Below are 57,671 nucleotides of genomic sequence, written 5' to 3' on the forward strand. Positions count from 1 at the left end.
ACACCGTCGCCCACATCCGATGTTTTGGATGAGCTCAGCTCAACAAGCGGATTCGCGGTCGTGCAAGAAGAGCAATCGCCGATGTTGGCCACCGCACTGTTCGAAACCGAGCCTGCCGCACTGTCCGACACCGTCGCCGTATAGGACACGCTGTAAGTCCCCGCCGGCGTTCCAGAAGGAAGCGTGAACGAAAGCTCAGGCGCGCCGCCTGTGTTCGGAGTGAACGTGCCCGGCGCCGTCACACTGCCAAACTCCAGCCCCGCCCCCAACGTATCGGTCAGGACGAGGTCCTGTGTTGACACTCCGGCTACGACAACAGTCGTCAGCGTATAGGTCAGAGTATCTCCGACCTGAACACCTACGCCGTTGCCGACATCGACAACCTTCGAAGTGGTGGTTCTTACAAGAGGATTCGTTGTGGTGCATGAGCTGCATTCGCCAAAATCGGCACTAGCAGCATTCGAGACCGAGTCCGAAGCGCTCTCAGACACTGTCGCCGTGTAGGATACGCTGTGCGAACCGGCCGGCGTGCCGGCAGGAAGTTTGAATGTCAGGGTCGGTGCACCGCCCGTATCGGGGTCAAACACCCCCGGTGCCGTGACGCTGCCAAACTCGAGCCCCGCTCCCAGCACGTCGGTAAGGACAAGCTCTCGCGTCGTCGTTCCTCCCGTCACCTCGGTGGTCAGCGTGTAGGTGATCGTGTCACCCGCCTGAACGCCAACCCCGTCCCCCACATCCGAAGCCTTCGACGTGCTGAGCTCAACAAGCGGGTTCGTGGTTGTGCAGGGAGAGCACTCACCCACATCGGCCACAACACTGTTCGAAACCGAGCCCGCCGCACTGTCCGACACCGTCGCAGTATAGGTCACACTGTAGGTGCCTGCTGCTCTGCCGGCAGGAAGCGTGAACGAGAGGGTCGGCGCGCTGCCTGTGTCCGGAACGAAGGCCCCCGGCGCCGTCACGCTATCAAAGTCGAGCCCTGCTCCCAGCGTATCGCTCAGAACGAGATCCTGTGTCGTATCGCCACCCGTCACCTCGGTTGTCAGCGTGTAGGTGATCGTATCCCCCGCCTGAACACCAACACCGTCGCCCACATCCGATGTTTTGGATGAGCTCAATTCAACAAGCGGGTTCGTGGTTGCGCAGGGGGAGCACTCACCCACATCGGCGACGGCACTGTTCGAAACCGATCCTGCCGCACTGTCAGAAACCGTCGCCGTGTAGGACACGCTGTAGGTTCCCGCTGCGGTACCGGAAGGAAGCGTGAACGACAGGTTCGGCGCGCTGCCTGTGTTCGGAGCGAAGGCCCCCGGCGCGATCACGCTGTCGAAGTCGAGCCCAGCCCCCAGCGTGTCCGACAGAACCAGATCCTGCGAGGTCGTCCCTCCCGTCACGTCGGTCGTCAGCGTGTAGGTGATCGTGTCACCTGCCTGAACACCAACACCGTCGCCCACATCTGACATCTTGGAGGTGCTCAGCAAGACCTTCTGATTGATTACCGCGCAGTCGATCTCGCTGTCGACCGCAACAGCTTCGGAGGAGAGCGTGAAGGAGTTTTCATCGAACGAAACCGTTCCCCCCGCCCCCATCCCCTGACAGATAACATCATCCAGAACCCAGTTGGGCGGCAGGGTCTCTGAAATGACTGTTTCGACACCGACCTCTGACAGGATCTGCTTGTTCCCCGGCTCAGCGACCCCTTCAGAGATGGTGGTGATGGTCTGGCTTTCCCAACCATTGTTCCCTGTGAACGTGAAGGTGCCCACATCGTCAAAAGTGGTCTTGCGAACCGTCAGTCTTGGCAGTTTGACGAACTCAACGGTGCCCTGCGCCTGATCGTTGGACTGGTCATAATCATCGTTCGACGGGTCGGCGTCTCCATCGGGCACAGCGCGATCGAGCGTGGCAACAAGTGGAAAGCTTCCGGAAACGGCATCCGGATTTGCGACCAGAGGGATGGTGAACGCTATGGTGCCGCCAGTGCCCCCGGGGGTTGGCGCGGGAGAAAGCGGCGAGCTCACCGCACAGGAGACCGTTTGTCCCGAAACCGTGCACCCGGGCACCGGACTGGCCGTCCACCCGGTCGGCACGGAAACAGTGATGGCGAAACCGTCCGACGCTTCTGCGGTACCGGGACCAAGGTTGGTGGCACTCACGCTCATGTCCATCGTGTCACCGGGCGCGTTGTAAACGCCTGCCGGTGCGGAGATGGAAATCGATAGATCCGGACGACCGGAAACCAAAAGGGAACAGGTGCTGTCTTCTCGGTTGATGTGTTCAATCTTGCTCACACAACCGCCTGTTTCCGCAAATGAGTTAGCGGGAATACCCGTTGGCCTCTGCGAGGCCGTGGCTCCGTAACCGGATCCTGGTAACACAAAAACCTCGTTGCTGGAGGCGTAGTCTGTGGGGTCGTTGCTGGACGGAACGAGATATGGCTCGACATGTTCACCCGAAAGTCCGCTTCCATTGTCGAGAAGAACGTCGTCTTTCGTCAGGTTGACCAGCCAACCGGAACCGCCAATGGTCTGGTCCCAGGCAAAATCGGAAAAACTCAAAGCCGCCGAATGGCGGGCCTGCTCCAAATGTCCGCAATAGACATTGATACCATCATACCCGCGCCCTCCGGCCTGCCTATGAACCCCCGAAGCTGCACGATAGGCTTCGTTGTCGCAGAACCAACCCCGGAAAATATGGCGCCCGTTGCCTTCATTCACACCAACAGTTTGCTCCGATGCCGTAGTGACCGTACTGACAGAAACCCAATCCGACGCACCCAGTTGAAGAGGACGGCACGCCATTCGCAAACTGGAAGCCCATGGGTATCTATTCGGAGGTACGATCCGATCGTAACCTCCTAACTGATGAACAATCTGCCCGGATGCACAGTATCCATGTCGCTCGGTTGTTCGATTTGGATATGCATAACCGGAAACCTCCGGAGTCCCGTCAACAGAAGTGTTGATCGTCTCGACAGACCCGTTGGGAAGAACTGATATGGAGGCGCAATAAAGTCCGACTTGAGCTGTCATGCCTCGCACATTCAATCCCGTGGAGACGTCAGCGTGATAGAGCCCTCGGAGTACTGTACCGGCCGGACACTGGTAACCCTCAACCGATCCTTTATTCGAGCCGATCGTGCCTACGTAGTCGCCATCCCCTCGGAAACCGATGCCAATTTGTGAAAAGGCAAAGTTCGAGAAAAGACAAAACACAAATAAAAATACGGATCGCAGTAATAGTCTATCCACCGGAAACACCAGTCGTTGGGAGTCCTTGGATTAATAAAATTTTAACCAGTTATGATGAAAAAACCGGGGCGATCGACCGGAATAGACCCGCATCGCCAACAGTGTGGTCGATGGTGGGCCCGGAGGGACTCGAACCCCCAACCAAGCGGTTATGAGCCGCCGGCTCTAACCAATTGAGCTACAGGCCCGGTGGGCGATGGATTAATTGCTTTTTTCCCGTCGCACAAGTCATCTTGCCGCAATCGATACACAATCCATCGCTAGGTGGCTTTTCGGGACATCGCAAAAGGAGTTTTCCATGACCAGAACCGTTTTCCCCGCCGTGCTCGCTGCTCCCATGCTTGCCGTTTCTCTTTTCAGCGCTGTTCCAGCTTCTGCAGATGAAAGGGACAGCCGAATCATCGTGACGGGCGAGGGAGAAGCCGCTGTCAGCCCCGATATGGCGATCCTTACCATCGCCGTCGTACGCGAAGCCGAGACGGCGCGCGACGCTCTTGATGCGAACAGTCAGGCAATGACCGCCGTGATCGATGCGATGAAGGAAGATGGCATTGAGGCGCGTGATCTGCAGACCGGCGGTCTGTCCATCAACCCGCGCTATGTATATCCGAACGAAAAGAATGACGAGAAGACGCCGCGGATCGTGGGCTACGAAGTTGGCAATACGCTGACCGTACGCATCCGTGATCTCGAGAAGGTCGGCGCAGTTCTTGACCGTTCGGTCACTCTGGGCGTGAACCAGGGCGGTGGTCTGAGCTTTACCAACGACGATCCATCCCAGGCCATCACCGAGGCTCGAAAACGAGCCGTCAGGGACGCGCTCGACAAAGCGAACACACTGGCTGAGGCTGCCGGGGTGAAATTGGGCGATATCGTCGAGATCTCAGAGCAGATGCATCAGCGCCCTCCAATGCCCTATGCCGGCAAGGCTGTTCGAATGCAGGCCTCCGCCGAGGCTGTGCCAGTGGAAGCGGGCGAGAACACCTATCAGGTGCAGGTCAATGTGACCTTTGAACTCGACCGGTAAACCGGGCGCTCAAATATTAGAATCGAAAGCCGCCAGCGCAAACCGGCGGCTTTCTCGTATTATCGTCGATCAATCCACACTCAACGGATCACCGGGGGATCACCGGGGGATCACCGGGGGATCACCGGGGGATCACCGGACACCGTGGTGCACGGGCGAAGACAACATGCTGCCGTCCCCAATGCGTGCGGCCTGCCACGCGAATGATGTTGCGATTGGCCCTGACCACCCGGGCACGCCGGATACCCATGCGTTCTGCCTTGCGCACTGCCTGCCTTGGCGTGCAGGTGCGATAATGGCCGCGAGGACGTTCGGCCCGGTGGCTGCGGGCACTGTTGCCGTAAAGGTAACCGCCCGAGGGGCCACCAATGCCAAAGCCGAAATAAAGGCTGTCCGCCTGAGCTGTCGCAGGTGCGGCAACCAGCGTGCCCAACCCAATCATTGCTGAAAGTGTGGCGATCTTCAGTTTGTGAAACATTGTGTTCTCCTTGGTGCTCGGGACCCTCGCGCGCCCTTCATGGAGATCACATTGTCAAACCACGCCTGAACCGTTCAGGAACAGGCTGTTCATATGGCATTCAGCCAACGACCGACAAAGCCGCGTTCCACTGTACCGGGTTGCGCTGCTCGCTGATCCTTGTGATTTCGCCGCCATCGATCTCGAAAAACATTCCGCCGGGGAGCGCATAAGTCTGCCCCGCCGCCTCCGGCAGGCCTTCTGCGGTTGCCCGATAGGTGCCGCGAACCGTGAACTCGGCGGCCGCACGAACACCGCCAGGGGCGTTCATCACGGTGGTGTCTGCAAGCCGCTCATCGAAATGCCGTGCCTTCAGTCCGAGACGCCAACGCAGTTTCTCGCGCCCGATCTCCCGCTCGCCGTCAAATGGATCATGCGCCACATCCTCGCTTACCAATGCCAGAGCTGCCTCGTGGTCGTTGGCGTTCAAGGCATCCAGAAAAGATTGCACCAGGCTGCGCGCCTCTTCCTCGGACATCGTCATCACTCCTCATTCATAAAGCACCCCGGAAGGAAACATCGAATGATGTCTATGGTTCCTCGTCCAGGATGAACGCAAAATAGTCTTCCGGCTCCGCCAATTGATCTTCGTTGGTCTTCACACGGCCACGAATGGACACGCCGGCCTCGTGCACGGTGTTGGGATCGCCCGAAACCAGCGGATGCCACCAGGGGAGATCCCTCCCCTCCGCCACGAGGCGATAACCGCATGTGCTGGGAAGCCAGGGAATGCTGCCCACATTGTTCGGTGTCAGCCGCACGCAATCGGGAACGCGTTTCAGCCGGTTCCCATAGTCGCTGCACCGGCACGTCTCGCCATTGAACAGGCGGCACCCCACACTCGTCCAGTATATCTCAGCGGTCTCTTCATCCTCGAGCTTGGCGAGGCAGCATTTGCCACAGCCGTCGCAAAGAGCTTCCCATTCCTGGTCGTTGAGCTCTGCGAGCGTCTTGGTCTTCCAGAATTCTTTGGTTGTCATGCTCGAGCTTTGAACCGCCAGGCATCGCGCGTCAAGCATCGTGTCCGCCCCGTTTCAGACACGTTCTCATCACGTCGCGGTCATGCTTTCACACGCTCCGGTTTCAATCCCGCAAAAATGGGAACCGAACGCCATTGAAGCGGTTAAAGCGGCGATGGGACGCCTGCATACAGGAGAGATTTTATGACGACGCGAAAGCGGATCATGACGACAACCGCCCTCGGTCTGCTCATTGCGGCCGGACCTCTGGCGACACAGCACAGCATTGCAACCGAGCGCTCCTCCGGCGTGGTGCTGGCACAGGCCGAAAAGCCCAAGGGCATGACCGAAGAAGCCTGGCGCGCCCTTTTGAAGAAGCGCGGCAACAAAAAGCAGAAGGAAGAAGCCCCGGTGGAGGGCGAGGATGCACCCGCGTCGGAAGCCGGGACCGAGTCCGAACCCGCGGCACCCCCGCCGGCAGCTGAAACGGAAACCGATCAACCCGCTGCAACGGAAGAACCTCCCACCGAGAAAGCCTCTGGAGCCGACCGCGATGCTGCGGCTGAGGAGGCGCCTTCCGATAACGAGGTGTCCGAGGAACAGCCCCCCGCCCCCGTTGAACCCGAAGCCGCTGAAGAAGCGCCGCCTGCGGAGAACATGCCCGCTGAGGAGAAGCCTGCCGTTGAAACCCAAAAGGCCTCTCCGGACGCGGAGGAAGATGCTGAGCCAAAACCCGAGCCCGAGGCGGCCTCAGAAGCAGCGCCTACCGATACGGATGCGCCGGCAGAGCCTGCGCCTGCCCCTCGTGCGGATGAGGTTGAAGATGCACCTGTAGAAGAGGTGGTTCCGGCTGAGAGCCAGCCCTCTGGTGAGGCAAAGGAAGCCACTCCCGCAATCCCGGAAGAGCCTGCGAATGAAACGGACCAGGCTCAGCCAGAGAGCGACACCCAGCCTGAACCGCAGGCTACCGAGCCCCTGCCTGAAAACGCCGCTCCTGTTCTGGACAGTGAAAAGGAGCCGGAGGCCGAAGGTGAAGCACAGACCCGCACTCCGGCCAAAACGCCAGATGCGGACAGTGCCCCCGATACGGATAGCGCCGAAGCTCCCACAGAATCGCAGCAGGCACCCATGCCTGAAAGCGACGCCGAGGCACAGACAGACGCTATCAACCCTGAAACGCTTCGCAGCGAAATACGCAACATTCTTGAAGAGAGGGGCGAACGCATTGAAATGGGTCAGACACGCGAGGAACGCCGCGAACGCCGGCGTGAACTGCGAGAGCGGCGTGAAACCGCAGAGGTCGTGCGCGAGTTCAACGACAACCGGACGATCATTCAGATCAACAACCAGGTTTTCGTTGAAAGTCAGGACAGCGACCGGCTTATCCGCGACGATGACGAAGTTTATTATGAAGAACTGCCACGCGGCCGTGTGCGCGAGGTCGTAACACGTCCCAACGGCGTTCGCCTGATCACGGTTCGCAACCGTTATGGCGATGTCATCCGCCGCGTGCGGGTTACGCCGGACGGACGGGAACAGGTCCTCGTCTTCGTGCCGGACGAACGGCTCGAAACCGTCGACCGGTGGCACGACCCGGCCCGCGAATTGCCTCCGCTCCGCCTGACAATCCCCGTGAGCGAGTATATTCTGGAGGCTGAGCAGGTGGAGGATCCCGAGCGCTATTACACCTTCCTGGAGCAGCCTCCGGTAGAACCGGTGCGGCGGATATACTCTCTGGAAGAGGTGAAGCGCACCGCGCGACTGCGCGATATGGTTCGCCGTATCGATCTCGATACCGTCGAATTCGCCTTTGGCTCAGCCGATATCGAAGAAAGCGAAATTGACGAGCTCGAGGCGATCGCCACCGCCATTCAACGCATGCTGGACGAGAACCCCGCCGAAACTTTCCTCATAGAGGGCCATACGGATGCAGTCGGTTCCGACCTTGCCAATCTGGCACTCTCGGATCGCCGGGCCGAATCCGTCGCCCGCGCCCTGACGGATGTGTTCGGCATTCAGCCGGAGAACCTCGTCACTCAGGGCTATGGCGAACGCTACCTCAAGATCAATACACAGGAGCGCGAACGCGAAAACCGGCGTGTGGCCCTGCGGCGTATTACCCCGCTTGTCGCACCGGTGGCCAGCGCCAGATAAGCCGTGAAGGCTTTCCGTCCGCCCCATGCTCTGGCAGCGGGCTGGCGAAAGGAGCCCGGTCGGATGTTCCCTCCTCCGGCCGGGCTTTGCTTTGTCTTTCAAATCTGCAAGATGCCTTCGAATTCAATGTCGCTCAAAGGAGTTCCATCATGAAGCGCAACGGCCTGCATGGTGTTATCGCCGCCGTCCCAACTCCTGTGACAGCGTCGGGAGATCCGGACACGGCCCGTTTTCTGCGCCATGCGCAATGGGCACTGGACAATGGCTGCGATGCGCTGAATGTGCTCGGCACGACGGGCGAAGCCAATTCGTTTGGGGCTGAACAACGCACCGCTCTCATGGAAGCAGCCGTCGGCGCCCTCGACAGCAGCAGACTGATGGTTGGCACGGGCACCCCGGACCTGAAGACGGCAGTCGCGCTGACCCGGCGCGCCCATGAACTCGGCTTTGCCGCAGCGCTGGTTTTGCCACCTTACTATTACAAGGGAGTGAGCGATGACGGTCTGTTCGCCTGGTTCGAGCGACTGATCTCCGGCACGTCCGGAAACCCCATTCCCGTCTATCTTTACAATTTCCCGCAGATGACGGGCATCACCTTCTCCCCGGCCCTTGCCCGCCGTCTGAAAGAGGCATTCCCTGATCGCATAGCCGGTGCGAAAGACAGTTCAGGCGATCTCGACTATGCTTCCGAACTGGCAAAGATCAGTGATTTTGCCGTCTTCCCGAGCAACGAAGCCTCAATTTCGAAGGCGGAATCTGAAAATTACGCCGGATGCATTTCAGCAACCGCCAGCGTGACCGCGCCGCTTGTTGCAAAACTTTGGGCCGAACCCACCAATGATGATGCCCTGGAGGCGGCGTCCAGTGCACGCACCGCAATATCGGCGCACCCACTCATTCCCGCGGTTAAATACCTGACTGCGAGACTGCATGGTGACGCAGGCTTTGCCGCTCCGCTGCCACCGCACATGCCGCTCTCAAACGAGCAGAAAGCGGCACTGGACGAGATTCCTCTGTGAACCGGCCGGCGGCATTTCCGCGATGCGATCTGCCGCCCGCCGGCCTCCTGTTCTGTGAATACCGGCTGCCCGTCAGCCAGCCTTTTCGCCGATCTCGGAGATACCGCCATTGGCTGCAGACCATTCAAGCGGCTTGTTGAGAAACTTTTCCACTTCATCGAGCGTCTTCTCGTCGAAAAGCTTGTCTGTGCGCGCCACCTGCAGCACATCCCACCAGGTGGTGAGGTAGTGAAGCCGCATACCCGCGTCTTCCAGACGCTTGGGAGTGTCCGGAAATATCCCGTAGTAAAAGACGGCGAAAGTGTCCGTCACTTCGGCGCCAGCCTTGCGCACGGCCTCGGCAAATTTGAGCTTGCTCCCGCCATCCGTGGTCAGGTCTTCCACCAGAAGCAGCCGCGCACCTTCATTCAGATTGCCTTCGATTTGGGCATCGCGTCCAAAGCCCTTGGGCTTCTTGCGCACATAGAGCATGGGCAGGCCGAGCTTGTCAGAGAGCCAGGCAGCAAAGGGAATGCCTGCCGTCTCGCCTCCGGCCACCGCGTCGAACTTTTCGAACCCGGCATCCCGCAGAACGACCGAGGCCGCAAAATCCATGATCGCGGAGCGAATACGCGGATAGGAAATCAGCTTCCGGCAGTCGATGTAGACCGGGCTCTTGAGCCCTGAAGTGAACGTATAGGGTTCATCAGCCCGGAAATGAACCGCCTTGATCTCTATCAGCATCTTGGCCACGGTCTCGGCAATCAGGGCGCGGTCGGGGAATGTGTTGGCGAACATGGCTGGCTCTCGGTTGGTGACGCGGCTTTCAGCTATCAGGATTGAACGCCGGGCGGAAGTTTTTCCGACAATATTCCGGTGGATGGCTTTGCGCCATTCATCTCATAATTTTCTCGACGCACCATGTCGGAATGCTTCAAGCTCTGACGTCTTCCAAACGAGAAAGGAACTGGAATGCTCTACGCAATTCTCTGCTACCACAATGAAGACGTCGTCATGTCCTGGTCCAGGGAAGAGGACGATGCTGTGCTCGCCAAGCGTCGGCGTGTCCAGAAGGAGCTGGTCGAGACGGACCGCATGGGCCCGGCAATCCGTCTGATGCCCACATCCGCGGCAACGACGATCCGGGCTTCGGGAAGCGATCAGCTCGTACTCGACGGCCCCTTCGCCGAAACCAAGGAACAGTTGCTCGGTTTCTACGTCGTGGATTGCGAGAATCTGGAGGAGGTCGTCGATTTCGCCAAACGCCTGAAAGAGGGCGAGAGCGTCACATTCGAAGTTCGCCCGATACAGATTTTTGAGAAAGGCACTTTGCCTGAGAGGGAAGCGGCTCCCAAATGACCGAACTCGCCTGGATCGAGAATGCGCTCACAAGCTCGCGCCCGCAGGCTATGGGCGCACTTCTACGCTATTTTCGCGATCTCGACCGAGCCGAGGAGGCTTTCCAGGAGGCGTGTCTGCGGGCGTTGAAAAACTGGCCGATCAAGGGCCCGCCCCGCGACCCGACCGCCTGGCTGATTTTCGTCGGTCGCAATGCAGCGCTGGATGGCGTAAGGCGCGACAGCCGCAGCACTGCACTACCCTCCGAAGACAGGATATCGGATCTCGACGACGTCGAGGCCGACATGGCCGAACGGCTGGACGATGCGCACTACCGCGACGATATCCTGCGGCTGATGTTCGTCTGCTGCCATCCCGATCTTCCGGCAACACAGCAAGTGGCGCTCGCATTGCGCATCGTCTCGGGGCTCAGCGTACGCGAGATCGCCAGCGCCTTTCTGGTGGGCGAAAAGGCCATGGAGCAACGCATTACCCGCGCCAAGCGTCGGGTAGCCGAGGCAAACGTTCCCTTTGCCGCACCCAACGCCGTCGAGCGCTCCGAACGGCTCGGATCGGTCGCAGCGATGATCTATCTGGTTTTTAACGAGGGTTATTCCGCAACCAGCGGCGCGGAAGTCGTGCGCTCCTCGCTGTGCGATGAGGCCATCCGGCTTGCCCGCCTGTTGCTGCGGCTTTTCCCTTCCGAACCCGAGATCATGGGGCTCCTCGCCCTCATGCTTCTCCAGCACGCCCGCAGTGCCGCCCGCACGGATGCGGATGGCAATGCCGTTCTGCTTGATGACCAGGATCGGACACTCTGGAACCGCACCGGCATTGAAGAGGGACTGGCCCTGGTGGACAAGGCTCTGCGCCACGGACGGCCCGGCCCCTATCAGGTGCAGGCGGCAATTGCGGCACTTCACGCGCGTGCCCGCACGCCGGTAGAAACCGACTGGGAAGAAATAGACCTTCTCTATCAGATGCTGGAAAGCCAGACGCCGTCACCTGTCATCACGCTCAACCGCTCGGTCGCAGTATCCAAAATTCGCGGACCCGAAGCCGCGTTACGATTGATCACCCCTCTGGCGGAACGCCTTTCGGGTTATTTTTACTACCACGGTGTACGCGGTGCATATCTGGGCGAAATTGGACGCGCCGAAGAAGCTCGCGAAGCGTTCGACCGCGCCATCGCGCTGGCGCGCACACCAGCCGAAGCCGCACATATACGTCAGCATCTGGATCGGTTGGCCATGAAAACACAAACGGATTGAACAAAAATTCGGGCGGCATGTCGGACGTACCGACCGCCATTCGTCCTGATGAGGAGTCCCGACATCGCGGGCTTGTCATTAGGAGAAAATCATGTCCGAAACCCACAATGTTGCAGACCGGGGGGAAATGCCCGAGGTTCTCGGCGGTGTCGTCCCTTATCTCATTGTCGATGGCGCATCAAAAGCGGCCGAATTCTACAAACAGGCCCTGGCGGCGAAAGAGGTTTTCCGGCAACCGGAAGACGAGAATGGCCGCACCATGCACATTCATCTCTATATTCACGGCGGTTCGCTCATGCTTTGCGACGCCTATCCGGAATATGGTCAACCCCTGCGGGATCATGCCGGATACACACTGACCCTGAACGTTGACGATGTCGACGGTTGGTGGGCACGCGCGGTGGGTGCAGGCATGAACGTGACATTGCCTCTTGAACGCATGTTCTGGGGTGATCGATATGGTCAACTCCTCGACCCGTTCGGCGTGGCCTGGGGGATCGTCGGCAAATAACCGCGTTCTGATTCTCAAAGGATCGCGCCTTTTCGCGGCGTTTGGCCTCCCCCAGGTGCTCCCCAAGCCCCAGGGCCATTACGCGCTGCGAAAGGCGGCCGGGGAGAAAAACATCCCCGGCCGTTTTGTTTCCATCGCTTTACAGGGGTGCCCCGCACGCACTAGGCTGTGTCGACAAGGGAAAGAGAGGCTTTGCCACATCCCTGTTCGCCGACGCAGAGCGCTATGCCGCGTCAACATCTTCTCACACAAAAGCGATTGAGAGACAGACATGAGCCAGGTCAAAAGCGGCGATGTCGTACGCATCCATTACACAGGCAAGCTGGCCGACGGCACGCAGTTTGATTCCTCGGCTGGACGCGAACCACTCGAGTTCAAGGTGGGCAGTGGCCAGATAATCTCCGGCCTCGACCGACAGATCCAGGGTATGAAGCAGGGTGAGAGCGGCACGCTCAACATTCCCGCGGCTGAGGCCTACGGTGCCCGTGACGAAAACCAGGTTCAGGCGGTACCACGCTCAGCGTTGCCACCCGAGCTGGACGTAAAGGTCGGCTCCAACCTCCAGGCCACCACGCAGGACGGAAACCAGATTTCCCTTACGGTGGTTGGCGTGGGTGATGACGAAATCACGGTCGACGCCAATCATCCGCTGGCCGGCCACGATCTGATTTTTGACATTGAAGTCGTCGAGATCGTCGGCGCCTGATCACGATAGTGCGGAAGCCGCCGGTGCCATCGCACCGCGGCTCCCCATTGCGGTCTCCCCTTCACGTGCAGCCTTACTGCGGAATGGCATCAGGCGAATATTGGTCTGCAAACTCGGCAGAGGGCGGGATCGGCTTGATGATGTCGATCAGAACACCATTCGGATCGGCAGTGATGAAGTGACGTTGTCCGAACGCTTCGTCACGCAGTTCCAGCAGCACTGGAAGCCCCGCGCCTTTCAGCCTCTCATATTCGGCGTCTACATCTTCGACCTCAAAATTCAGGATCAGACCTGACACCTTCCCCCTGCCGCTCTCCGGCACGGTCGCGTGGTTTCCGTTCAGTATGGCGAGATTGACGCCTGGGTCGTTGCTTGACTGAAGATGGACATACCAGTCCGCCTCAAATGCCGGCTGAAAACCAAAATGAGCGCAGTAAAACCCTGCGGTTTCGGAGACTTTTTCCGTCATGATGACCGGGTAGTAACTGGTGATTTTCATCGTCATGGTTCCTGTTGGCGCGTTGGTCGCAACTGCATGCTTTGATCCTCGCGACTCGCAAAACACTTGCAATCAACAATTGTCGCTATAAACATACAGACTGCATGTACTGATAATTAACATACAGGCTGCATGTATGCAACAGGAATCAGGTCGGCGTTCCAACCGCGAGCGCAGTGAGGAAACCCGCGACAGGCTCATCGAGGCCGCGCGCCGCCTTTTCGTGGAGAAATCCTATGCGGAAACCGGAACGCCGGAGATCGCTCGCGAAGCCGGTGTCACCCGGGGAGCGCTCTATCATCATTTCGCCGACAAACAGGCTCTGCTTGCCGCCGTGGTCGAACGCGAGGCAAGCACGGTGGCAGATGAGATCGAGCATCACACGGTCGTTTCCTCGTCAGCCACAAGCGCGCTGATCGAGGGTGGACACGCTTATCTCAAAGCGATGACTGCCCCCGGACGCACACGCCTCTTGCTCCTCGATGGTCCTGCAGTTCTCGGAAGAAGCGGAATGGACGAGATCGACAGCCGCCACGGCAACAGGACGCTAAGGGAAGGGTTGCAGGCTGCCATTGAAGCCCGACAGATCCGCGACCTGCCGCTGGATGCGCTGACCGGCTTGCTTGGCGCGGCATTCGACCGTGCAGCGCTGGCGATTGATGCCGGCGCGGACGCAGAAAGTTATCGTCGAGCCCTCGCCGGACTCATAGAGGGGCTATCCCCCGCCCCGTAGGCGCGGGCTACGGCTTTTCCGGGCTCCTCTTGCCGCCGGCCCTCATGGCAGGATTGGTGACGTCAACCTTGAGACCGGCAACCAGTTCACGGGCAGCAGAGAAGAACTCTCGGTAAAGTATCGACGCAAACAGCAGCACACTGACACCGATAGCTGCCCAGGCGGAGACAAACCAGGCGATCATACCCAATGAAAAATAGTAGGCCCGAATGCCCTGATTGAAATTGCGCGCCGCGATCGTGTTGAGCGCCGCCATAACGTAGATTTCCTCTGGGTCGCATTCATCCGCCTCGTCCGCTGCCCCGAGCATGATACAGAAATGGTTGAACTGTCGCAGCGACAGCGTGAAGGACAAAAACGCCATCACGAACATCACCAAAAACAGCACCAGATGCCGCTCGACGGCCGCTTTCGAAATGTCCAGCGCCGGCTGCATCACCGACACGGCTTCCACCACCGCGCTGATTTGACCGAACACGGCGATCAACGCCAGTATGATCAGAACCGTGGTTGATGCGAAGAAGGAGACGGCCCCCATCAGATTGCCCGAGAGGATTGCATCCATCGGCGTCTCACGGCGCACTGCGTTGCGCACCCAGCGGTGGCGCTGCGCACCCATGATAATGGACAACGAGGGCCGTCGCTTTTCCAGCCAGCTCGCAAAGACGGTGTAGAACCCCCAGCAAAAAATCGGGAAGAGCGAAGCTGCGAGCGTCAATGTTAATGCCTTTCAGCCTGTAGACCACAGACTGCAAGTTTGACCGAAGCCACGCTGTTGGTCCAGTCAGCCGTTGCGGTTTGCAAACCCGCAACAGCTAAACCGACGACGCGATCAGCCGAAGATCTGGTCACCCTGCTCATCGATTACCTGGCGACCCTTTCGGACCGCCTGCTCTGCAGCGAGATCTGCACTTGGGAAGCGATCGGCGCGCACCAGACGATGCTCCTTGCGAACCCCATCCACCTCTTTCGAGATCAGCGCGCACGTCTGAAACTGGCCGCCCTCAGAAAACGGAGTGGGCTGGATCATGAAACCTTTGTGCTCGACAGCAGCCCCTACCGGCTTTCCTTCCCCCGCGGTGGATGTGTCCGCTCCTCCTCCGAACAGGCGCTTCAGGAATGACATGTGTTTACTCCCCTCATTTCAGCGATCTCTTCACGTTTTACCCCTGTGCAGGCCAATGCGGAACACAAAGCGTACCGGGTGCTTCACGCAACATGCAACACGACCTCACGCCGATGCGGTCGAACACGGTGCTCGAACAGATAGACGCCCTGCCAGGTGCCTAGAACCAGCCGGCCATTCATCACCGGGATGCCAATGGATGTCTGGGTCAAAGCCGCCTTGATGTGCGCGGGCATGTCGTCGGGCCCTTCAAGGCGATGGACAATCCAAGCCATGGAGGGATCGTCAGAGAGCGGAACGAGTCGGCTGAAAAAAGTCTCCAGATCCCGTTTCACATCCGCATCGGCGTTTTCCTGGATGATCAGAGAGCAGGATGTATGACGCACGAACACCGTGAGGAGCCCGGCCACAAGGCCCGCTTCGTCAACGAAGCTCTCAACCCGATCGGTAAATTCATACAGCCCGGGCCCCGCAGTGGGGACGGACAGGATCGTCTGTCTCATGCTATTGGTGGAGCATCCGAACGAATGCGCTGTCAAGCAGGCAAGCCCCGGTTCATCCAGGCAAGGTGACCACGATCGGCCCCCGGTCCGTTGCCACGACCGTATGCTCGTATTGCACCACCGGGGCACAGGGTTCCGCATGCAGGGTCCAGGCATCATCGTCCCCATGCATGGCCCAAAGTCCTCCACAGGACAGAAACGGTTCAACCGTCAGAACCAGCCCCCTGTTGATCCGGCGCCTATCATTGCGTGTCGGCCAGGTGGCGATTTCCTCGGGGTATTCATGCAAGGATCGCCCAACCCCATGGCTGGCCAGGTTTCGGATCAAGGTGTAACCCCGGCGCTCGGCAAAGCGGCCGATCGCTTTTCCGATACCGGCCAGGGGTTTGTTGCTGCGCACCTGCGCGATGCCGATCTCCATGGCGCGCTTGCCATCTCGGCACAAACCCTCGAGCCGGGCATCTACCCTCCCCAGCCGAAATGTAGCGCCGGTATCGGCAAAATAGCCATTCTTGGATGCCGAAACATCGATGTTGACCAGGTCTCCCTCAGCAAGAATCCTGCCGCCCGGAATGCCGTGGGCAATCTCCTCATTCACGCTGATGCAGGTTGCCCCGGGAAAGTCATAGGTTGTCTGCGGCGCAGAAAGTGCGCCTTCACGCTCCAGCAACGCACCGCCGATCTGATCCAGTTCCCTGGTGGTCATGCCCGGCTCCATGGCTTTCGCCATGGCATGCATGGTGTTCGCGACAATGCGGCCAATTTCTCTCAAGCCGTCAAGTTCATCCTGATGTGTGATCGTCATTGCTTTGGCTTGCCCTGCCGGATGCTGATGAAATTGCCTCCGAACAAAAAAGCCGGGCACTCAGACCCGGCATTCTTGTTCTTGTCGCCGCTCACATGTGTATAAAAAACCATGTGAGAGCAAGCCACTCAAGCGCGACTAGCTATCGAGGAAGGAACGCAATTTGCGCGAACGGCTCGGATGCTTGAGCTTGCGCAGCGCCTTCGCTTCGATCTGGCGGATACGCTCACGCGTCACCGAGAACTGCTGACCGACCTCTTCCAGCGTGTGATCGGTGTTCATGCCGATACCGAAACGCATGCGCAACACGCGTTCCTCGCGCGGCGTCAGCGAGGCAAGCACACGCGTCGTCGTCTCGCGCAGATTTGCCTGAATGGCCGCATCGATGGGCAGAACCGCGCCCTTGTCCTCGATGAAATCGCCCAGATGCGAATCTTCCTCGTCGCCCACAGGCGTTTCGAGCGAGATCGGCTCCTTGGCGATCTTCAGCACCTTGCGCACCTTTTCAAGCGGCATGGCGAGCTTCTCGGCAAGTTCTTCCGGCGTCGGCTCGCGACCGATCTCGTGCAGCATCTGGCGCGATGTCCGCACGATCTTGTTGATCGTCTCGATCATGTGGACCGGAATACGGATCGTGCGGGCCTGATCGGCGATCGAACGGGTGATCGCCTGCCTGATCCACCAGGTCGCGTAGGTCGAGAACTTGTAGCCCCGGCGATACTCGAACTTGTCCACCGCCTTCATCAGGCCGATATTGCCCTCCTGGATCAGATCCAGGAACTGAAGACCACGGTTTGTGTACTTCTTCGCGATGGAGATCACGAGGCGCAGATTGGCCTCTACCATCTCTTTCTTGGCGATTGCGGCTTCGCGTTCGCCCTTCTGGACCTGGTTCACGATCTTGCGGAACTCGCCGATGGAGATGGCGGTTTCCTGTGCGAGATTCTGGATCTCCGCACGCAGATCCTCGATCGCCTTCGCCTCGTTCTTCGAGAACTCCTTCCAGCCCTTGCCGGAAAGCGTTGCAACGCGTTCGGTCCAGTTCGTGTCAAGCTCGGAGCCCTGATATTCCTTCAGGAAGGATTCGCGCTTGACGCCATAGCTCTCTGCAAGCCGCAACAGGCGTCCCTCGTTCTGCACGAGGCGCTTGTTGATGTCATAGAGCTGCTCGACCAGAGTCTCGATACGGGCATTGTTGAGCGAGAGGGACTTCACCGAGGTGATCAACTCGCTCTTCAATTGCTTGTAGCGGCGCTCCTGGCTGCTGGACAGGCTATCGGCATCGGCAAGGCTCGACTCGACCTTCTGATCCTGCAGCTTGCGCAGCTTCTTGTAGGTGTCGGCGATAAAGTCCAGCGTCTCCATGACACCGGGCTTGAGTTCGGCCTCCATCGCGGCAAGCGACAGATTGGCCTCATCCTCCTCTTCGTCGTCCTCTTCCTCCGGCTGTCCTTCACCACCCACGTCCGTGACGTCATCACCGCGGGTACGCTTTGGCTTTTCCTCAGCCGCCGGCTTGTTTTCCTCATCGGGACGCTGCACGACCGGCGCCTGCTTTGCCTCGGGGCCCGCATAAGTGGCCTCGAGATCGATGATCTCGCGCAGCAGGATCTTGCCTTCGTTCAGTTCGTCACGCCAGATGATCAGCGCCTGGAAGGTCAGCGGGCTCTCGCAGAGCCCCGCAATCATCGTTTCGCGGCCAGCCTCAATGCGCTTCGCGATTGCGATTTCGCCCTCGCGGGAGAGGAGCTCCACAGAGCCCATCTCACGCAGATACATGCGCACGGGATCGTCGGTGCGATCTGTGGGCTCTTTTTTCGTTGTCGTCGCGACAGCGGTTCCCGACTGCGTGGTCAGCTCGCCGCCTTCCTCGCTGTCACTGGAATCATTGTCTTCCGAGACCTCATCTTCTTCCACCACATTGATGCCCATATCCGAGAGCATCGCCATCGTGTCTTCGATCTGTTCGGAACTGACTTCGCCGGAAGGAAGGACGGCATTGAGCTCGTCCATCGTCACATAGCCGCGCTTCTTGGCGGCCTTGATCATCTTCTTGACTGCGTCGTCGGAAAGGTCGAGCAAGGGACCATCGGAGCCCTCACGTTCGGTTTCGACCTCTTCCTTCTCTTTTGTCGCCATGCTTTGCCTTCTCCAACCGAGCGGGGTTCCATGCCACCCCGTCGCCGCCGCTGCAACGGCTGTCCGTCGCGGCATTTCGCAACCTGATTCGTGATCTAGCGCTGGCCGCGTTAATGCCGGATTAACCCTGATACTTAGGTGGACTCCCTGTCACGTCCAATTTCGGTATCTTGTTCTTGCGTGCCACCGATCTTCTGCGGCAGCACGGCTCATTCTCGAATCGATCCTGATTCCTGCATTCCGACGCGACGTCAAGGCGAAGCATGGTGATTCGTGTCAAAAAAGCGAATCAAAGAGCGATTCAGGTGCTTTTTCGAACTTTCACCGACCAAAACCCTGCGGCGGTGCGCCTTCGTCGTCAGGACCGATTCGCACGCCCCGATAGAATACCGAAGCCTTCGATGAGCGCTTCGGTTGCCTGCAGGTTGCTCAGCTCAGCCTGGATTTCCACCAGATGCCGCGCGTCCTCTTCATTCCAGTCATTGGCGAGCGCCAGTTCGGCCGCTTTAAGCTCCTTATGTAGAGAGCCTGCGCGCCGGTGCAAGTGGAGCGTCTGCGCAAAGGCTTCCCGAGCGTCATCCAGAGCAGCGTTTTCAAGCGCTGGCCACATATAGGCGGACTTCACGCGCGTTTCCGCCTGCTGCCAGATCGGAAGAAGCCCATCCGCCTCGATCTTGCGCAGAAGGACCTCACGATCGTGCGCCGGATTATGCGCGACTGCATCGAGGATCGCCATGCGCAACCGGCCAAGTTCGGCACTGGCCAAAAGCATCTGGTCCAGCGCATCGAAATACTCGTCAATCAGGGGTGGATGGTTGACCAGCGAGACAAGAAGCGTCGCTTCACGCAGCGGCATCGTCGGTGACGAGCTGCGCACCAGCGCAGAACGGGCAAGACTCTCCGAAACAGCCAATCGCCCGGATGCACCGCCGGGACGTCCGCCGAAGCCGCGGTTCCGTCCGCCAATCCCCCCGCCGATGCCCCCTTCACGGAAACCCCTTCCACCGCCGCGTTGAGCCTGGTTTCCGCCAAAGAACGCGCGCGCGCGTTCCCGCATGTCCTGACTGTAATGGCGCTTCAGGTTCTCGTCGCCGATCCGCGCCGTCAGTGCCTGCAGGTTGCGCTCCAGTTCGGCCCTGCGCTCCGGTGTATCGAATACCTTGCCGGATGTCTCACGCATCCACAGCATGTCGGCAAGCGGCCGCGCTCCGGCAAGAACTGCCGCAAACGCATCAGGTCCCTCCTCGCGGACAAGGTCGTCGGGATCCTTGCCCTGCGGCAGGAGCGCGAAGCGCAGGCTGCGCCCCGGCTGCACCAGTGGCAGTGCAATATCTGCAGCACGCCAGGCGGCCCGCAAACCCGCCTCGTCCCCATCGAAACACAGAACCGGCTCTCCCGACATGCGCCAAAGCAGATCCAGCTGGTTCTCGGTGAGGGCGGTGCCCAATGGCGCAACGGCGTTTTCGAAACCAGCCTGGGCGAGCCCGATCACGTCCATATACCCTTCCACCGCAATCACAGGCTCCCCCTTGACAGCCGAACGGCGCGCGCGGGCAAGATTGTAAAGGACAGTTCCCTTGTGGAAGAGCTCGGTGTCGGGAGAGTTCAGATATTTCGCGGGCACGTCTTTCGACATGGCGCGCCCCCCAAAGGCGATCACGCGCCCTCTTGCATCCTCGATCGGAAACATGATCCGGTCACGGAAGCGGTCATAGGAAACCGGTATATCGGGGCCGAACACAACAAGACCACAAGCCTCGATCTGGTCCTTCGTTACCCCTTTGCCAGCCAGATATTCCTTCAGCGCGTTCCGGCTTGAAGGGGCATAGCCAATGCGAAAAGCCTGTTGAGTGGCGCTGGACAGCCCCCGTCCGCGCAAATAGGCACGCGCTTCTGCGCCCTGCTGCTCCTGTAGCATGCTTTGAAAGAAACCCGTCGCCATCTCCATGACATCAGACAGGGAGGCGCGCTCCTGCTCGCGCCGCTCGGCCTGCGGATCGCGCTGCGGCATGGGCACTCCCGCCATGTCGGCCACCCGCTCCACGGCTTCCGGAAAACTGATGCCATCGAGTTCGGACAGAAACCGGAAGTGATCACCCGAAACCCCGCAGCCGAAACAGTGGTAACGGCCTTTCCTGTCTTCGCAATGAAAACTCGGCGTGTTCTCTCCGTGAAACGGGCAACATGCCCAGTAGTCGCCGCGCGATGCATTGGTTTTCTTGCGATCAAACGTTACGCGCGTTCCCACCACCTGCGATATGGGCACGCGGTCACGGAGTTCATCGAGAAAGGAATTCGGAAAGCGCATTTTTATCCTGCCTACCGGATCATATAAGCATGATCGTCGGCTACTGCGACTCCTGAAGAAGCTTCTTCACGGTATTCACAGCCGGAAAAGATACGGCATGGAACAGTTCGCGCATACAACTTAACCGATTGTTCAAGCGCAGATGTTAAACCCCGGAGGTCGATTGGATACAGACCGGCGAACACGGCCGGGAACACAAGCATCAGGGTGGCGGTACACGTGCTTACGGTTTACAACTGCATTGTCAATGAACACGATCCCCGGCTGGTTGTACTGGCTGGCGTTCTGGGAGCAATCGCCTCATTTGCTGCGGTGACGCTTTTGCGGCATCTGCGCAAATCGACGGGCCAAACGCGCCTGTTATGGACAACCGTAGCCGCCATCTGCTTCGGCTTCGGCGTGTGGGCCACTCACTTCGTCGCCATGTTGGCGTTTTCCCCCGGCATGTCGACCGCCTATGATGTCCCACTCACCGCCCTATCGCTGATACTTGCAGTCCTCTGTAGTGGTCTGGGCATGTTCGTTGCCACGGCCCGCCCGACCCTGGACCATCATCTCGTTGGCGGTTCGATCATCGGAGGGGGTATTGCGGTGATGCACTTCACCGGCATGATCGCATTCGAGGTTGAAGGCCGGCTTGAGTGGAACATGATGCTGGTCGCCGCCTCCGTGATCGCCGGTGTCGTTCTTGGTGCCCTCGCCATTCAGATCGCTCTGGCGCGCACCTCGCAGATACGAAACCTTTCTGCAAGCCTGACACTGACCCTCGCAATCTGCACCATGCATTTCACGGCCATGGGCGCCGCCTCGATCATTCCCGATCCCGCAATCACCATATCCCAGTTCTCTGTTCCTTCCACGATCCTTGCGGCCGCCGTTTCTCTCGCAGCGGTCATGATCTTTGCGCTGACGGCCTTGGCCCTTTGGGTCGACATTCGAGACAAGCGCCGCGCCGTGGCAGAAGAGCGCCGCATGCGTGGCCTCGCCAACGCCGCCTTTGAAGGCCTTCTGGTCTGCGATGACACGGTTATCGTCACGGCCAATCAGAGCCTCGCCAGATTGTGCGGGCGGGGCATCGAGGAACTGGTGGGAATGGATTTCACGGATCTGTTCGGCACCATCCAGCTCGATGGCGCCAATGCCGAGGAACCTGTCTGGGAGACCACGCTCGAGCACGCCAATGGAACGAGCAGGCCGGTTGAGCTCCTTTCCCGAACCATTGACTACAGCGGAAAGCCGCACACCGTCATAGCGGTACGCGACCTGTTCGAACGCAAAAAGGCAGAGGCCGATATCCGTCGCCTGGCCATGAATGACACGTTGACCAATCTGCCCAACAGGCGAAGCTTCACGGCCCAGCTTGAAAATGAAATGGCAACACTTGCCGAAGGAAAGTCGATAGCGTTGCTGTGCCTTGATCTTGACCGTTTCAAAGAGGTCAACGATCTGTTCGGCCATGCCGCAGGCGACGCGATGCTGCGCAAGGTCGCGGATAACGCCGGCAGCGTATTGAGCGAGGGTCAGATGCTGGCGCGTCTTGGCGGTGATGAATTTGCGATCATCGCCCCTGGTATTTCGGATCACAAGGAGGCTGCAACACTCGCCGAGCGGATACTTGAAGCCTTCCGGGCGGAGAACGCGCGGGCAAGCAGCGACGGCCTTATGTCAACGAGCATCGGCATCGCCATTTATCCACGCGATGCGCAGGATCAGGAGATGCTCATCAACCATGCCGACACGGCGCTTTACCGCGCCAAGTCCGAAGGGCGCGACACTTACCGGTTCTATGAACACGCCATGGGTATCGAGGCCCGTTCCCGCAGGATAATGGAGCACGAGCTGCGCCATGCGGTAACCCGCAACGAATTCCACCTCGTGTATCAGCCCCAGAAGAAACTCGATACCGGTGAACTGATCGGCTACGAAGCGCTTCTGCGCTGGCAGCATCCTGAACGGGGAAATGTATCGCCCGGCATTTTTATCCCTGTTGCTGAAGAGAGCGGCGCCATTGTCCCTATCGGCGAATGGGTTCTCAAGACAGCCTGTCAGGCAGCCGTCAGCTGGAAAAGTAACCTGATGGTCGCGGTGAATGTTTCGGCGATCCAGCTTCACAGCGTGAACTTCGCGCAAACGGTCCACCGCATCCTGCTTGAGACCGGACTGTCACCGCATCGTCTCGAAATCGAGATCACCGAAACCGCGCTGGTCCGTGATATGCATCGGGCGCTTACCACGCTGCGTCAGTTAAAAACCCTTGGAATCCGCGTGGCGATGGACGACTTCGGAACAGGCTATTCGTCGCTCTCCAATTTACGCGCCTTCCCCTTCGACAAGATCAAGATCGATGGGAGTTTCATTCGGCAGGTGGATACAAACGAACAGGCCGCCACCATCGTTCGCGCAGTGCTGGGCATCGGCCGTGGTCTCGGCCTCCCGGTCCTGGCCGAAGGCGTCGAAACATCCGGCGAGTTGAGCTTCCTTGCGAAGGAACTGTGCCAGATCGGCCAGGGCTATTACCTGGGACGTCCCAGCCCGCTTGACGAGTTGCGCGAAGACGGCCTCAGCGCGAACGAAGAAAGCGCGGATGCCAACGCGGCGTAAATGCATCGGAACTGCGGCAGGTGCTACCCCAGCTTGACGCTGCGCAGCCGCAATGCATTGGCTATGACCGAGACCGAAGACAGGCTCATTGCGGCTGCGGCGATCATCGGTGACAGCAAGGTCCCGAATACGGGATAAAGGATGCCAGCCGCGACCGGAACGCCAAGCGCATTATAAGCAAACGCGAAGAAGAGGTTCTCCTTGATGTTGCGGATCGTCGCCTGCGCAAGCGCGCGGGCGCGAACGATCCCGTTCAGATCACCCTTCACCAGGGTTATCCCGGCACTTTCTACCGCCACATCAGCGCCCGTTCCCATGGCAACGCCGACATCGGCAGCAGCAAGTGCGGGCGCGTCATTCACCCCGTCACCTGCCATCGCAACGCGCGCACCTTTTGCACGCAATTCCTCAATCAGCTTCTGTTTGTCCTCCGGCAGCATGTCGGCTCGCACTTCATCGATGCCCAGCCGCTCGGCCACCGCCCGTGCAGTTCGTTCGTTGTCACCCGTCGCCATAATGATGTTCAATCCAAGCTCGTGAAGGCTACGGATGGCATTGGAGGTCGTCTCCTTGACCGGGTCGGCCACCGCGACCAGACCCGCGGCCTCGCCATCCACGGATACGAACATCGCCGTCTTGCCTTCAGCACGGAACGTATCAGCGCGTTCGGTCAGATGCTCGACTGCGACCCCGGCCCCTTCCATCATCGCCCTGTTTCCGAGCACCACTTGGCGGCCATTGACCTCGCCGACAACACCCTTACCGGTTACCGCATCGAAATTGCCGACCTTTTCGAGCTCAATGCCACGATCGTCGGCCCCGGCGACTATCGCTTCAGCCAAAGGGTGTTCGGAGCCTCTCTCAAGGCTGGCGGCGAGCATCAGAAGCTGCTTCTCCTCCCACGTTCCAACTGTGACAACATCCGTCAATCCGGGACGTCCTTCAGTCAACGTCCCCGTTTTGTCGACGATGAGCGTGTCCACGCCGGCGAAACGTTCGAGCGCCTCGGCGTCCTTGATCAGGACGCCGCTCTGCGCACCCCGTCCCGTTGCCGTCATGATCGACATCGGGGTTGCCAGTCCAAGCGCACAGGGGCAGGCGATGATGAGCACCGAAACCGAAGAGACGATAGCGAACACCATCGAAGGCTCTGGTCCGAACAGGGCCCAGACGATGAAAGCCAATATCGCCACCAAGACCACGGTTGGCACGAAATAGAAAGAAACGCGATCGGCAAGGCCCTGGATCGGCGCGCGCGAGCGTTGCGCCTTCGCCACCATGTCAACGATCTGCGAAAGTACGGTCTCAGAGCCGACGCGCTCCGCCCGCACGACCAGTGTACCGTTCTTGTTGAGGGTGCCACCGGTCACCGGATCACCTTCCGCCTTTTCCACCGGAACCGGCTCGCCCGTGATCATCGATTCATCGATCGACGACCTTCCCTCTTCGACCGTTGCATCTACCGGCACACTGTCACCGGGGCGGACCCGCAGCCGATCCCCGACACGAACCTCTTCAAGCGCTATATCGGCTTCCGAGCCGTCGTCCTTGATACGCCGTGCCGTTTTCGGAGCAAGATCGAGCAACGCGCGGATGGCTGAACCAGTTCGCTCCCGAGCCCGCAGTTCCAGCACCTGACCAAGGAAAACCAATGCAACGATGACCGCCGAAGCCTCGAAATAAACCGGCACGGCTCCCCCCTCGCCCCGAAACTGGGCTGGGAATAGACCCGGCGCGAGCGTGGCCACCACGCTGTAGGCATAGGCGGCACCGACACCGATGGAGATCAAGGTCCACATATTCGGGCTGCGATTGAGGAAGGATTCGTAACCGCGGCGAAAGAACGGAAGCGCCGCCCAGAGAACAACCGGCGTGGCCAGCGCGAACTCGAGCCAGACAGACGCCCGCTCTCCGATCCAGTGTCGAAACGGCAATCCGACCATCGGCCCCATTGCGATAAGCAAAAGCGGGACGGCCAAAAACGCGCTTACCTGAAAACGGCGCGTAAAATCCACAAGCTCGGGATTGGGACCTTCTTCCTCCGGTACCCCCACGGGTTCAAGGGCCATACCACAGATCGGGCAGGATCCAGGTTTGTCACGCACAATCTGCGGGTGCATGGGACAGGTATATCTGGCTCCCGACTCCGAGGCTTTCTCATTATCTGCGGCCTGCCTGCGCCCGCTGCAATGCGCCCCATGGACGTGATGATGTTTCTGTTCGTCAGCCATTCGAGAACTCCTGAAACCATCTGTGCTCTGTGGTAGCCCTTCCAGCAACTGGAAGGTCAAGCACGGCCCTTCGTTCCCTCTCCAACGAAAAAATGGCGGCTCGGTTGAGCCGCCTGCAAGTTTTTCTTAGAAAGAGCAGCCTACGCGGTCAGCGCAGCATGCCTTTGACAATGCCGCTGGCCTTGCCGAAATCCATGCGTCCCGGGAATTTTTCCTTGAGTACATTCATGCATCGGCCCATGTCCCGAAGCCCGTCTGCACCGACTTCATGAACCACTTGCGCGCAGGCCTGCTTCAGATCGTCTTCACCAAGCTGTTTGGGAAGGAACTCGGCAATAACTGCGATTTCCTCGCGCTCCTGCTCGGCAAGCTCCAGCCGGTTGCCCTCTTCAAAGGCTTTCGCGGATTCCTGCCGCTGCTTTGCCATCTTGGACAGAATCTGCAGAATTTCCTCATCGCTAACCGGGTCCTTGCCGGCTCCACGATTGGCAATATCGCGATCCTTGATCGCAGTCTGAACCAGACGCAGCGTTGAAATGCGGCGTTTGTCTTTCTGTTTGACGGCGTCGTTCAACGCCTTGGCGAGTTTCTCGCGCATCATAACACCTGTCTCCCGTCGCTGAGGACGAACATAGCTCCGGCCAAGTCACGAAGCAAGCGACAACGCCCCAATAAACCATTGGAAACATTGACATAAATAATTAGTTGCGAGCGATTGACCGATTTGCAGCCTTTGCCTATTGTCCGCGCCCTGCATGGACAATTTCCTTTTCGGCCTGAATCCGTCAGCTTTTGGCTTTCGCGCGGATCCAATTCGCTGGGGCATATGGCCCATGTGCGGCTGTCTTTCAAGTCCCCCATGCTCATCCCCCCTTGCGTTCGACGGCAAAAAGTGAGAACCGGTCAGCTCGCAGATCATGTTAAGGAAACCTGAAGCGCGCGCAGGCCTCTGCCCGCGATGGTATTCAGGCACACGAATGATGGAGACCCCAATGGCGACCAAAACCGCCCCCTGGAGCACGAGCCGGCCGACAGCCCTGATCGTGTTGGCCGACGGCACTGTGATCGAGGGAAAGGGCGTGGGAGCCGGCGGAGAGGCGATCGGCGAACTCTGCTTCAACACGGCGCTAACGGGCTATCAGGAAGTCCTTACGGACCCTTCTTATGCAGGCCAGATCGTCACCTTCACCTTCCCGCATATCGGCAATGTCGGGGCCAATGATGAAGACATTGAAGATCTTCATCCTGCCGCCCGCGCCGGCGCGGTCGGTGCCGTTTTCCGCGCTGATATCACCAACCCGTCAAATTATCGTGCGAGCGGCCACCTGGATGGATGGCTGAAGCGTCGCGGTATCGTTGCTATCAGCGGTGTTGACACACGTGCTTTGACAGCACTCCTGCGCGAAAAGGGGGCAGCGAATGCCGTCATAGCGCACGACTCCGAGGGAAATTTTGACATCGATGCCCTGAAGGCGAAGGCGCGTAACTGGAGCGGGCTTGTCGGGCTTGATCTGGCAAAAGAGGTCTCGTCGGGCCAATCGCAGGCATGGACGGAGACACCCTGGGTCTGGGATGAGGGTTTTCGCACTCAGGGAGCGCCGACCCATCACATTGTGGCGGTCGATTATGGTGCGAAGCGTAACATTCTACGCCTTCTTGCCGGCCTCGGAGCCAAAGTCACCGTGGTTCCAGCAAAGACAAGCGCAGCAGACGTTCTCGCCCTGCAGCCCGATGGCGTGTTTCTCTCCAATGGTCCGGGGGATCCGGCAGCCACCGCCGAATACGCCGTGCCGATGATCCAGGAGCTGCTGAACACCGAAATACCGCTTTTCGGTATCTGCCTCGGTCATCAGATGCTCGCACTCGCGCTTGGGGCGAAAACCGTCAAAATGCATCAGGGCCATCACGGGGCGAACCATCCGGTCAAGGATTTCACCACCGGCAAGGTCGAAATCGTCTCCATGAACCACGGTTTCGCGGTGGATGGCGACACTTTGCCGGAAGGCGTCGAGGAAACGCATGTTTCCCTCTTCGACGGAAGCAATTGCGGCCTGACAGTCGTCGGCAAGCCTGTCTTCTCGGTCCAGCATCATCCGGAGGCTTCACCCGGACCGCAGGATTCCCACTACCTCTTCCGTCGCTTCGCCAATCTCATTCGTGAGCGGCGTGGCGAACCAGCGCTCGCTGAGTAAGCAAAAAGGGCGGCTCCGAGGCCGCCCTTTCTTGTTCCAGAAATCCGCTTCGGTCAGGAAGAAAGACGCAGCTTGACGATCTGCTCGCCGATTTTGTCGAACACTTCCTTGAGCTGGCGACTGGATGGAGTGTCAAAATACTGGTCGGGCCGGCTCGCACAGGTGCGCATCATGTCGCCCGTGCCGGTGTCGCGGACCTCGAGCCTGATCGTGTAAATGTCGATACCGCTCTTTTTTGCAAAGTCACAGGCTTCGATTGTCTTTTCGTTCATCAGCCTCGTGGATTTGCTCGAACTTGCATTGACCTCTCCATCGAGGCGTCCCTCGACCATATAGCCAAAGCTCGTGTAGCGGGACCGGAGACGGTTGTTCAAGACGCCAAACGTGTTTGCACCGTCCGTCAGCACAACCATGACCTTAACCAGGCCATCCTCCGAATTCCCCGCAGGGAATGGTTCATCCGGCGAGAGGACGCGCGCCCCCCAGGAAACACCTTCCATGATGTTGGTGTTGCCCTCGGCCTCGAACTGCTTCACCTTCGACTTGAGCAACGCATAATCGTTGGTGAGCGGCGTCAGCGGCTCCGAACTGCACATGTAGTTTGGCCCCGGCGCGTCATCTTTGGGCTTGGGTTTCTTGCCACCCAGCACATTTCCCAGAAGATCGAACCCGTATTTTCCGACCTTCTTCACTTTGCCCAGAACACTATTGTCGAGGGGATCGACCGACGAATCGAGATAATCGTTATAAAAGCGCTCTGACCAATGCGTACCGGGTTCATCGATCGCAAATGCAGGAACGAAGAGGCTGGCCGGGTCCCGCCGATCCGCAGGTGTTGCCGCCACATCGTGCCGCGTGGTGCCATCGCGCATACGTGTCTCCACGCAGCCTTTCCACTGGTAGCCGAGACTGTTGTAGACATGGAAGCGGCTGATGCCTGTCTGAAGTTCGAGCTGAGGAACTTCACTCTCTCCGTAGAGATCAAGCCAGGGCGCCCCCGTCCCCTCCTTCATTTTCCCCTTTTCGTCGAACTCAGGCCCATATTGCGGCCCGACATTCACGAAGGTTGAAAAGGGAACGAGCGCAAAGCGGAGCCGATCCTTATTGTCAACCTGGGCTGAAATGTTGTCGATCATTTCCTCGACGGCTTTTTTCATGTCGCGCAGCTTGCTGCCCCGCATGGACCCGGTCGTATCGAGCACCAGCGCGATCTCATAAGAGACCAGAGCCACATCGGCCTGCGAAACTGCGTTGACCGGCATGGAACCCTTGCCGAATATCCCGCCAAACATCAGATCCACATCGACCTTGGCCGTGACGCGCACAGATCGACCATCGCGCTCGACTTTCAGCGCGTCGAAGCTTCTGTCCAGATTTCCCTTGAGATAATTGTAAGCGATGGAACTCGCTTCCAGGTCTGAGACTTTCTTGCCCTTTTGCGCCACCGCCAACGCCGCCGTATCAAGCGCATTCTGCAGTTCAGAGCGCACCCGGCTCATGTTCGAATAGTCGACGGCGAAGCCGGAAGCGCTGATCAGCGCCATAGCTGACAAGCCGGTCATCATTGCAAAATTACCAGACCTGTCAGCACCAAAACGCTGGCAAAGCCGCTTACCGGAACGCAAAAAGCGCCCAAACCGAGAAACCATGTTGCCCACCCAAGCTTTGTTTTGTTGGCGGCAAAATATTTCACGGGGTTTAAAAACGCGTTAAACGGGTAGTTGCAATTCTACACGCGAAGATTGCGCGTCGAGCGGCGTTGCCTCCGCCGAAACGGCAGACTGATCAGCCATGCGATTGAGAAACCCAGTATCATGCCCGCGCCGGCCCAGATAAATCCGTGCAACGTGATGGGTATTGCCGGCTCGAAATCTCTCAGGGCTCCCTGCAACACAGGACCGTCTGGCGCACGCGCAACAACCAGGGGTCTGAGCACAGGCATGGCTTCATCGAAAGCCTCGGACTGCCGCTCCAGATCACCCAATCGTCCGATCGCAGCGCGAACAGACCCCGCACGTTCCTGGAGAAACGCACTACCCGTCTTTTCATAGACCCGTATTGCACTTTCGCGGTTCAGGTTATTCTGGGCTGCATCTGCGTCGAAGGCTTCGACAACCTGCCTCAACTCATGCTGAGCACCGTTAAGCCGTTGTCGATACTGTTGGGAAAACTCGGGTGCCTGCGACGTAATCGAGCCGCAGACCACCGCCATAGCAAGGCTCAGTATTCTTCCTAATCCAAACATGTTCCAGTCCACCTCGTGCGTGGTAAGGGAACGACTGGTCCAGGTTTGGATAGGCTCTTTGCTAGATGGGCTCGTTGAAGGTATCGCAATCGGCCAGCCGTCCGCTCTTGAGCCCCCGCGCAAACCATGTCCTCCGCTGTTCGGAAGTACCATGGTTAAAGCTCTCCGGCACCACGTAACCCTGGGTGCGGCGTTGCAGCGTATCATCGCAGATCTGGTTGGCGGCATTCAACGCCTCTTCGATGTCTCCGTCATCAAGAAGGCCCTTCTGGGCGGTGAAATGTGCCCAGATGCCTGCGAAGCAATCCGCTTGAAGTTCCACGCGGATCGACATCGCATTCGCCTCTGCCTGGCTCATGCGTTGCCGCATTTGGTTGAAACGCGGCAGAATGCCGGTCACATTCTGCACGTGGTGGCCTACTTCATGCGCAACCACATAGGCCTGCGCAAAATCGCCCGAAGCATCAAAGCGGCGTGAGAGCTGATCGAAGAAGCCCAGATCAAGGTAAACCTTCTGATCGCCGGGACAATAAAACGGTCCCGTCGCTGCCGAAGCGAAGCCACAGGCTGAGCGCACGGAATCTGTGAAAAGAACCATCGACGGTTCCTTATAGTCGAGCCCCTGGGATTCGAATATGCCATTCCAGGTGTCTTCCGTTTCGGCCAACACGACACTCACGAACTGCTTCATCTCGTCGCTCGCGCCGCTTGGGATCTGCTGCTGCCCTGTCGTGGTCTGGCTACTGGCTCCCGGTTCACCGGACAGCATCTCCAGCGGATTGATGCCACAGGCACGCAAAGCGAAGAAAAGAACCACAAGCACAATGATACCGGATAGCCCGCCGCCGGCGCGCCGCCCCCCGCCTACGGGAAGCCTCACGCGACCGCCAGATCGACCGAATCCCCCGGGGAACATTCCCCCGTTTCCCGATCGACCCCTACGGTCCTCGACATTGCTGCTTTGGCGACGACCTTTCCAGCGCATGCGTAAAATTCCCAGTTGCTTCCAGTAGATACTAGTTATCGGCTTATACACCACAAGGCCAGAGGTTGTTTGCCCGCCTGCGCAACGGCAAGAGTGGCTGCCTTTCACCAGCTCAGCCCGTCGGGCAGCTCCAAGATCGCGCGAATGAAAGTATGGCGAAAGCCGGCTTGCGCGCTGGCTAGACCTCGTCTGTCAGATCTCCCGTCGACGACGACCACAACACACCCGGTTGAACGGATGCTCGCACCAGGAAACAGCCCTATGGCCACCAACAGCGTTGAAATCGTCATTTTCGGGGTTCCGTAAGTCCCACCCATTGCCTATAAGGCGCGCCTAGCCCGACAATTTTTGCCCGGCCTCCGCGCGGCATACGCCCGTGCGGCGTTCGGCTCACACGCGCGAGTGATCTTCCATGCCAAAACGCACCGACATCAAGTCGATCCTGATCATCGGGGCCGGCCCCATCGTTATCGGCCAGGCCTGCGAGTTCGATTATTCCGGCACCCAGGCCGTAAAAGCGCTGCGAGAAGAGGGTTATCGCGTCATCCTGGTGAACTCCAACCCGGCCACGATCATGACCGACCCGGAGCTCGCCGATGCCACCTATATCGAGCCGATCACACCGGAAGTCGTCGCCAAGATCATCGCCAAGGAACGGCCAGACGCACTGCTTCCCACCATGGGTGGCCAGACCGCGCTCAACACCGCGCTCAGCCTTCGCCGGATGGGCGTGCTGGAGCGATACAATGTCGAGATGATCGGTGCTCAGCCCGAAGCCATCGACAAGGCAGAGGATCGCTCGCTGTTTCGCGAAGCCATGGCCAAGATCGGGCTCGAAACGCCGCGCTCGATGCTCGCCAACGCCTCCGACGTAAAAAATGCCGACCGCCAGAAACATGAGGCAAAGCGCAGGGAGCTCAAGGAGAAATTCTCCGGCGACGCGCTCGATACGGCGCTGGACGATCTTGAAAACGAATGGAACCTCGGTGAGAGCGACCGCAAGCAGCGCTACATGAACCACGCCATGGGCGTGGCCGCCCAGGCGCTCGACTTTGTCGGTCTGCCTGCCATCATCCGCCCCTCCTTCACGCTGGGCGGCACGGGCGGCGGCATCGCCTATAACCGCGAAGAGTTCTTCGAGATCGTCTCGTCGGGCCTCGATGCCTCTCCCACCACCGAAGTCCTGATCGAGGAATCCGTTCTTGGCTGGAAGGAGTATGAGATGGAAGTGGTCCGCGACCGTGCGGACAATTGCATCATCATCTGCTCCATCGAAAACGTCGACCCGATGGGCGTGCACACGGGCGATTCCATCACCGTGGCCCCTGCCCTGACGCTGACGGACAAGGAATATCAGATCATGCGCAACGCATCGATTGCGGTGCTGCGCGAGATCGGTGTGGAGACAGGCGGCTCCAACGTACAGTTCGCTGTCAACCCGGAGACCGGCCGCCTTGTCGTGATCGAGATGAACCCGCGCGTGTCGCGCTCCTCCGCCCTCGCATCCAAGGCAACCGGCTTCCCCATCGCCAAGGTCGCCGCCAAGCTTGCCGTCGGCTACACGCTGGACGAACTGGAAAACGACATCACCGGCGGTGCCACACCGGCCTCCTTCGAGCCGTCAATCGACTATGTGGTGACGAAAATCCCGCGCTTTGCCTTCGAGAAGTTCCCGGGTTCGAAGCCGGTTCTGTCGACCGCCATGAAGTCGGTGGGCGAGGTCATGGCCATCGGCCGCACCTTTGCCGAGTCCTTCCAGAAGGCGTTGCGCGGTCTTGAGACCGGCCTTACCGGGCTCGATGAGATCGAGATTCCCGGCTACGATCCCGAAGGCGATCCGTCGGAAAACAAGAATGCCATCCGCGCCGCGCTCGGCACACCCACGCCCGACCGCCTACGCATGGTGGCCGAGGCGATCCGACTTGGCACCAGCCTCGAAGACGTCCATGCCATGTGCCGCATCGACCCGTGGTTCCTGGAGCAGATCGCGGCGATCCTCGCCATGGAAGAGCGTGTGCGCGAGCACGGCCTGCCGGAAGATGCAGAAAACCTGCGCCTCCTGAAGTCCATGGGCTTCTCCGATGCCCGCCTCGCCTCGCTTGCGAAGAAAGAGACGGAAGAGATTCAAAAGAAACGCCATTCCCTTGGCGTCCATCCCGTCTTTAAGCGCATCGACACCTGTGCGGCGGAGTTCGCGGCCCCCACCGCCTATATGTATTCGACCTATGAGTTGCCCTTCGCTGGCGCTGTGGCCGACGAGGCCCGCGTTTCCGACCGCAAGAAGGTGGTGATCCTCGGTGGCGGCCCCAACCGCATCGGCCAGGGCATCGAGTTCGACTATTGCTGCTGTCACGCCGCCTTCGCGCTGGCCGACGCCGGCTACGAGTCGATCATGGTCAACTGCAACCCGGAGACCGTATCCACCGACTACGATACCTCCGACCGCCTCTATTTCGAGCCGTTGACGCCCGAGGACGTTCTGGAAATCCTGCGCGCCGAACAGGCCGCCGGCACACTGCACGGCGTGATCGTGCAATTTGGCGGCCAGACGCCGCTGAAGCTTGCCGATGCGCTGGAAAAGGCCGGCATCCCGATCCTCGGCACCGCGCCCGACATGATCGACCTGGCCGAAGACCGCGACCGCTTCCAGAAGCTGCTCGTCAAACTCGGCCTGAAGCAGCCGAAAAACGGCATCGCCTACTCGGTGGAACAGGCCCGCGTCGTCGCGTCCGAACTCGGCTTCCCGCTGGTGGTGCGCCCGTCCTACGTTCTGGGTGGCCGCGCCATGCAGATCATCCACAACGAGACGATGCTGCAGACCTACCTGCTCGACACGGTGCCCGGCCTCGTGCCCGAGGAAATCCGCCAGAAGTATCCGGCCGACAAGACCGGCCAGATCAACACGCTTCTTTCGAAGAACCCGCTTCTCTTCGACACCTATCTGACCGAAGCAGTGGAAGTGGATGTGGATTGTCTGTCCGATGGCAGCCAGACCTATGTTTCCGGCATCATGGAGCATATCGAGGAAGCCGGCATTCATTCCGGCGACTCTGCCTGCTCCCTGCCGGTGCACTCTCTCGACGAGGGCCTTGTCGCAGAACTGGAGCAGCAGACAGCCGCGCTCGCACGCGCGCTGAAGGTCGGCGGGCTGATGAACGTGCAGTATGCGGTGAAGAACGGCGAAATCTACGTGCTCGAGGTCAACCCCCGCGCCTCGCGCACGGTGCCCTTTGTCGCCAAGACCATCGGCCGCCCCATCGCCAAGATCGCCGCCCGGATCATGTCGGGCGAGACGCTGGAAAATGCCTTCGCCCATTACGGCACCATGCCGAATGCGCGCGACCTTGGCCATATCGCGGTCAAGGAAGCCGTCTTCCCCTTCGCTCGCTTCCCCGGCGTCGACACGCTGCTTGGACCCGAGATGAAATCCACCGGCGAGGTGATGGGTCTCGACACCAACTACGCGCTCGCCTTTGCCAAGGCGCAGCTCGGTGCTGGCGTAGACCTGCCACGTGAAGGCACACTGTTCGTCTCCGTGCGCGATGATGACAAGGCCCGCGTCCTGCCGGCGGTCAAGCGGCTCGCCGACGCCGGATGGCATGTTCTGGCCACCGGTGGCACCGCCCGTTTCCTGCGTGAGAACGGCATAGAGGCGGAGAAGATCAACAAGGTTCTGGAAGGTCGACCACACATCGAGGACGCCATCCGCAACCGTCAGGTCCAGCTCGTCTTCAACTCGACGGACGGTCAGAAGGCCATGTCGGACTCAAAGTCGTTGCGTCGTGCCACATTGATGCAGAAAGTGCCCTACTACACCACCATGGCAGGTGCGGAGGCCGCCGCCGAGGCAATCGTTGCTCTCAAGGCGGGTAGTCTCGAGGTGCGCCCGCTGCAGAGCTACTTCCTCTAGGCAGCCTGTCAGAACTTGCTCAGCCGCCGCGCCTGAGGCTTGGCGGCGGCTGCAGCCTTCCTCGTTCTCCACGCCACATGCAAGCGCTCGGTGTGCTGACACCACCGACCGGAAAAGCATGACTCTGGCTGTCTCCCATACCCTTCCTTGATCACAGGCATTCGCCACGGCGAACGCGATAGAAACGCGTTGTCGAATAGATAAAGTTCGACTGGATAGCCGCCGTAAACATCGATAAATGACATATAAACAGCGGCACATAAAGCAGAACATCCAGATATATACGAAGTAAACAATAAACCAGTGCCGAGTGTGAAAACTGAACGTCGAGAGCATTCGAACGACGTTGGTAAAACTGGAATATCGGCGCGTTTCCCGCGCCTTTGAAGCAAGATTTCAGAGCTATGCATTTTAAAGCTCTGCGCGCATTTTTGAGCACCAGGGATTTTTGCGATGAAGCCCTTTTTTAGATTTGCTCTGCCGCTTGCGGCGTTGTCGGCTGTGGTGGCCGCCTGCTCGGATCTGGCATCGCTCAAGGAACGGATTATTTCCTTCCCTGCGTCGGAACTCGAGTGGATCGAGATCCCGGATTCGGGTGGCATACGATATGCCAATGTTCGCGGCGACCTTGCAGGCGCGGCCCCTTACGAGGCCTTTGTTCTGTATCCCGCCGGGAAGGACAACCCGCATCACTATCACACCCGATCCATCCGGACCGTGGTTGTGCAGGGCACGTTTTTCATTGTGGTCGACGGCAGGCGGACGGTGTACCCGAAAGGCTCGTATTATGAGTTGCCTGGACACCTGAGGCACTTCAGCGGTTGCGCTGAGGGCATCGACTGCCTCCTTTTCCAGTATCAGGACAATGGGTTTGACCTTGTCCCATACCGCGATGAGAAGGAGGCTCGTTCACTCAAGTCCGAGCGCGCCCTCCCAAAGGGGGCGCGCTCTATTTCTTCGCTCAGGGGTACGCCCGCTAATTGCGCCGGTAAAGCCACAAAACAAGCGGAGACAAAACGAGTGTCAAAAGCACCGGCGCAGTCAAAGCAAGCATCACATCGCCTGCTGTGGCCGTTCCGCTCATCAGCCCCCTCAGGGCCGTCGCCATGTGCGTCACCGGGTTCCGCACAACAAATGCTTCGAGCCATCCCGGCATCGTCTCGGGACGCACCATGATGTTGGAAGCGAATACCAGCGGAAAGATGAAGGTGAAACCGATGGTCATGACCGTCATTGGCGTGCGGATCAGCAAGCCAAGTACGATGAAAATCCAGCCGACGCCAAAGCCTATGGCGATTAGCAGCATAAAAGAAAAAAGAACGCCCAGGATCCCTGCTTCCGGCCGATAGCCCAGCACAAGTCCAACGCTCAGGATAATCAAGCCTGCAATCGTATGGCGCAGGACATCCCCGGCCATAAGCCCTGCGAAGGGCGAAAGAGACCAGATCGGCAATGACCGAAAACGTTCAAACAATCCCTTCGACAGATCTGTCGAAAGTCCCATTCCGGAGTAGACCGAGTTGAACACGACGGTCTGAACAAGGATTCCGGGGAGGAAGAACTGGAGATAGTCGCTCGTCGAACCTGCCAGTGCACCGCCGAAAACAAAGGTGAAGAGCAGCGTGAACATGAGCGGCGTCATGATCAGGTCAAACAATTGCTCTGGCACATGCTTGAATTTCAACACCGCACGCCAGCCGAAGGTCAGAGCATTGGCAACTGCGGACGGTCGGGGCGGCCGGGGCGCGTGGGATAACATCGCAGGGCCAGTCTCTACAGAATTCATCATGCCTCTCCCGCCGTTTCTCCGTCCACCGGCTGTCCGGTCAGGGCGAAAAACACCTCATCGAGACTGGGGGAACCCATCGAGAAATCGGAGAGTTCTATTCCTGCTGAAATCAACAGCCCCAGCGCCTCATTGGCGGCTTTGGTCGATCCGGCCACCACGGAAAGCTGAGCGCCTTCGGCGCTGCGTTGAACAGGCGCCCCCAGGACCTTCTCCAAAATTGCTTCCGCTTCGTCCAGTCGCTCATGATCGCCAAGGGCAACGTGCAGGAAACCGGAGCCGATGGCCGATTTGAGCTCCCTGCTCGTCCCTTCAGCGATCTTTCGGCCACGATCGATCACTGCGATACGCGCGGCCAACTGATCCGCTTCTTCGAGATACTGGGTGGTCAGCAATATCGTCACACCGGATTGAGCTAGAGAGCGGATCATTTTCCACACACCTTGCCGCGCTTTAGGATCAAGACCGGTGGTTGGCTCGTCGAGAAACAGAACGCCCGGCGTCACAATCAGCGACGCCGCAATGTCGAGCCGTCTCCGCATCCCGCCGGAGTAGGATTTGACCTGCTTTCTGGACGCGTCCGAAAGTTCGAAGGCTGCAAGCAGTTCATCCGCCCTCGCCTTGGCGGCGCTCACTGAAAATCCCCAGAGACGCGCGAGCATGACAAGGTTTTCCCGCCCCGTCAGGTCTTCGTCGAGCGAGGCAAATTGCCCGGTCAGCGCGATAGTCCCCCTCACCGCCTGTGGATTGGAAACAACATCGTGCCCCATGACGGACGCAGAGCCGCCGTCCGGACGCGCGAGTGTTGCAAGCAGACGGATCAGCGTTGTCTTTCCCGCTCCGTTTGGCCCCAGAATGCCGAAGATCATGCCACGCGGAACATCCAGATCGATGCCGTCCAGCGCGGGAACAGACCCATAGCGCTTGGTCAACCCGCGCACGGAAATCGCCAGGGACGGCAAATCGGGGGCGATCGCCTTGGCGCTCACCGGCTTCATATCATTCATCTGCAATCCTCCGGGGCAGCCAGTTCCCGCACGTTCCCATGACTGCAGGAAAGAGCCGCTGAGCGGCATCCAACAGCGCGCAGACATACACCAATCGGAGGTTTGTCAGAACTGGTTTATCACGTCGCCTCAAAGCCTGCTGACAGCTCCCGCCGAAGCCGGGCTCAGTTGCGCAGGCCGGTTTCCCGGAGCAACCCTTTGCGTTTGGCATCGTAGTAATAACCGCTGGCATAGAAGCGCACCGCACGATCTTCGTTTCGATCGGCCGTAATGTAGGCGCCTCGCAGATATTTGACGGCATATTTGAGATTGGTCTCCGCATCCAGCAAACCGGATGCAGGGCCGCGATATCCCATGGTTTGAGCCGTATCGTGCCGGATCTGCATCAGCCCCCAATAGATGCGATTGCGCGCTGAGGGATCGAAATTGCTCTCTCGTCTGACAACCCTGCGCACCAGCCGCTCAGGCACCTCATAGATGGCTGCGTAGCGAGCGATCAGCGAATCGAGCTCGGCGCTCCGCGGCGCCACCGGCTCCACGCTCGCCCCGGCCTCCAATGCCGTGAGCGCAGCGGAAGGCGGGCGTTGACCTGCGAACGCGTCCGGGCTGACATCCTCGTCCGAGATCGCGGCGTCCTGTTCTGCAACCAGGCTATTCGCAATCACAGCTGCATCAGCAGAACTCTCGACGTTATCGGCTTTTGCCTGACCTTCGCTCCCGGTCGTTGCGCAACCGGCCATGGAGGGCAAGGCAAGTAAAAGACCGGCGACCAGAAAACGGGAAAACAACGGCAAGGTACATTCCTTCAATCAGATCACCCCCACCCGCGCGCCTTCTATCGTGCAATGCAAAGCGTGGCAATCTCATGTCAGGACCGTGCCCGTTCACTCTTCGTGCCATAGTGTTTCCATGCTAAATGTGTCTCCGAAAGCAGTGGGATCAGTGCCCGTGTCATTCGGTGGTTATCAGGTGTTCGAAACAGCTTTCGGCTTCTGCGGTGCAGGCTGGAGCGAAGCCGGACTTGCTCGCTTCATTCTTCCTGCACCGGATGCAGGATCGATTGAACGGCTCCTGAAACGTCGATTTCCCGATGGCAATGCTACACAACCAACAGGCGCCCTCGCAAACCTCGCCGTGGCCGTAAGGCGCTATTTCGATGGTGTTCAGCAGGACTTTTCCAGGGTTCCTCTCGATCTCTCCGGCATTAGCCCGTTTCATCAGACGCTATACACCGCTATGCGTGGGCTTTCCTACGGTGAAACAACGACTTATGGAGCACTCTGTGAAAGTGTAGGATTCCCGAAAGCCACCCGGGAAACGGGTGCAGCCATGGGCAAAAACCCCATCCCCCTGATCATCCCCTGCCATCGCGTGCTTGCCGCAGGTGGCAAGATTGGCGGTTTCTCCGCCCATGGCGGCATAACGACGAAGCAAAAAATGCTTGCCCTGGAGAACGCCCGCTCGCCCAATGCCGACGAGGCGCAGGGGACGTTTGCATTCTAGTGCCGGTTGAACCGCACATCTTGCACTCAAGCGAGGCGCGCGCATAATAAATGCGATTCGGATGGCCCCGGTGATTAGCGGGGACAGCCACAATCTCGCCGCCAATCGGTCGATTTATCGGCGGTATTTCTGTTCAGCGTTGGGTTCGTTGCGTCCGTGATTTTCAACCGGCGGGAATTCCATGCTTCAGTCTGCCGATAACAGCATCAAACATCGCCTCATTGAGCCAACGGCGATGATTACAGAGGTCAAACGCCTTGTCGCACAAGGCGTAGAGATGGATCAGATTGCTCCCGAACTCTCGAAACAGTTCTATATCGACATTGATCTTCTCAACGCAGTTTTGCGGGTGATGCGCAAGAAAATGCTGGAACGCAAATCGAAAGAGAGCGCCGCAAAGCAGGACACGACCGGCACCAATGACAGGGCGGCAGCCTGAAGCACAGCGACACGGTTTTCGCGAAATTTGTCTTGAATTTTACCGGTCCTGAACACTGATTCAAAATCCCTCTCTGGTAGCAATTGCCAATCAAACACAACCAATTGCACAGATTTGAACCAGAACCAGGAGAGGACGCATCGTGCTGATCGGAAACTTGAACAAACTGCCTCTATTCGACAGGGTCAGGCCACCGGCAAACCAACCTGATCCTCAGGAACCGGCTTCGCCGCCCAACGAGGCAACCCAACCGGAACCGAGCGATGATCAGCCGAAAGGCTCGAGCGGCAGTTCGAACCCGTCAAATCCTCCAACGAGTACGTCGCCAGGCGCGTCCAGTGGCACCACACCGGTAAATGACCAGTACCGGCTGTCTTCGCTGAGCACCCCTCGCGACGAACCGAAAGAGGTCGTCTCGATCGAGGCTTGGGCCAGGCGTGCGGCACTTGAAGTGCAAAAGCATGAACAGTTCGCATCAATGCTCCAGCGCATTGCCAAGCCGGAAGCGGCGGCACAAATCGCTCTCCTTCAAAATGATCCCGAAGGCAAGGCCGATCTGCGCTCCGTGACTGCCGCCTACGGCGAAAACCAGGATACGGTTTCGGCCGCAAACAGCAATTCTGAAAACTAGATAATGGATCAGGGCCCGACAGGTTCGGGCCCTGGTCTTTGAAACGATGTCTGGAAGCGCCGCCTGATCAAACCCGTCCAGACTGACTTCACGCCAAAGAAACGACAACCGTCTCAGGATCGCGGAAAATACGACCTATATCCAGCGGCCGCACATCCACGATCGAACCCGCTTCTTCTGGTCTGGCCAGCAGTTCGCCCTGAACCAGATCGGCCCCAACGGTTAGTGCCGCCAGAAGATGGGCCGGGCTCTCAAGCCCTTTTACAAGAACTTCAGCGCCCCCATTCTTGAGGCTTTCAATTACCTGACGCATCAGCCGCAAAGCGGCGCTCACATCAGAAACACGACGAAACCACGAGCCATCGACGCTGACAATGCGTGGCTGGAAACGCTTTATCGCCTCAATCGCCTGTGTATTCACCCCGAACCCTTCAACCGCGAGGCCCGCGCCCGCCGCTCCCAACACTGCCAGGATGCGCTCGAGGACATTTAAATCGCAAGTTTCGACGTTGGGGACGCTGCACACCAGAGACCTTGGAGGAAAGCCGGCCTCTGCAAGCCGTGCAAAGGTGAGAGCAAGATGCTCCAGTGCCACCTCCCCGCAAAGCAGGGAATGTCCGAACGGCACGTGCAGGGAAAGGTTGTCATGTCTGGCGTGATGACGATTTCCGATGTGCATGAGATTGCAGAGCGACAGAACATCGGCCTGTGCGTCAAGATCGACAGAGGCAAGAAACTCATGCCTCTCTATTGGCCGAAAGTTGAGCAAGGGCAACACAGATGCCTCCAGCCCCTCGGGCATCAAGAAGTCGGACGCAACGCGGAAAATCGGCTGATAAACGGTGCGAAGCCGATATGCGCCGTAGACCCCTGTTTCCAGGCCGACCTCGTCCACTACAATCGTGGCCGCCGCGGGCCTGGGGATCGATTGCCCACTCATAGTGTCAGGATCCGCGGCGCCCGAAGGTGCGCCCGCTGCGATTGGACGGAACGTCCCCTTTGGTCTTTTCGACCTTGCCACGTTCAAGGTGTTCCACGGTCCCCGCCAGCGCCCGCCTTCGCTCACTCTCGCGTGCCGCCTCGAATTCCGCAAAAGCGCCCGGAGCCAGCTGTGGCCGGGCGAGCGCAAACCCCTGCACCATGGAGACACCGCAACTTTCGGCAAGTTCAAGCTGTTGTCCGGTTTCAATACCTTCGAAAACGGTGCGGATACCCTTGTGTGCAAACGCGCGCACCATATCGGTCAGCATCGCGACGCCAGGAGCTGACGAAAGGAGACGACCGGTCCAGGCACCATCGAATTTGACGATATCGGGCCCGAGCGCCTCGATCCGCTTCAGATCTGAGCTGTCGGCTCCGTAATCATCCACCGCAACCCGGTGCCCATATCCCTTGAGCGCCTGCACAAATCTGATGAGCGTTTCATCGGAGCCCGTTTCCTGCTCGGTGATCTCACAAACGACACGCTCCGCCGAGATACCGGCTTCGCTCAAGACGCCCTGAACATCCTGCAGCGCGCTCGCCGCTGAGGCGGCATCCACAAAATGCGACGGGTCGAAATTGACAAAGAGCGAGGCCGTTTCGCTAAAACTGACGCCCGCATTCAATAAATGCAGTGTTCTTGCCAGTGTTTCGACCTGAAAACGATCGATGTCGGGAATGCTGGAGAAGAAAATGCCCGGCCCCACAGGATGCTCGTCTCGGAAAGGACGGATCAGCCCTTCATAAGCGCTCACGAGAAGACGGCCCTCACGAAAGGAAAAGATCGGCTGAAAAGCCGATTTCAGTGTATAGCCGCCCCAGATACCCACAGCGGTCCCGTCGTCCTGGCGGGCGATGTGGCCGAGGCCGATGCTGCGCGGCATGCTGCGCTTCCTTAAGACTCTTTATTCATGACGGTGAAAATGCCATCCAACGCCTTTATTCGCCGTTAACGACTGGTTTAACGCCGCAAACTGGCTGGCCGCTTGCGATTTTTCCCATGATCGGACATGAAGGATCACGCTGATGCTCAGCGTAATTCTCACAGGAACCGGAGTCCTCCATTATGGCTTTCCTTGCCGATGCCCTTTCACGCGTAAAACCCTCCGCAACCATCGCGGTTTCCCAGAAAGCGCGCGAACTCAAATCCCAGGGCCGTGATGTGATCGGTCTTGGTGCAGGCGAGCCGGACTTCGACACGCCGGAGAATGTGAAAAAGGCGGCAATCGAAGCCATCAACCGCGGTGAGACGAAGTACACACCCGTCTCCGGCATCCAGCCCCTGCGCGAGGCGATCGCAGCCAAATTCAAGCGCGAAAACAACCTCGATTACGACTGGAAGCAGACAATTGTCGCCACCGGCGGCAAGCAGGTGCTGTTCAACGCGATGATGGCGACCCTCAACGCCGGCGACGAAGTGGTCATCCCCAGCCCCTATTGGGTGAGTTACCCGGAGATGGTGTCCATCTGCGGCGGCACGCCGGTAGCCGCTGAAACCAGCATTGAGAACGGCTTCAAGCTCACCGCCGAGGCATTGGAAAAGGCGATTACGCCTAAGACCAAATGGCTGATCATGAACTCACCATCCAACCCCTCGGGTGCAGCCTATACGGCTGAGGAGCTCAAGGCGCTGGCCGAGGTTCTTCTCGCCCATCCCAACGTGTGGGTGCTGACAGACGACATGTACGAGCACCTGACCTACGGCGATTTTAAGTTCCACACCATCGCCGAAGTGGAACCGAAGCTCTATGAGCGCACATTGACAATGAACGGCGTCTCCAAGGCTTACGCCATGACAGGCTGGCGCATCGGATATGCGGCTGGGCCCATCGAGCTCGTCAAGGCCATGGACATGATCCAGGGCCAGCAGACTTCAGGTGCCTGCAGCATCGCTCAATGGGCCGCCGTGGAAGCTTTGAATGGTCCGCAGGATTTTGTATCCAGGAACAAGGCGATCTTTCAGGGCCGCCGTGATCTCGTCGTGTCGATGCTCAACCAGGCAAGGGGCATCAAATGTCCGGTCCCCGAAGGCGCATTCTACGTTTACCCGTCCTGCGCCGAACTGATTGGCAAAACGGCACCGTCAGGCAAGACGATCGAAACCGACGAGGATTTCGTATCGGAGCTTCTTGAGGCGGAAGGTGTGGCGGTTGTGCACGGCTCGGCCTTCGGCCTCGGGCCCAATTTCCGCATCTCCTACGCCACGTCCGAGACTCTGCTCGAAGAAGCCTGCAACCGCATCCAGCGTTTCACGGCTTCACTGAAGTAGGCGCCCGCTCTATAGCCTCACTATTGCGCCGCAAAATATTTTCTCGCGGTGCAATAGTCTTAACGCACTCTTTAAGCTTCTCATTGTTCTCTCGTTTTCCAAGGGTTTCGGGGAGACACCAGGGGCATGAGCATCCTCTCCACCGTTCGCCGCAATGGCGCGCGTGTTTACATAGGCGTACAAGCGCTTTTGATCACAGCAACGGCGCTCATCGCCGTGGCATATTTCATGGTGCCACGCGAAAGTGGCATGCCAAACTGGCTGCTGCTCACCTGCTTCGTGCTCAGCGCGACGGGTCTTGGCCTGCTTGAATACCTCAAACGCACTGTTTCCGATCAGCTCAAGGACGCCGTGCGCATCGAGGCCGAGCGCACGCGACTGACCGAGAATGATCTTCTTACGGGCGCCCTCACCCGAGGCCGTTTCCTGGACGAACTCAGCGCCAGCATCGGCACACTTTCAAAGCCCCGCCGCATCATGCTGCTGCTCGTTGATCTTGACCATTTCAAGCAGCTCAATGACGGATTCGGACATCAATTTGGAGATCAGGCGCTCGCCCATCTGGTCGCATGCGCGAAACACTGTTTCCCCGATTGCACCATTGGTCGGCTGGGCGGTGACGAATTTGCGATACTGATGTACGGCAACGACCTCGAACGCTGTCGTCTACGCGCCGAAAAACTGCTCACAATGCTTCAACAGGGCCGTGTTTGCGAGGGACACCAGATACCACTGGGCGCATCGATCGGCATTGCCGTCGCACCGGAACATGCAAGCAGCCCCAAAGAGCTTCCTTTGCTGGCCGATCTTGCACTGTATGAGAGCAAGGGAGCCGGCCGCGGACGCATAACCGTGTTCGATCCCGATATGCTCTCTGAAAAACGCCAGCGCCGCTTTATGGAGCGCGAATTGCGCGCAGCGGTCTATCTCAACGAACTCGAACTTCACTACCAGCCCCTGACCGACGCGGAGCGCAACTGTACGGCTCTGGAAGGCCTGGTGCGCTGGCGTCATCCTGTGCGCGGCATGATCTCACCTGCCGAGTTCATACCTGTTGCCGAGAGATCCAACCTGATCGACATGGTCGGCGAGTGGGTTTTCCGCCGCGCATGTCTCGATCTCGATCATCTGTCATGTGGACGCATCAGCATCAATGTCTCCGGAGAGCAGCTCAAGCGCGATGGCCTCGTGCACATGCTGGACCGCGTGCTGCATGAAACGGGCACGGCCGCCAACCGTTTTGTTCTCGAGATCACCGAGACCGTCGCCACGGCGGCTACGCCCGAAATCATCGCCCGTATCGAACGGCTGCGTGGGATGGGATTCCACATCGCGCTGGATGACTTTGGAACCGGCCATTGTGGCTTCAACTACATCAAGACGCTGCCGATCGACTCAATCAAGATCGACCGCAGTTACATCCGCAATCTCGGACATGATCGTATCGCTCAGGTCTTTGTCTCTGCGCTAACGCAGATCGCTCGCATTCAGGGCCTTACGATCGTGGCTGAGGGGATCGAAACCGAAGCCGAGTTCGATCTTGCACGCGCTGCCGGTTGCAACCGCTTCCAGGGCTATTTCCTCGGGCGACCGCAGGCCGCCCCAATGCTCCTGCGCAGAACCGCCCATATCGAACCGCTCGCCTTGAGCGCTTGAGAACCTCTTGCCCAAAACTCAAAGCCATGTGACGATATTCGTCGGAAAACGTTGGCGCATCGGCTTGTGAGTGCCGAAAGCGGGTTCTTCAAGGGCGGAGAATGCTCCTGATCATCCGTCTACGCGTCACGACCGCGCGACGGCCGCTCTGGCCGGCCGCCGCTCATGAAACGTGTACGGGTAAACGCGTGTGAGGAGGCCGCCGACCATGGGAAAACGTTCGGGAGAGAGAAGCCGCGGACCGAAGTGCATTGCCATTGTCGGTCCGTTTGCAAGTGGCAAGACAACTTTGCTCGAAGCCATTTTGGAGCGCACCGGCGCCATAACCAAACAGGCAGGTACCGGGTCCGGAACGGTCGGCGATCATTCCGCCGAAGCCAAGGCGCATCAGATGAGTGTCGAGGCATGCGTCGCCACCACTCGCTTTCTCGATGAAAGTATTACTTTCGTGGATTGTCCCGGCTCAATCGAATTTGCCTATGAGGCAGATCCGATTCTTACCGCAGTCGACATGGCCATCGTCGTCACCGAACCCGACGAGAAGAAAATTCCGGCCCTTCAGCTCACCCTCCATCGGCTCGACGAGCTCGGCATCCCGCGCATGATCTTCCTGAACAAGATCGAGCACGCCACCTTGGGCGTGCGCGACATGTTGAAGATGCTGCAACCGACCAGCGACACCCCACTGCTTTTGCGCCAGATTCCTCTGCGCAAGGACGGCATCGTCATCGGGTCCATCGATCTCGCGCTTGAACGCGCCTACATCTACCGTGAGCACGCAAGCAGTGAGATCGCACCCATTTCCGACGATGACAGGGCACGCGAGGTCGAGGCACGCTTCTCCATGCTTGAAACTCTGGCAGACCACGATGACAGGCTTATGGAGCAACTGCTTGAGGAGATAGAGCCGCCCCGCGATGCGATTTTCGACGACCTGGCCGCCGATCTGCGTTCCGGTTCGGTGACGCCGGTGCTGATCGGGTCAGCAGAAAAAGGCAACGGCATATTGCGGCTTCTGAAGGCAATCCGGCACGATGCTCCGGATGTTGAAGCGACATGGGAGCGGCTTGGTCTCGACATTACTGGTGAAGCCGTGCTCCAGGTGATAAAAACAATCCATACACCGCATGGTGGCAAGCTGTCCGTCTCACGTGTTCTTTCCGGCTCAGTCGGCGATGGTGTGGAACTGCGCAGCGACCAGACTGTCGACAAGGTTTCCGGTCTCTACACGCTGCTCGGGCGCGAACAAACCAAGGTCACGAAAGCGGAAGCTGGCGAGACGATTGCTCTCGGCAAACTTGAGGGGGTAAAGACAGGGGACACGCTGACCACAGCCAGGACACCGCATCCACCTCTCCTCAAACTCGAGAGCCCTCACCCTGTTTATTCGGTTGCGGTACATCCAACCGAACGCAAAGACGAGGCAAAGCTCTCCCTCGCCCTGCAGAAGCTCACCGAGGAAGACCCGTCACTCGGCCTCGAACAAAGGCAGGAGACGGGGGAAACCGTGCTGTGCGGACAGGGCGAAATGCATCTGCGCGTCACTCGCGAGCGCCTGGAAGGCAAATACCAGATCCCCGTGGATACGGCAGTGCCGAGCGTTGCCTATCGCGAAACGATCCGCAAGGGCACCACAAAGCGTGGCCGGCACAAGAAGCAATCGGGCGGTCACGGCCAGTTCGGCGATGTTGTGCTCGAGATACGCCCCCTGCCCCGCGGCTCCGGTTTCGAGTTCACCGACACGATCACCGGTGGCGTCGTTCCGAAGCAATACATACCCTCGGTCGAAACGGGCGTTCGCGACTATCTCAAGTCCGGTCCGCTCGGGTTTCCCGTCATAGATCTCGCCGTCAACCTCTCGGACGGTTCCTACCATTCGGTGGATTCCTCAGACATGGCGTTCCAGCTTGCCGGGCGACTTGCCATGAAGGAAGGGCTTGGCGAGTGCTCACCTGTTCTCCTGGAGCCCGTCCTCAGGGTCGAGGTCTACACGCCGTCAGACGCCACTGCCCGCATCACCGCTATCCTGTCGCAACGGCGCGGACAGATTCTCGGCTTCGATGCGCGTCCCGGCTGGACAGGTTGGGACATCGTAGAGGCGACGATCCCCGCATCCGAAACCGGCGATCTGATCATCGAACTACGATCCGCCACGGCAGGCGTCGCCAGCTATCGCGCCACGTTTGATCACATGGCCGAATTGACCGGGCGCCTGGCGGATGCGGCGATGAGCGCGCAGGGCAAGGCTGCTTGATGAGAGCATCAACCGGAAAGATCGCCACGCAATCGTGAAGCGCCGTGATTTTGAACCGCCGGGCGGCGGTTCTACCAATGGTGATGCTATCAGAAATCCGCTGGAGAAAGCCATGCCCACAATCCACCGTCGCCCGCGCTGGGCAATAGCCGAAAGCGTGGCGACGCCTGAATGCGTTTTCGCCAATCGCCGCACAGTGCTTGCGGGGCTTGGTCTTGGGGCGATCGCCGGCGCAGGCTTGCTGCCCGGGACAGCCAGGGCGCAGGCAGCGGAAGACGCCGCGTCACGCACCGCATCCCTTTACCCTGTAAAGCGGAACGATGCCTACAGAATCGAACGCCCCCTGACACCTGAAGACGTGAACAGCACTTACAACAATTTCTACGAATTCGGATCGCACAAACAGATCGCGCGTGCCGCTCAGGCACTCTCAACTCATCCCTGGGATATCGAGATCGATGGCCTCGTGGAAAAGCCCGGCACCATTGCTTTCGAGGATCTGTTAAAACGCATGCCGCTCGAAGAGCGCCTGTACCGGCATCGCTGTGTCGAAGCCTGGTCAATGACAGTGCCATGGAGCGGCTTTCCGCTTTCAGCTCTCCTGGCGATTGCGAAGCCCCTTTCGTCCGCCCGCTACCTCCGCTTTGAAACCTTCAACGATCCCTCCGTCGCCGGGGGGCAGAAACAGGTCTGGTATCCTTGGCCCTATGTAGAGGGCGTCACCATGGAAGAGGCTTCGAACGACCTCGCCTTCATGGTCACTGGCGCCTATGGCAAACCCCTGGCAAAGCAGTTCGGCGCTCCCCTGCGGCTGGCCCTGCCATGGAAATACGGCTTCAAATCCATCAAATCCATCCGACGCATCTCTTTCACCGAAAAGAGACCTGTGAGTTTCTGGGAGGAGATTGCAGCCAGCGAATACGGCTTCTGGGCGAATGTGAACCCGGATGTGCCGCACCCGCGCTGGAGCCAGGCGGAGGAGCGGGTACTGCATACCGGCGAGCGCATACCGACGCAGCTTTTTAACGGTTATGCCGAGGAAGTCGCAGGTCTTTACAGCGGGCTCGAAAGCGAACAGCTATATCGCTGACCTGCACTCGTGCCACTTGGAAACACGGGCGCCCGCGATGCACGGGAACCTCCGGCAGATAAAAAAAGAGCCGGATCACGGAGATCCGGCTTTAGTCATTGGAAGTGCCATATAGGCGAAACCTCCAGAGGGGAACACTCGCGGGGGCAAATGGGAGGAGAACGCCCCCGGGAGTGCTTCTCATATGGGCAATGAGCGCCTAAATAACAACCACATGTTTTTGCAACTCACCCATGCAATTTTGCATAACGCCCCGTATTTCTTGGGAAATACTGCGTCAAAATGCCCAATGCCTTGATTTTGAAATGAGGAAGTCCCGGAAAGCGTGAAGCTTTGCCTGATTTTTCATCACGTTCGGATAGCAGAAATATGTGTCGAACGACGGCACGGCGGTTTCCGGCAGAAGCTGCACCAGATCGTTGCTCTTGCCGACCACGTAATCGGGCAGCATGGCAATCCCGGCCCCGCGCTGCACAGCCAGTTTGATCGACAGGATGTTGTTGATCTGCAGAGCCGTCTGGCGCTTCTGCCCCTCCGGACGCCCGGCGGTTTCGAGCCAGTTCATATCGCTGAGATGCGGCGGCACCGCCTCGCCGAAAGTCACGATCCGATGCTTGTCGAGATCGGCGATCGAGGCCGGCTTTCCGTGCTTGTTCACATAGGAGGGCGAGGCAAAGAGATGGAAATGCACCGTGAACAGCTTGCGCTGGATCAGATCCGGCTGCTGCGGCTGGCGCATCCGAATCGCGCAATCCGCCTGCCGCATGGTTAGGTCGAGCTCCTCATTGTCGAGAATGAGTTGCAATTCGATGTCCGGGTAGAGCTCGATGAACTCCGGCAACCGTTCCGTCAGCCAGCCCGTGCCGAGCCCCACCGTGGTGGAAACCTTCAACAGACCGGACGGGCGATCCTTCGCCTCGGTCAGGCGCACGCGCACGCTTTCAAGCTGCATCAGCACGTCATGAGCGGTGCGATAAAGCATCTCGCCCTGTTCGGTAAGAACCAGCCCGCGCGCGTGCCGATGGAAAAGCGGCACCCCCACTTCCAGTTCAAGCGCACTCACCTGGCGTGAAATGGCCGACTGCGAAAGATGCAGCGTTTCAGCGGCGTGCGTAAACGAGCCAGCCTCTGCGGCGGCGTGAAAAACCCTGAGCTTGTCCCAGTCCAACGCCTCGTTCTCCTCTGTCAGGCGCCTGTACCGTCATGGGCGTTGCCGCCCGTTCCCGTCGCTGCGTCGTTCCCGGTTATTCGGCAGCTTCTTTCTTCGATTCCATGGCTGCCAGATACTTCTCTGCTTCCAGTGCCGCCATGCAGCCAAGCCCCGCTGCCGTCACGGCCTGGCGATAAATGTCGTCGGCCACATCACCTGCGGCAAACACCCCCGGAACATCCGTCTGCGTGGTTCCAGGCTGCGTCCACAGATAACCATTGGGCTTCTGCTTGAGCTTGCCTTCAAATAACTCGACCGCGGGGGCATGGCCGATCGCGACGAAGATGCCATCCACCGCCAGATCGGACACAGCCCCCGTGTGCACGTTTTTCACACGCACGCCCGAAGCGGATGCAGGCATGGGCGGTTTTGCGGGCGTCCCGGTGATCTCCTCGACCACCGTATCCCACATGATCGTCACGTTCTCCTTGGCCATCAGACGCTCCTGAAGGATACGCTCCGAGCGCAATTCGTCGCGGCGATGGATGAGCGTCACCGACTTTGCGAGGTTAGAAAGGTAAAGCGCCTCCTCGACAGCGGTGTTACCGCCGCCCACAACGGCAACATCCTTGCCACGGTAGAAGAAGCCGTCACAGGTCGCACAGGCCGAAACACCAAATCCCATAAAGGTCTGTTCGGACGGCAGGCCAAGCCACTTTGCCTTTGCACCGGTGGCGATGATCAGCGCATCGCAGCTATATTCGGTGCCGGAATCGCCCCTGAGCACAAAGGGGCGCGACGACAGATCCACATCGACAATGAGGTCATTGGCGATTTCCGCTCCGACGTTTTCAGCCTGGCCGCGCATCTGTTCCATGAGCCACGGCCCCTGGATCGGATCGGCAAAACCGGGATAATTTTCCACCTCGGTGGTGATCATGAGCTGGCCACCCTGCTCCAGCCCGGCCACAAGAAGAGGCTTCAGCATGGCGCGCGCCGCATAGATCGCCGCCGTGTATCCGGCCGGACCCGAGCCGATGATAAGGACGGGCGCGTGACGACGTGACATGGATGAAATCCTTTCTTCCTAAAAGCACCCGCGGGCATGTTCCGCTCCCATCGGGCATTCTTGACTTGTGAGCGCGTCGGCCCCGCCAGCGGGCAGAAAACGCGAAACCGGACAGCAGACCTGCGGGCGTCATCCCTAGGCCACCATCCAAAACAATTCGGTGACATGATCTAAGTATTCACCACCGCAAAGTGCAAGGCGAGGAACAGGTTTCCAACAGCTACCGAATGCCGCTCCTGCGCATTTGTGCGTTTGCCACGGTTTCAAACACGGTGGATAGTCCACCCTGCCGGTGAAGGCATTGCTTGGCTTGGCAGGGCGCTTGCCCTAATTTCGGTCTGCGCGCGTGAAAGATTCTCGCGCGTTTAGAGCAGAAATGGGAAACACTATGCCGCTACAGGCTGATCTTGACGCAATCGACTGGAAAATTCTGCGTGAGCTTCAGGCCGACGGCAAAATGACCAATGTCGAGCTTTCGCGCCGTGTTGGCATCTCCGCTCCGCCCTGCCTCCGGCGCGTAAAGCGGCTGGAGGAAGGCGGCATCATCAAGGGCTACCGCGCCCTGCTCAATTCCCCGGCACTTGGCTATGATGTGGTCGCCTTCTGCCTGATCGGCCTTCACTATCAGTCTGAGACCGAGCTGAAGACTTTCGCTCAGCGAACGCTCAAATGGCCAATCGTGCGCCGCGCATGGATGGTCTCGGGCGATTCCGATTTCATGCTGCATTGCGTGGCGACCGATCTCACCACCTTCCAGACCTTCGTGATCGAAGAGCTGACATCCGCGCCCAATGTAGACACGGTCCGCACCGCACTCACCATTCGCCAGGTAAAGGACGAAGGCCTCGTGGCGATCGACTAGGGCGCTGGTGCGTCATGTCGGCTATTCGTAATTATCAAAGTCCGGTGCCGGAACCACCTGCAGGATACGCGGATGGTATTGCAGGGTCAGGGGCGCAAGCACATCGCCGAGAAGAAAGCTCCATGGCACCGGATAACGTGATGGCCCATCGCCATAATCGACGCCGGGAACCTCTTTCGGGTATCGCGCCGGATTGGCCTTAAGATGTGGAAGAAGAAGATCAAGCCTCTTCTCGACTATTGAAAGCCACCGTTTGGTGAATTCGGTTCCGGGGCGGAAAATGAATGCTCCGTTGCCAATAAGAACACCACGCCTCAGCTTCAGATGCCGATAGCGCAAAGTTATTTCGAGGGCTGAAACACTTCGGTCGAGAAAATAGTAATTGCCCAACGGTTTGGTTTCATGAATTCTTGCAACACCTCCCACTACCTCCGCATAGCCAGCACCAAGGGCGTTTCCTTTTTCAACGGCGGCAAACGCGGGGATCCAGGAGTGAGAAATGGCTTTGATATCTGCGTAGCCCCCGCCGAAATAATGCATGAAGTAAGCGCGCAGATAGTCGGATTGATGGATCGGAGATAAAAACTGGAACGCAGGGTGAAATGGGTTTTCTAAAACTTCAAAACTATCAAGCGTTTCAGCTGTAACAAGGTGCGCGCGACACTCAGAGTTGTGAAACGTCTCAAGGCAAGCTCGCCTGCGCTCAGACATTTCTGCCGGTCCAAACCAAAACGCAAATATGCGCCTTGGCCAGTTGCTGGAGAGGTCAATTCTCCTCGAAGGGCGCATGATCAGCGAAACCCAACTTTTGTCCGCTCACGCCTCCCGATCAAAGACAAAGTACGATTGACCACCGAACGGCGCCTCTTGAATACGGACTGAACAAACCGTTCGAAGGTGCCAAGCCGCCTTCGAACCTTCTTTTCTCGACCTTCAATGCAAGACACGATCCTCTCGGGCGAATCTGGAGCGAACAATGCGGCCTGCTGTATGCAAATTGCAGGTTCGAGTTGATAGATAACCAGATTATCAAACAGGGGAGAAGAAACGTTGAACAAGAAGTCATCAACGGGCTCGGAAAAAGTTTCACTGGCTGCCAGCAAGCGCTGAGCACAGGAGAGTGAGACAACATACCCAGCAGCGCAAAAATGCGATGTGCGAAGACGTCGAATTCGACGTCCATTTTTTAATGAGCTTGCCTTGGTATCCAAGTAAAGTCGCTCATCGGCCGCCTCAAGCTTGACGATATCTGCGTCCTTAGGAATCCAATCAGAACTCCCGAAGACGGCGGCGACATCCTCACCGAATACGACGTCATCCTCCAAGACAACTGCATATTGAGCCCCTTCCTTTACAAGCGCCTCCCAACATTTGCGGTGGCCCAAAAAGCAGCCAACTTCCCCAGGTGTCAGCTTGCCCCAGCGGCTTTCACCGACGACCACCTTATCTATGTCATCAGCGCTCAGTTCTCGCCCGTCAACCCCTTCCACACGGGCGAGTTCCAGGCCGGCGTCGACACATAGTTCCTGCATACGCTCCAAACGATCGCTAGAGCGCGACAGATTTATCAGATAGATAATCATTTTCTCTCATCAGTCAGTCTGAAAATCATCGAAGCCCCATTGAGGCAATAATCCATATGACACTCGAAGCATCACGCCAAAATGAAACACTACCGCAAGTAAACATGCTCTGGATTGGTGGCGAGCTTGGTCCGATAGAGATCATGTCAGCTCTGAGCTTTCTCGAAGCGGGGCACAAGGTTGTTCTGCATTCATATGACCATGTCAAGAACACCCCCTTCGGCGTCCAGGAGGCGAACGCTGAAAAAGTCGTACCTGGACAGAGAATATCAGAGCTACGCCATCACAAAACGGGATCGTTCGCTCTAGCCTCGGATTATTTCCGGTTCAGACTGCAACAGGAAGGCCTTGGGCTGTGGGCTGACCTCGACATGATTTGCTTGAAGCCTGTCACGCATTTGGAAGACATCGTGATCGGAAAGGAGAGTAATACGCACATAAACGGAGCGATTCTTTACGCAAGAAAGGGACACCCCATCGTGGAAGAGACCTTGGCCTTCTTCGACAACGCCAGTATCCCGCCTTGGACCCGAACTCGAGACGTTGTACGTCTACGCTTGGCGCATCACCTTCTTGGCAAAACAATCAGTCCCGCGGCTCTTCCCTGGGGTTCATTCGGTCCAAAAGCCATAACCTATCTCGCAAGAAAGCACGGGGTATTCGACCTTGCAGCCCCCCGCGACGTTTTTTACCCCATCGACTTCCGCGAGGCGCCAATCCTGTATGATGCCCACAGGAACCTAGATGAGTTCTGCACGGAACGAACCAAGACTGTCCACCTATGGAATGAAGTTCTCAGGAGCGCTGGTCTAAAATCTCAGCGACCACCGAGCGGCTCACCTTTGGCAACCCTTCTGCAGCGCTTCAACGTGTAAGCAAAAAACGCAATACGATCACCTAAAACCAATCCGAACCCATCTATCATCTGTAAATATATTATCAATAACTTCTGAAAATTTTCTGAATATTTTTTTAAATACCTTATTAGTTTTATTTAGGATTAAGATTTTTGATGATTTTTTTTGTTTAATTGATTCGATATCGAAACGTTCTCCAAAAAGAGAACTACCAAGAATTCTATCCTTTCTCAGAAAAACCTCTTGGATAGCAGGTGATGGGTTGACTTGGTAAATTACAAGACTGTCATCACAGAAAGAACGGGAGCTGTAAAGAAACTGGTCAACGGGGTCGCAGAACGCACGGGAATTGGCATGCAATACTTGCGCACAACTCCGAGATATAAGATACGCGCCAGCGCCCGCATGTGCCACGCGCAGAGGATGCACCTTTCGACCAGCAACCGTAGAGACTGCCGCCTTTCCAATCAGCGTCTTCGGCCGGCATGCCTCCAGCCTCACGACACCTGCGTCGGCGGGTATCCAGCTCTCATCGCCGAAAATGGCTGACGCATTCTCCCCGAGAAAAATATCGTCCTCACAGATGACCGTGTAGGCATCATCACTCTGAGCCGCGATCTCCCAGCATTTCCGATGTGAGAGAAAGCAGGCAATCTCGCCTGCCCCCAGTTCGTAGAAGCGGGGTGTTCCGGTTCGCCCGACCTTCAGCTCCTCCTGTGAAAGGAGTTTTGCATCCACCGCCTTGACCACCGTGAAATCCAGCCCCTGCTCGCCAAAGACCTTGCGCATATGCCCGAGGCGGGCCGTTTCACGTTCCAGATTGATGACAAGCGTCTTCACTGCCGTTTCACCCCGGTTGCCTGCCAGCCGCGAGAATATTTTCGCACTTTGCTCCGATATGCGAAACGCTTCCATTCTCTGCGAATTCGCTCGCTGATGCTGCGCTTCACCTTCCCCGATGCGCTGACCGTGCTGCCCCCGATCTCGGCTGACTGGTCGCTGATGCCCGAAGGCACCACACACAAAGGTGCAATCCCTGTCACCCAGCGCAATTGCAGAAACGTGTCGACCGGTCGATCGAAATGGTCGCTCAGAGCGAGAAGATGCTCTGCAGCTTCGCGTGTCACAAGCTGCGCAACAGTGCCAAGCTGCGAGACTTCAGGCGCAACGAGACGGATCTCTCCCTCCCGCGCCACTTCCTGCACCTTGCCCCGAACCGGGCTTATGCGAAACTGCACATATGCCTTGCCCGTACAGCCCCGCCTGGCAAGCTCGAGGCAACGCCCGAAAAACGGCATCTGGAGAGCCACGTCGTCCTCGACGATCAGCCCCGCATCGAGCCCGCGCTCCACGATCATGCGCCACACCTTCCGGTGAGAAAGAAAACAGGCAATCTCGGATTGTTTCAGCACAAAGGGATAATCCGGATGATGCAACCCCTTCACGTAGTGCCGCCCGATCTCCTCGTCGCCGAGTTCCTGACCATCGACGGCGTCCACCACATGGCTTTCAACGGGCAGGCTCGCCATCAGGTGCTCCACTTGTGGGCGACGCGCTGTCGCGCGCTCAAGATGGACGATGAAACCTTCGATCTTCACGTGGTGGCCTCATGCCAGAGTTCTTCGTAAAGCGCATTAAGCGCATTCGCTTCGCCTTCCAGCGGAAAACGCGAGCGCGCATGCTGAAGTGCAGCATTTGCAGCGATGCCGCGCAGCTTTTCGTCATCCATGTAGCGTGCTGCAGCAGCAATCATCGCATCCAGATCGTCGACAGGCACCAGGGTGCCCGCTTCGCTGTCCTCCAGCTGCTCCGAAAACGCCCCCACATCCGTGGCGACAACCGGGACTCCTGACGCCATCGCTTCAAGTGGAGTGAGCCCAAAACCTTCCCAGCGCTGCGGTGCGATGAACAGCGAAAGCGCCTGATACCAGGCCGGAATTTGTGGGCGGGTGCCAACGAAATGCACTCGGTCTGCGAGCCCGGCTCCCCGCACGCGCTCCTTCAGTTCTCTCTCAAAGTCTACATGCGGCCCGGTCGCCTGGCCGGCGATGATGGCCGACCAGCCGGGACGGTCCGGCAGAAGCGCGATCATCGCATCCACGAAGAGGTCGGTCCCCTTCTGGCGCCGTACCCGGCCAAAACATCCGACATAGCGCTGGTCGCCTGCCATGCCCACCGCGATCGCTCCCGTCTCGGGGCTCGAGGGTGGTGAAAAACGGTGCGTGTCGATCCCGTGCATGACCACACGGCTTTCGACCTTGAGGTAACCCGCAGATTTCCGGCTGGTGGCCACCACCCGGTCCATGCGACAGATCAGAAACCGGGTCCAGCGCGTGTGCTCGCGTTGCGAAGCGGAGGTGAAAACGAGCTTCAGCGGCGCGCGAAAGACATCCCGCAAAATCACGCCAGCCAGCATCTCCGGGTTGCGCCGCGCATGCCATATGCGAAAAGGCCGGTTGGCCGGCCTGCGCAGAAGCCCCGGCACCTGCCACCAGCGCAGTTTGGGCAGTGAGTCGGGCAGTCCCGGTCCCAATGTCGCTATGGCGAGTGTCTTCGACTGTTCTGGAACAAGCTGCACGATGGTGCTGGTCACGCCCGAAAGCCGCTTTTTGAAATTGGGGGCCACCACATCCACATCACGGACGCGGAGCCGGAGGCCGCTTTCGGGCGTTTTGCCGGACATGATGATCAGCCGTAGCGGATTTCCACCACCTCATAGCCGCGCGCGCCGCCGGGAGCATTCACCTCGATGGAGTCCCCCACAGCCTTGCCGATCAGCGCCCGCGCGATGGGCGAGGAAATGGAAATACGGCCCGCCTTCACATCGGCTTCCTGGTCGCCGACGATCTGATAGGTCTTCTCCTCTTCGGTGTCTTCATCGACCAGCATCACCGTGGCGCCGAATTTAATCGTATCGCCGGAGAGCTTCGTCACGTCGATGACCTCGGCGCGCGCGATCAGATCTTCCAGTTCGCCGATGCGGCCTTCGTTGAGGCTCTGCGCCTCCTTGGCAGCGTGATACTCCGCATTCTCCGAAAGGTCGCCATGGGCGCGCGCCTCCGCGATCGCCTCAATGATACGTGGCCGCTCTTCCTGCTGGCGCCAACGCAGCTCTTCCTTCAACGCCGCGGCTCCGGCAAGCGTCATAGGGACCTTGTTCATTTCATTCACCTTCCAGACATGAAGGCAGGAAGACCCCACACGCCTTACGCGAAGCGTCGTCCTGCCGCCGGTGCAGACATAAAAAGAAACGGTCCGAAAGCGTCTGCCTACGGAACCGTTTCGTATGACTTCTCCCAATATAACAAGCCGGTGACGATTTTCACGCAAATTTTTGCGTGTTCCGTCTCCCCCTCAATTGCGCCCCGTTGTTTCGCCTTGTTCGACAGCGTTCATAACCTATCTCAAGATGAATGCGACAATGGGAGACCCGCTGATGCAAGACCAGATCCTTCGAACCGCCCTGGCCGCCGGTCTTCTTGCCTGGCCAGGTGTCGCCGCCGCCAAGACCTTTACCACCCAGGC

At 58.6% G+C, this 57,671-nt stretch carries 52 protein-coding genes and 1 tRNA gene (1 of these 53 running past the window's edge); 21 read left to right on the forward strand and 32 right to left on the reverse strand.

Features of this window, described 5'->3' with window-relative positions:
• Both HF949_RS15045 and HF949_RS15050 read right to left on the reverse strand, forming a co-directional pair.
• A partial coding sequence (locus tag HF949_RS15045) for an isopeptide-forming domain-containing fimbrial protein (protein WP_292896597.1) occupies positions 1-2,291 on the reverse strand: 2,291 nt, incomplete at its 3' end.
• A gap of 1,071 nt (positions 2,292-3,362) precedes the next feature.
• Positions 3,363-3,439: transfer RNA gene (locus HF949_RS15050), tRNA-Ile, on the reverse strand.
• 110 nt (positions 3,440-3,549) lie between these two features.
• Between HF949_RS15050 and HF949_RS15055 the strand changes: the two genes are divergently transcribed.
• On the forward strand, positions 3,550-4,278 hold the full coding sequence (locus HF949_RS15055) for an SIMPL domain-containing protein (protein WP_292896599.1): 729 nt from the start codon (positions 3,550-3,552) through the stop codon (positions 4,276-4,278).
• 121 nt (positions 4,279-4,399) lie between these two features.
• Here HF949_RS15055 and HF949_RS15060 read toward each other — a convergent pair whose 3' ends face one another.
• The 3 genes from HF949_RS15060 to HF949_RS15070 all read right to left on the reverse strand — a co-directional run bounded on the left by HF949_RS15060 (position 4,400) and on the right by HF949_RS15070 (position 5,775).
• Positions 4,400-4,756, reverse strand: a complete 357-nt coding sequence (locus HF949_RS15060; protein ID WP_292896601.1) for a hypothetical protein — start codon at positions 4,754-4,756, stop codon at positions 4,400-4,402.
• A 100-nt stretch (positions 4,757-4,856) separates the two neighbouring features.
• Positions 4,857-5,279, reverse strand: coding sequence for a nuclear transport factor 2 family protein (locus HF949_RS15065; protein ID WP_366931272.1), 423 nt, complete (start codon positions 5,277-5,279; stop codon positions 4,857-4,859).
• Between the two features lie 46 nt (positions 5,280-5,325).
• On the reverse strand, positions 5,326-5,775 hold the full coding sequence (locus HF949_RS15070; protein ID WP_292896603.1) for a YcgN family cysteine cluster protein: 450 nt from the start codon (positions 5,773-5,775) through the stop codon (positions 5,326-5,328).
• A 183-nt stretch (positions 5,776-5,958) separates the two neighbouring features.
• Between HF949_RS15070 and HF949_RS15075 the strand changes: the two genes are divergently transcribed.
• Positions 5,959-7,908: an OmpA family protein gene (locus HF949_RS15075; protein ID WP_292896605.1), complete on the forward strand. Its 1,950-nt coding sequence runs from the start codon at positions 5,959-5,961 to the stop codon at positions 7,906-7,908.
• Between the two features lie 149 nt (positions 7,909-8,057).
• The gene (locus HF949_RS15080) at positions 8,058-8,927 is read left to right on the forward strand and encodes a dihydrodipicolinate synthase family protein (RefSeq protein ID WP_292896607.1); all 870 of its coding nucleotides are present in this window, start codon (positions 8,058-8,060) and stop codon (positions 8,925-8,927) included.
• Positions 8,928-8,999: 72 nt separating this feature from the next.
• Here the strand turns inward: HF949_RS15080 and HF949_RS15085 are convergent, their stop codons facing one another.
• Positions 9,000-9,704, reverse strand: coding sequence for an orotate phosphoribosyltransferase (locus HF949_RS15085; RefSeq protein ID WP_292896608.1), 705 nt, complete (start codon positions 9,702-9,704; stop codon positions 9,000-9,002).
• A 174-nt stretch (positions 9,705-9,878) separates the two neighbouring features.
• On the opposite strand from HF949_RS15085, the gene HF949_RS15090 reads away from it, so the two are divergent.
• The 4 genes from HF949_RS15090 (at position 9,879) to HF949_RS15105 (ending at position 12,732) form a co-directional block, all read left to right on the forward strand.
• The gene (locus tag HF949_RS15090) at positions 9,879-10,265 is read left to right on the forward strand and encodes a YciI family protein (protein WP_292896610.1); all 387 of its coding nucleotides are present in this window, start codon (positions 9,879-9,881) and stop codon (positions 10,263-10,265) included.
• On the forward strand, positions 10,262-11,515 hold the full coding sequence (locus HF949_RS15095) for an RNA polymerase sigma factor (RefSeq protein WP_292896612.1): 1,254 nt from the start codon (positions 10,262-10,264) through the stop codon (positions 11,513-11,515). Before HF949_RS15090 ends, HF949_RS15095 begins: the two co-directional genes overlap by 4 nt.
• 91 nt (positions 11,516-11,606) lie before the next feature.
• A complete protein-coding gene (locus HF949_RS15100; RefSeq protein WP_292896614.1) occupies positions 11,607-12,026 on the forward strand; it encodes a VOC family protein in 420 nt (139 codons plus the stop codon).
• A 271-nt stretch (positions 12,027-12,297) separates the two neighbouring features.
• A complete protein-coding gene (locus HF949_RS15105; protein WP_229448785.1) occupies positions 12,298-12,732 on the forward strand; it encodes an FKBP-type peptidyl-prolyl cis-trans isomerase in 435 nt (144 codons plus the stop codon).
• Between the two features lie 73 nt (positions 12,733-12,805).
• On the opposite strand, the gene HF949_RS15110 is transcribed toward HF949_RS15105, so the two are convergent.
• A complete protein-coding gene (locus tag HF949_RS15110) occupies positions 12,806-13,231 on the reverse strand; it encodes a VOC family protein (RefSeq protein WP_292896617.1) in 426 nt (141 codons plus the stop codon).
• 136 nt (positions 13,232-13,367) lie between these two features.
• Here HF949_RS15110 and HF949_RS15115 point away from each other — a divergent pair, with 136 nt between their 5' ends.
• The gene (locus HF949_RS15115) at positions 13,368-13,964 is read left to right on the forward strand and encodes a TetR/AcrR family transcriptional regulator (RefSeq protein ID WP_292896619.1); all 597 of its coding nucleotides are present in this window, start codon (positions 13,368-13,370) and stop codon (positions 13,962-13,964) included.
• A gap of 7 nt (positions 13,965-13,971) precedes the next feature.
• Here the strand turns inward: HF949_RS15115 and HF949_RS15120 are convergent, their stop codons facing one another.
• The 6 genes from HF949_RS15120 to dnaG all read right to left on the reverse strand — a co-directional run bounded on the left by HF949_RS15120 (position 13,972) and on the right by dnaG (position 20,845).
• Positions 13,972-14,682 carry a DUF599 domain-containing protein gene (locus tag HF949_RS15120; protein ID WP_292896621.1) on the reverse strand — a complete coding sequence of 237 codons (711 nt, stop codon included), beginning with the start codon at positions 14,680-14,682 and terminating at the stop codon, positions 13,972-13,974.
• Positions 14,683-14,796: 114 nt separating this feature from the next.
• Positions 14,797-15,090 (reverse strand): HlyU family transcriptional regulator, encoded by a 294-nt coding sequence (locus HF949_RS15125; protein WP_292896623.1) that lies wholly within the window; start codon positions 15,088-15,090, stop codon positions 14,797-14,799.
• Between the two features lie 83 nt (positions 15,091-15,173).
• Positions 15,174-15,593 (reverse strand): secondary thiamine-phosphate synthase enzyme YjbQ, encoded by a 420-nt coding sequence (locus HF949_RS15130; protein WP_292896625.1) that lies wholly within the window; start codon positions 15,591-15,593, stop codon positions 15,174-15,176.
• 52 nt (positions 15,594-15,645) lie between these two features.
• A complete protein-coding gene (map, locus tag HF949_RS15135) occupies positions 15,646-16,398 on the reverse strand; it encodes a type I methionyl aminopeptidase (protein WP_292896627.1) in 753 nt (250 codons plus the stop codon).
• A gap of 138 nt (positions 16,399-16,536) precedes the next feature.
• The gene (gene rpoD / locus HF949_RS15140; protein WP_292896629.1) at positions 16,537-18,537 is read right to left on the reverse strand and encodes an RNA polymerase sigma factor RpoD; all 2,001 of its coding nucleotides are present in this window, start codon (positions 18,535-18,537) and stop codon (positions 16,537-16,539) included.
• Positions 18,538-18,895: 358 nt separating this feature from the next.
• Positions 18,896-20,845 carry a DNA primase gene (dnaG, locus tag HF949_RS15145; RefSeq protein ID WP_292896631.1) on the reverse strand — a complete coding sequence of 650 codons (1,950 nt, stop codon included), beginning with the start codon at positions 20,843-20,845 and terminating at the stop codon, positions 18,896-18,898.
• A gap of 219 nt (positions 20,846-21,064) precedes the next feature.
• Here dnaG and HF949_RS15150 point away from each other — a divergent pair, with 219 nt between their 5' ends.
• On the forward strand, positions 21,065-23,446 hold the full coding sequence (locus HF949_RS15150; protein WP_292896633.1) for a sensor domain-containing diguanylate cyclase: 2,382 nt from the start codon (positions 21,065-21,067) through the stop codon (positions 23,444-23,446).
• Positions 23,447-23,469: 23 nt separating this feature from the next.
• Here the strand turns inward: HF949_RS15150 and HF949_RS15155 are convergent, their stop codons facing one another.
• Entirely contained in the window at positions 23,470-25,677 is a 2,208-nt protein-coding gene (locus HF949_RS15155) for a copper-transporting P-type ATPase (RefSeq protein WP_292896635.1), read from the reverse strand.
• A 148-nt stretch (positions 25,678-25,825) separates the two neighbouring features.
• Positions 25,826-26,275 (reverse strand): GatB/YqeY domain-containing protein, encoded by a 450-nt coding sequence (locus HF949_RS15160; protein WP_292900236.1) that lies wholly within the window; start codon positions 26,273-26,275, stop codon positions 25,826-25,828.
• A 394-nt stretch (positions 26,276-26,669) separates the two neighbouring features.
• Here HF949_RS15160 and carA point away from each other — a divergent pair, with 394 nt between their 5' ends.
• Positions 26,670-27,869: a glutamine-hydrolyzing carbamoyl-phosphate synthase small subunit gene (carA, locus tag HF949_RS15165; RefSeq protein ID WP_292896637.1), complete on the forward strand. Its 1,200-nt coding sequence runs from the start codon at positions 26,670-26,672 to the stop codon at positions 27,867-27,869.
• A 53-nt stretch (positions 27,870-27,922) separates the two neighbouring features.
• On the opposite strand, the gene HF949_RS15170 is transcribed toward carA, so the two are convergent.
• The 3 genes from HF949_RS15170 to ypfJ all read right to left on the reverse strand — a co-directional run bounded on the left by HF949_RS15170 (position 27,923) and on the right by ypfJ (position 31,099).
• Positions 27,923-29,434 carry a VWA domain-containing protein gene (locus tag HF949_RS15170; protein WP_292896639.1) on the reverse strand — a complete coding sequence of 504 codons (1,512 nt, stop codon included), beginning with the start codon at positions 29,432-29,434 and terminating at the stop codon, positions 27,923-27,925.
• Positions 29,435-29,598: 164 nt separating this feature from the next.
• Positions 29,599-30,114 carry a DUF2937 family protein gene (locus tag HF949_RS15175; RefSeq protein WP_292896641.1) on the reverse strand — a complete coding sequence of 172 codons (516 nt, stop codon included), beginning with the start codon at positions 30,112-30,114 and terminating at the stop codon, positions 29,599-29,601.
• 61 nt (positions 30,115-30,175) lie between these two features.
• Entirely contained in the window at positions 30,176-31,099 is a 924-nt protein-coding gene (gene ypfJ, locus HF949_RS15180) for a KPN_02809 family neutral zinc metallopeptidase (RefSeq protein WP_292900238.1), read from the reverse strand.
• 412 nt (positions 31,100-31,511) lie between these two features.
• On the opposite strand from ypfJ, the gene carB reads away from it, so the two are divergent.
• Entirely contained in the window at positions 31,512-35,009 is a 3,498-nt protein-coding gene (carB, locus tag HF949_RS15185; RefSeq protein WP_292896643.1) for a carbamoyl-phosphate synthase large subunit, read from the forward strand.
• An 8-nt stretch (positions 35,010-35,017) separates the two neighbouring features.
• Here carB and HF949_RS15190 read toward each other — a convergent pair whose 3' ends face one another.
• From HF949_RS15190 to HF949_RS15205, 4 genes are all read right to left on the reverse strand, one after another.
• A complete protein-coding gene (locus tag HF949_RS15190; protein ID WP_292896645.1) occupies positions 35,018-35,545 on the reverse strand; it encodes a hypothetical protein in 528 nt (175 codons plus the stop codon).
• Between the two features lie 440 nt (positions 35,546-35,985).
• Positions 35,986-36,795 (reverse strand): ABC transporter permease, encoded by an 810-nt coding sequence (locus HF949_RS15195; RefSeq protein ID WP_292900240.1) that lies wholly within the window; start codon positions 36,793-36,795, stop codon positions 35,986-35,988.
• Positions 36,795-37,802, reverse strand: coding sequence for an ATP-binding cassette domain-containing protein (locus HF949_RS15200; protein WP_292896647.1), 1,008 nt, complete (start codon positions 37,800-37,802; stop codon positions 36,795-36,797). Before HF949_RS15200 ends, HF949_RS15195 begins: the two co-directional genes overlap by 1 nt.
• Positions 37,803-37,966: 164 nt before the next feature.
• Positions 37,967-38,467 (reverse strand): lytic transglycosylase domain-containing protein, encoded by a 501-nt coding sequence (locus tag HF949_RS15205; protein ID WP_292896649.1) that lies wholly within the window; start codon positions 38,465-38,467, stop codon positions 37,967-37,969.
• A gap of 244 nt (positions 38,468-38,711) precedes the next feature.
• On the opposite strand from HF949_RS15205, the gene HF949_RS15210 reads away from it, so the two are divergent.
• The 3 genes from HF949_RS15210 to HF949_RS15220 all read left to right on the forward strand — a co-directional run bounded on the left by HF949_RS15210 (position 38,712) and on the right by HF949_RS15220 (position 40,375).
• Positions 38,712-39,305, forward strand: a complete 594-nt coding sequence (locus HF949_RS15210; protein WP_292900242.1) for a methylated-DNA--[protein]-cysteine S-methyltransferase — start codon at positions 38,712-38,714, stop codon at positions 39,303-39,305.
• Positions 39,306-39,486: 181 nt separating this feature from the next.
• Positions 39,487-39,744 (forward strand): hypothetical protein, encoded by a 258-nt coding sequence (locus HF949_RS15215; protein WP_292896651.1) that lies wholly within the window; start codon positions 39,487-39,489, stop codon positions 39,742-39,744.
• Between the two features lie 142 nt (positions 39,745-39,886).
• The gene (locus HF949_RS15220) at positions 39,887-40,375 is read left to right on the forward strand and encodes a hypothetical protein (RefSeq protein ID WP_292896653.1); all 489 of its coding nucleotides are present in this window, start codon (positions 39,887-39,889) and stop codon (positions 40,373-40,375) included.
• 88 nt (positions 40,376-40,463) lie between these two features.
• Here HF949_RS15220 and HF949_RS15225 read toward each other — a convergent pair whose 3' ends face one another.
• Both HF949_RS15225 and HF949_RS15230 read right to left on the reverse strand, forming a co-directional pair.
• Positions 40,464-41,315, reverse strand: coding sequence for an EAL domain-containing protein (locus HF949_RS15225; protein WP_292896655.1), 852 nt, complete (start codon positions 41,313-41,315; stop codon positions 40,464-40,466).
• Positions 41,316-41,319: 4 nt separating this feature from the next.
• Positions 41,320-42,240, reverse strand: coding sequence for an EAL domain-containing protein (locus tag HF949_RS15230; protein WP_292896657.1), 921 nt, complete (start codon positions 42,238-42,240; stop codon positions 41,320-41,322).
• Positions 42,241-42,422: 182 nt separating this feature from the next.
• On the opposite strand from HF949_RS15230, the gene HF949_RS15235 reads away from it, so the two are divergent.
• The 4 genes from HF949_RS15235 (at position 42,423) to msrP (ending at position 48,625) form a co-directional block, all read left to right on the forward strand.
• A complete protein-coding gene (locus tag HF949_RS15235; RefSeq protein ID WP_292896659.1) occupies positions 42,423-43,625 on the forward strand; it encodes a pyridoxal phosphate-dependent aminotransferase in 1,203 nt (400 codons plus the stop codon).
• A 126-nt stretch (positions 43,626-43,751) separates the two neighbouring features.
• Positions 43,752-45,281: a putative bifunctional diguanylate cyclase/phosphodiesterase gene (locus HF949_RS15240; RefSeq protein WP_292896661.1), complete on the forward strand. Its 1,530-nt coding sequence runs from the start codon at positions 43,752-43,754 to the stop codon at positions 45,279-45,281.
• Positions 45,282-45,489: 208 nt separating this feature from the next.
• Positions 45,490-47,535 carry an elongation factor G gene (locus HF949_RS15245; protein ID WP_292896663.1) on the forward strand — a complete coding sequence of 682 codons (2,046 nt, stop codon included), beginning with the start codon at positions 45,490-45,492 and terminating at the stop codon, positions 47,533-47,535.
• Between the two features lie 112 nt (positions 47,536-47,647).
• Complete coding sequence (gene msrP / locus HF949_RS15250; protein ID WP_292896665.1) at positions 47,648-48,625, forward strand: protein-methionine-sulfoxide reductase catalytic subunit MsrP; 978 nt, start codon at positions 47,648-47,650, stop codon at positions 48,623-48,625.
• Positions 48,626-48,902: 277 nt separating this feature from the next.
• Here the strand turns inward: msrP and HF949_RS15255 are convergent, their stop codons facing one another.
• Positions 48,903-49,793 (reverse strand): LysR family transcriptional regulator, encoded by an 891-nt coding sequence (locus HF949_RS15255; RefSeq protein ID WP_292896666.1) that lies wholly within the window; start codon positions 49,791-49,793, stop codon positions 48,903-48,905.
• A 76-nt stretch (positions 49,794-49,869) separates the two neighbouring features.
• Positions 49,870-50,844 carry a thioredoxin-disulfide reductase gene (gene trxB / locus HF949_RS15260; RefSeq protein ID WP_292896668.1) on the reverse strand — a complete coding sequence of 325 codons (975 nt, stop codon included), beginning with the start codon at positions 50,842-50,844 and terminating at the stop codon, positions 49,870-49,872.
• A 388-nt stretch (positions 50,845-51,232) separates the two neighbouring features.
• Between trxB and HF949_RS15265 the strand changes: the two genes are divergently transcribed.
• Positions 51,233-51,706, forward strand: a complete 474-nt coding sequence (locus tag HF949_RS15265; RefSeq protein ID WP_229448756.1) for an Lrp/AsnC family transcriptional regulator — start codon at positions 51,233-51,235, stop codon at positions 51,704-51,706.
• 21 nt (positions 51,707-51,727) lie between these two features.
• Here the strand turns inward: HF949_RS15265 and HF949_RS15270 are convergent, their stop codons facing one another.
• Together HF949_RS15270 and HF949_RS15275 are read right to left on the reverse strand one after the other, a co-directional pair.
• The gene (locus HF949_RS15270) at positions 51,728-52,417 is read right to left on the reverse strand and encodes a hypothetical protein (protein WP_292896670.1); all 690 of its coding nucleotides are present in this window, start codon (positions 52,415-52,417) and stop codon (positions 51,728-51,730) included.
• Positions 52,418-52,497: 80 nt separating this feature from the next.
• Entirely contained in the window at positions 52,498-53,289 is a 792-nt protein-coding gene (locus tag HF949_RS15275; RefSeq protein ID WP_292896672.1) for a glycosyltransferase family 25 protein, read from the reverse strand.
• Positions 53,290-53,345: 56 nt separating this feature from the next.
• Between HF949_RS15275 and HF949_RS15280 the strand changes: the two genes are divergently transcribed.
• Entirely contained in the window at positions 53,346-54,164 is an 819-nt protein-coding gene (locus HF949_RS15280) for a hypothetical protein (protein ID WP_292896674.1), read from the forward strand.
• 18 nt (positions 54,165-54,182) lie between these two features.
• Here the strand turns inward: HF949_RS15280 and HF949_RS15285 are convergent, their stop codons facing one another.
• The 4 genes from HF949_RS15285 to greA are packed head-to-tail and all read right to left on the reverse strand — an operon-like array spanning position 54,183 to position 57,308.
• Complete coding sequence (locus HF949_RS15285) at positions 54,183-55,061, reverse strand: glycosyltransferase family 25 protein (protein WP_292896676.1); 879 nt, start codon at positions 55,059-55,061, stop codon at positions 54,183-54,185.
• Positions 54,983-55,744, reverse strand: a complete 762-nt coding sequence (locus HF949_RS15290; RefSeq protein ID WP_292896678.1) for a glycosyltransferase family 25 protein — start codon at positions 55,742-55,744, stop codon at positions 54,983-54,985. The genes HF949_RS15285 and HF949_RS15290 overlap by 79 nt, the downstream gene beginning before the upstream one ends.
• Positions 55,741-56,829: a glycosyltransferase family 4 protein gene (locus HF949_RS15295; protein WP_292896680.1), complete on the reverse strand. Its 1,089-nt coding sequence runs from the start codon at positions 56,827-56,829 to the stop codon at positions 55,741-55,743. The genes HF949_RS15290 and HF949_RS15295 overlap by 4 nt, the downstream gene beginning before the upstream one ends.
• A 5-nt stretch (positions 56,830-56,834) precedes the next feature.
• Positions 56,835-57,308, reverse strand: coding sequence for a transcription elongation factor GreA (gene greA / locus HF949_RS15300; RefSeq protein WP_229448749.1), 474 nt, complete (start codon positions 57,306-57,308; stop codon positions 56,835-56,837).
• Positions 57,309-57,582: 274 nt separating this feature from the next.
• Here greA and HF949_RS15305 point away from each other — a divergent pair, with 274 nt between their 5' ends.
• A protein-coding gene (locus HF949_RS15305; RefSeq protein WP_292896683.1) for a PQQ-dependent sugar dehydrogenase crosses the window boundary here: on the forward strand, positions 57,583-57,671 show its start. Its footprint extends 1,045 nt past the window's final position; only the first 89 of its 1,134 coding nucleotides appear in the window; the start codon lies at positions 57,583-57,585; its stop codon lies beyond the right edge, outside the window.

This window comes from Nitratireductor sp., assembly GCF_017794765.1.
GTDB lineage: Bacteria > Pseudomonadota > Alphaproteobacteria > Rhizobiales > Rhizobiaceae > Nitratireductor.

Bases quoted from the DNA above. Each gene is read 5' to 3' on its own strand.
- HF949_RS15270 (WP_292896670.1), bottom strand. From the start codon at position 52,417: ATGTCTGAGCGCAGGCGAGCTTGCCTTGAGACGTTTCACAACTCTGAG.
- HF949_RS15115 (WP_292896619.1), top strand. From the start codon at position 13,368: ATGCAACAGGAATCAGGTCGGCGTTCCAACCGCGAGCGCAGTGAGGAA.
- HF949_RS15080 (WP_292896607.1), top strand. From the start codon at position 8,058: ATGAAGCGCAACGGCCTGCATGGTGTTATCGCCGCCGTCCCAACTCCT.
- HF949_RS15095 (WP_292896612.1), top strand. From the start codon at position 10,262: ATGACCGAACTCGCCTGGATCGAGAATGCGCTCACAAGCTCGCGCCCG.
- HF949_RS15090 (WP_292896610.1), top strand. From the start codon at position 9,879: ATGCTCTACGCAATTCTCTGCTACCACAATGAAGACGTCGTCATGTCC.
- HF949_RS15235 (WP_292896659.1), top strand. From the start codon at position 42,423: ATGGCTTTCCTTGCCGATGCCCTTTCACGCGTAAAACCCTCCGCAACC.
- msrP (WP_292896665.1), top strand. From the start codon at position 47,648: ATGCCCACAATCCACCGTCGCCCGCGCTGGGCAATAGCCGAAAGCGTG.
- HF949_RS15230 (WP_292896657.1), bottom strand. From the start codon at position 42,240: ATGCCGCGCAGCATCGGCCTCGGCCACATCGCCCGCCAGGACGACGGG.
- ypfJ (WP_292900238.1), bottom strand. From the start codon at position 31,099: ATGCGCTGGAAAGGTCGTCGCCAAAGCAGCAATGTCGAGGACCGTAGG.
- HF949_RS15285 (WP_292896676.1), bottom strand. From the start codon at position 55,061: ATGGAAGCGTTTCGCATATCGGAGCAAAGTGCGAAAATATTCTCGCGG.
- HF949_RS15200 (WP_292896647.1), bottom strand. From the start codon at position 37,802: ATGAATGATATGAAGCCGGTGAGCGCCAAGGCGATCGCCCCCGATTTG.
- trxB (WP_292896668.1), bottom strand. From the start codon at position 50,844: ATGTCACGTCGTCACGCGCCCGTCCTTATCATCGGCTCGGGTCCGGCC.
- HF949_RS15210 (WP_292900242.1), top strand. From the start codon at position 38,712: ATGCTAAATGTGTCTCCGAAAGCAGTGGGATCAGTGCCCGTGTCATTC.
- HF949_RS15155 (WP_292896635.1), bottom strand. From the start codon at position 25,677: ATGGCTGACGAACAGAAACATCATCACGTCCATGGGGCGCATTGCAGC.
- HF949_RS15175 (WP_292896641.1), bottom strand. From the start codon at position 30,114: ATGTTTGGATTAGGAAGAATACTGAGCCTTGCTATGGCGGTGGTCTGC.
- carA (WP_292896637.1), top strand. From the start codon at position 26,670: ATGGCGACCAAAACCGCCCCCTGGAGCACGAGCCGGCCGACAGCCCTG.
- HF949_RS15170 (WP_292896639.1), bottom strand. From the start codon at position 29,434: ATGATGACCGGCTTGTCAGCTATGGCGCTGATCAGCGCTTCCGGCTTC.
- HF949_RS15275 (WP_292896672.1), bottom strand. From the start codon at position 53,289: ATGATTATCTATCTGATAAATCTGTCGCGCTCTAGCGATCGTTTGGAG.
- HF949_RS15070 (WP_292896603.1), bottom strand. From the start codon at position 5,775: ATGACAACCAAAGAATTCTGGAAGACCAAGACGCTCGCAGAGCTCAAC.
- greA (WP_229448749.1), bottom strand. From the start codon at position 57,308: ATGAACAAGGTCCCTATGACGCTTGCCGGAGCCGCGGCGTTGAAGGAA.
- HF949_RS15075 (WP_292896605.1), top strand. From the start codon at position 5,959: ATGACGACGCGAAAGCGGATCATGACGACAACCGCCCTCGGTCTGCTC.
- dnaG (WP_292896631.1), bottom strand. From the start codon at position 20,845: ATGCGCTTTCCGAATTCCTTTCTCGATGAACTCCGTGACCGCGTGCCC.
- HF949_RS15280 (WP_292896674.1), top strand. From the start codon at position 53,346: ATGACACTCGAAGCATCACGCCAAAATGAAACACTACCGCAAGTAAAC.
- map (WP_292896627.1), bottom strand. From the start codon at position 16,398: ATGACGATCACACATCAGGATGAACTTGACGGCTTGAGAGAAATTGGC.
- HF949_RS15295 (WP_292896680.1), bottom strand. From the start codon at position 56,829: ATGTCCGGCAAAACGCCCGAAAGCGGCCTCCGGCTCCGCGTCCGTGAT.
- carB (WP_292896643.1), top strand. From the start codon at position 31,512: ATGCCAAAACGCACCGACATCAAGTCGATCCTGATCATCGGGGCCGGC.
- HF949_RS15245 (WP_292896663.1), top strand. From the start codon at position 45,490: ATGGGAAAACGTTCGGGAGAGAGAAGCCGCGGACCGAAGTGCATTGCC.
- HF949_RS15110 (WP_292896617.1), bottom strand. From the start codon at position 13,231: ATGAAAATCACCAGTTACTACCCGGTCATCATGACGGAAAAAGTCTCC.
- HF949_RS15265 (WP_229448756.1), top strand. From the start codon at position 51,233: ATGCCGCTACAGGCTGATCTTGACGCAATCGACTGGAAAATTCTGCGT.
- HF949_RS15065 (WP_366931272.1), bottom strand. From the start codon at position 5,279: ATGACGATGTCCGAGGAAGAGGCGCGCAGCCTGGTGCAATCTTTTCTG.
- HF949_RS15125 (WP_292896623.1), bottom strand. From the start codon at position 15,090: ATGTCATTCCTGAAGCGCCTGTTCGGAGGAGGAGCGGACACATCCACC.
- HF949_RS15060 (WP_292896601.1), bottom strand. From the start codon at position 4,756: ATGTTTCACAAACTGAAGATCGCCACACTTTCAGCAATGATTGGGTTG.
- HF949_RS15225 (WP_292896655.1), bottom strand. From the start codon at position 41,315: ATGAGTGGGCAATCGATCCCCAGGCCCGCGGCGGCCACGATTGTAGTG.
- rpoD (WP_292896629.1), bottom strand. From the start codon at position 18,537: ATGGCGACAAAAGAGAAGGAAGAGGTCGAAACCGAACGTGAGGGCTCC.
- HF949_RS15160 (WP_292900236.1), bottom strand. From the start codon at position 26,275: ATGCGCGAGAAACTCGCCAAGGCGTTGAACGACGCCGTCAAACAGAAA.
- HF949_RS15130 (WP_292896625.1), bottom strand. From the start codon at position 15,593: ATGAGACAGACGATCCTGTCCGTCCCCACTGCGGGGCCCGGGCTGTAT.
- HF949_RS15055 (WP_292896599.1), top strand. From the start codon at position 3,550: ATGACCAGAACCGTTTTCCCCGCCGTGCTCGCTGCTCCCATGCTTGCC.
- HF949_RS15100 (WP_292896614.1), top strand. From the start codon at position 11,607: ATGTCCGAAACCCACAATGTTGCAGACCGGGGGGAAATGCCCGAGGTT.
- HF949_RS15195 (WP_292900240.1), bottom strand. From the start codon at position 36,795: ATGAATTCTGTAGAGACTGGCCCTGCGATGTTATCCCACGCGCCCCGG.
- HF949_RS15085 (WP_292896608.1), bottom strand. From the start codon at position 9,704: ATGTTCGCCAACACATTCCCCGACCGCGCCCTGATTGCCGAGACCGTG.
- HF949_RS15215 (WP_292896651.1), top strand. From the start codon at position 39,487: ATGCTTCAGTCTGCCGATAACAGCATCAAACATCGCCTCATTGAGCCA.
- HF949_RS15105 (WP_229448785.1), top strand. From the start codon at position 12,298: ATGAGCCAGGTCAAAAGCGGCGATGTCGTACGCATCCATTACACAGGC.
- HF949_RS15240 (WP_292896661.1), top strand. From the start codon at position 43,752: ATGAGCATCCTCTCCACCGTTCGCCGCAATGGCGCGCGTGTTTACATA.